Genomic DNA, 57,671 nt, shown 5'->3' with positions numbered 1-57,671 from the left:
TGGCTTTCCATTCCAAAAGAGATAAGAAATAGTCTACTAAGTAATGTTTGGTGTGGGAATTGCTCAGATGTAACAACGATTACTGCTTTTTTAATAGAAGAGCATGATTTCGGTATTGTGTTAAAAGGTAAATGTAAAAATTGCGGTAAAGATGTGGCTAGGGTTATTGAGGAAGATTGAACAGGGACACAAGTAATATGGGACCGGTTCCAGTATCATACGACGCGCCTAAATAGTAAAAAAAATTCAATCAAACGTTTGATTGAATTTTTTTTCGTTTCACATTAAGTAGGATAAATGTGCTTATTAGATCTAGGAATATCATTTTTCAAATAGATATATAGACCATAAAGAATTAGAATAAGAATATAGTATTCCAAAAATTGTTAGAGGGGGGCAAATATGATCCCGACAAAATTAGATTCCACTTCTATCACTACGATAAGAGAAAAACGCATTGAACCAGTTATCGATTGGTTCGAGCAGCATAAGCATTCATTCTATACGCTAGGGCGGTTCTATCTTAATCAACAGCACCAAATAGAAGAGCTATTCTACCGGTCTATTTTAAACGTTCATAAGGAATGGTCTCGATTTAAACATGAATCATCATTCGATTTGTGGGTTACATCCCTTTTCATACAAAACTGCCGAGAGCTTTCCCAGGATAATGGCATACAGGCTCGAGAGGAAAGGGATCCTCGTCCGGAGTTACTTAAGGCACTTGACCAACTAAATGGTGATGAAAAAGATGCCATGGTCCTTAGATATGTAAAAGGACTTTCTCAGGAGGAAGCAGCAAGCATTCTCCGAATTTCAGTGGATCAGATAAAAGGTCGTCTGTTTTCCGGAATCCGATCTCTTAGACAAACGGAGAGTGAAGAATCCTTTAATGGCTGTAAAGAGTACCATAAGGATTACATTGATTATTTAGAAAGAACGATGGAGCGGCCGAAAAGGGTCGATTTTGAAGTGCATATTTATCACTGTGAAAAATGTCAGGAGGATTTAGCTACCTTTCAGGATGTCAGGTTATCGCTATTAAACCATGCCGATCGGATGGGCGATTTTCATATACCATCAGATTTCATGGAGAATGTCAAAGGGAGACTAGCAGAAAAGGAGAATCGCAGACGACAAAAGAACAAAAAACGTAAAAAAGTTGCGCTCGTTTTTGCAAGTGTATTCACAGTGCTGATGGGTATAGGTTTTTTTACCGGTTTGTTCTCCAACCTCTATTATACATGGACCGAAGAAGATGAGCAGTTGCGTGCCTTTTTACAACAGGGTCTGGGTCAAAGGGTAGACCTGGAGGCGGAAAGTGACGGGGTGATTGTGGAGATTAAAGGCGTGGTAGCTGATGATATTCAGACGGTAGTTTTTTATGAAATAGAAGATACAAATGAAGATCATCAATATTTTATGAATTATGATGATGGGGTTATTGTGGAGAACACATATAAAATCATGAACCATGATACCTATCCGAAATACTCTCCGCCTGATCTTGAATCGGATGTAAATAAAGGGAAAAAGAATGTTTATCAGGGGAAAATTAGTTTACTACCACTTAAGGAGGATAACGAGACCATCCATTTGAAGATCAATAAGCTTCTAGAGATCAATCGAGATGCCTATGTGGAGAGTCAATATTGGGGCTACGGGAACAATCAATATCAAACAGGGGAATGGAACTTCGAAATCCCAGTAACCAAACAACCTTCCAAGGAATATACATTAGGTGGACAAACTCATATCGAAGGGATTCCTGTTCGATTTGAGAAATTAATCGTTGCACCAACGGCAACTTCTTTACAATATAGCATTAATAGAGAGCAGACGGAGAAACGGATAGAGTTCCTTAATTTTAACGACCTTGAAGTCAACAATAAGATCGTAAAAATAGATATGTTTGGAGGGATTCCAATGAATTCACAGCCTGACATGAATTGGTATACCTTCCAAGCGCAATTTGATTCTCTATTAGGAGAAGAACCAAAAGAAATGAGCGTTCAACTGGAATCTGCATATTTGACAATGGAAGACGATAAAAGCATCGAACTTGATATGGCTCAGCCATATCCTCAAAGCTTTGAATATGCAGGAAGTACGATCAGCATCGATAAAGTAGAAGTGGGAGTGCCTACGACGATTGTTTTAAGTAATTATGAAGTTGAGAATCGGGCATATGAGTCACTTCAAATCAATATTGTTGGGGAAGATGAAAGTATGGCTATGTCAATGAGCATGGAAACAGAAGGAGTTCTAGTTGACAAGAATGGGGTAATATACGACATGAATACCACCCCTTTCTCTTATGAAGAAATTGAGCAACCCCGTCATTTTGAAACCGTCCAAACCATAAGGTTAGACGACAGCAACATGATCCCTAAAAGAATTGATATTTATGGATATAATACAATGAAATATTTGAATGATATTGTGAAGATCTCGTTGGAATAACATATTAAATGTATCCATTTAATCACAAATGGTACCAAAAAAAAGGGGTCCATGTATTAAGCTTAAGTCGTTAAAGATATACTTTCAATTATGACTGCGCATTCAAACAACATTTGCTGCTTGTACTATCTTTATGAAAAATGTATTAAAGGTGCATATTAGCTTAAAAAAAACAGACTTTCAATATACATGCTTTTCAATTTAATTGGAAAGATAAAAGTATGGAGGTGTGTGTTCATGTCTAATCCTTTTGAGGCAGCTTGGAACGCTCTAAAAATATCAATAGATACAACTAATGAACCTAAATCACCCTTACATATTATTGAGGCTGGAGACTGTTGGACTTATTTAACTATGGTAGAAGAGTTCATACGCTACGAAGAAATGGGATTAAACACAACAGTTGATGATGAAATGAAGGAAATGCTGAATGATTTGATTAAAATATGTGAGACTCAAGTAAAAAACCTAAGTAAGTTTATGAGAAGAGAGGGAATTCCTTTACCGGATGTGACATCATCCAAACCAGACTCTCATCCCACTCATATTCCTTTAGGTGTAAAGTTAACGGATAATGAGCTGGCCAATGGAGTAGCCTTTAAGATTGTTATATGTTTACAAGCATGCTCTAAAGGCCAAGCTGATTCTGTTCGTAGTGATGTAGGGATTATGTGGTTACAATACTATTTAGAATGGTCAATGTTTGGAAATACATTAAAAACACTTATGCGTAAGCGAGGGTGGTTAAAGGTACCTCCATATTACTATCCTCCAGGTGCACCATAAAAACTATACTTAACTAACTTATTAAAATAAGCTGGAGAACCTATTATGAATTCTATAAGGAGGGGTCTGGGATGAAAGACAAAGAGCAGGAAACTCTCCTAATTCCTAAGGCAACCGAAATAAAAGCTGTCGACAAACTTAAAACACCGAAGTTTGTCGACAGCTTTAAAATCTATTTAGCCACGTAAGACTTATTAAGACAACGATTGCTCTTGCACCTCTTTTGCTGAGTGTATTTCATCTGCGAAAATAAAAGAACTTACAAAGCAATTTTTCTTAAGTAGCCTTCTCCAATTCCCGATAAATAGTTAATTAGTAATTGTGTATCGTTTCTAAATGGCAAGATGTTAAGAACATGAAGGAAAGTTTCCTCGTTGCCTTTCTTTTCTAGACTTTCTATTAATCTTTCAATGGAAAACGTACGACCCGTTATGGGGGAGATTAAGATGGTTTCCTTATTAATACCACGAGTTTCTAAATATTTTTTCAGCATACAATCACGCTCCGAATATAATTATATTTTTATTATTTCCAGATTGATAGATTTTATACATCCGTTTTTGTTTATCTATCATATTAATTGTAAAATAAAGGTAACAGGGGTTTTGCTGTATTGGGTAAAGCCTTCATATGTAAAATTACCTATTGTTGTCCGAATACGAAGTAGATTCGGACAGGAAGAACGGGAAATTGCCTATTGTTGTCCGAATAAGTGGTTTATTCAAAACAGGAGTATTTTAACAGAAGAATTCGCACTCTAATAAACAATTGACAATAGATATTGTCATACTGAGATTTAGACGGATAACTGTTATGTTAATTCATGTAGAATAATTCAAATAATCGTTGATTTAATAAGATTTATTAAAGCCCCAATCACTATGGGATTGGGGTTATGATTTGCTTACTTTAATTAGGAGGCGTCTTTTTATATTGAATGTAAATTTACCATTAAGAAACATACTCTTTAAAGGAATTTTTATTTTTCTTAAGAATCATATAAGAAACGGATTATTAAAGGGGAGGCCATACATGAAGATTAAAGAAGTTATTCGAAAGCCATTACTTATGGGAATGTGGGAAAACTATCCGAGGACATGGAAGTTTTTAATTGATTTGGGTATCTTCTTCAAGTATAAAACGTTAAATATAAACAAATTACCAGAAAAAATAAAGTTGTCATGTTCCCATAGCCTTTATGTAAATCCCAAAGAAAATAGAGGAAGAGCCTTACTTATTGGAAATGGAGTTACTCAAAAAAGGTTATCAAATTTTTGGGCGAACTCTGTTAATAAGCTTAAGCCAGATCTTGTTATAGATGTTGGAGTTAATTATGGGGAGTGTATCTTTTCTGCTACCTACCCATCCAACACAGCTATTTACGGAATTGAGGCAAACTCCACTTTACTCGAATATATAAACCGATCGAAAGAAGAACATCCCAATAAATCACAAATCCATATCATCAACGCTATTGCATCAGATACGGATGGTGAAGATAAGGTTTTTTTTATAGATAAGCATTGGTCTGGCACCTCCTCTGCTACCTATATTCCCTCACATAACTTGATTGAAAAGGTTTCGGTTACATCGGTTAAAATAGACTCTCTATTTTCTGGGCAGAGGTCATTTAGTACCGTCCTATTTAAAGTAGATGTAGAGGGTTATGAGACATTAGTATTAAAAGGAATGACCAATCTGTTTATTAAAAGTGAATCAATAGTTGGGTTTATCGAATTTAATAGTGAATATATTGAAAAGCTTGGTGTAGCTGTAGATGACTTTTTAAACTTTATTAAGGAGTATTTTTCAATTTATGTATATAGAGAAGATGATAGCATAATGGAAGCAACCCATCTGGGATTTATGGATCTAAAAAACTTGTTTGGAACAAGGTATATACATACTGATCTCATATTAATAAAGAACGAAACGATCACTAAAATTACTGATCAAAAACACTAATCAAGATTGATTTGGCAAAGGAAAAAGACAGGTATGAATCTAAGTAGTTCGATTTTGAAGTACAAAATTAGAACTTACCCTGTTATTCACACTTAAATTCATAGACAATTTGATAAGTAAAAAACTTGGAACATTGTGTCTCCATGTATTTTTACATTATTTTGCACTTGATTTCACTAAGTTTAAAAAATAAACGGAGAAATTCCTTTTATTTTGGGAAATACCAACATTTCCCGCAAAATAAGCGGAGTTTTTCCGCTTATAGGAACCTAATCCTTAGATTTAGTTATAGATAGAGAAGTTAATCGGAATTTCTCCGCCTATATCTGCTTCTGAGCCCCTACTATACACCTTAACCGGAATTTCCCCAACCTACCTACCACTTTCAGCGCATCTAACCCCAATGGCATTAACTTTTGTCATCCTGTTAAAAGGGGGGTGAATTGGACTGCTAATTTGTTCTCATTCTGCCATACTATTTTTGTTGTATTTACAGAAAATTTACAAAGTATTAATTATTGTTTTACAGATTTATGGTAATTTTACATAGTCGAATATTGACTTAAGGAGAGGAAACCATGAAAATCCCAAATGAGAGAACGGAATCTTATGATTTGGATCATCCTGAATATTATAATAACCGAGAGTTAAGTTGGTTGGATTTTAATAAAAGGGTGCTGGAAGAGGCAGAAGATAACGGAAACGCCTTATTAGAACGATATAAGTTTTTAGCTATCTTTAGTTCGAATTTAGATGAATTTTTCATGGTTCGAGTGGCTGGTTTACTTGACCAAGTTAAAGCGGGTTTTAATAAGCCTGAAAACAAAGCTGGATTAACGCCTAAAGAGCAACTGAGTGCCATTTCGGAAATCACTCACAACCTTGTAAAGCAGCAAGAAAATTTGTATTTTAATGAATTAACTCCTCTTTTAGCAAAAGAACAGGTAGAAATTTTGAAAATTAATAACTTAACATCAAAAGAATTAGAAAGGTTGGAACAATTTTTTGATGAACAAGTTTATCCTGTTTTAACCCCTTTGGCCATTGATGCCTATCGCCCCTTTCCTATGATCTTAAATAAATCTTTAAATTTAGCAGTCATTATTGAAGAGAAGTCGCTAGATGAAAAGAAGCACCGAGAATTGGATGGTAATTTAGTGATTGTCCAAGTTCCTTCGGTGATTGATCGCTTGGTAGAAATCTCCCCAAAGAGTACGGCAAGGAAATTCATCCTTTTAGAGGAGGTCATTTCTTATTTTATCAATAAATTATTTAAAGGTTATCAAGTGAAATCGGTCACCCCTTTTAGAATTACTCGAAATGCCGATCTGACCATTCATGAAGATGAAGCAGTCGACTTATTGGAGGAAATTGAGGAAGAATTAAAAAAACGAAAATGGGGAGCAGCAGTCCGGTTAGAAGTACAGCAGCAGGATAGTGATATAAATTTGATTCAATTCCTTAGTAAGGAATTAGAGATTCATAGTAAAGATGTCTATGCTGTACAAGCACCATTAGATTTCACCTTTCTATTTTCTTTTTGTAAAATTATACAAACGTCGCATGAAAGTTTAGGTCTACAATCATTCATCCCTCAACGTCCACAAGATTTGGATCGAGAAGGGAACATATTTGAGGAAATTGAGAAAAAGGATATATTGCTTCATCATCCATACGAATCGTTTGAACCCATTATTAAGTTTATGTCTCAGGCAGCAGACGATCCCAATGTATTAGCCATCAAGCAAACTCTCTATCGTGTTAGTGGAGATTCACCAGTAATAAAAAGTCTTAAACGTGCTGCTGAAAACGGAAAGCAAGTAACCGTTCTCGTAGAGTTAAAAGCACGATTTGATGAAGCGAACAATGTGCAGTGGGCAAAAGAATTAGAACAAGCTGGCTGTCATGTAATTTATGGAATGACGAATTTAAAAACGCATAGCAAGATCACTCTCATTGTCCGTCGTGAGAAAGGAAAAATTCAAAGATATGTACACTTGGGTACAGGGAATTACAATGATGCCACAGCAAGGGTTTATACGGATATGGGATTGTTGACATGTAACCAACAGATTGGAATTGACGCGATTAATTTTTTTATTTACTTAAGTGGATATATGGAGAAACCAGTATATCACCATTTATCTGTGTCCCCTTTTGGGATTAGAGAAACCTTTATTGAGCTTATTAATAGAGAGATTAGTTATCACCAGCAACATGGTCAGGGTAGGATTATTGCAAAAATGAACTCTTTAACTGATAAAAAAATGATTAAAAAACTCTATGAAGCCTCAATCGCTGGAGTGAAAATTGATCTAATTGTAAGAGGTGTCTGTTGTTTAAAACCGGGAATTGAGGGAGTCAGTGAAAACATAAAGGTCCGAAGTATTGTAGGGACATTCTTAGAACATACAAGGATTTTTTATTTTCATCATAATGGTGACGGTAAGATATTTTTATCTTCAGCAGATTGGATGACTCGAAATATGGAAAACCGTGTTGAAATCCTCTTCCCCATCTTGAAAGATCACCTGAAAGATCGAATCTATAAATGTTTGTTACTTATTTTGAGAGATAATTGTAAAGCAAGAGAACAAGATTCAAAGGGCCGTTATCGCTATGTTCAGAGGAAAAGTGATGAGGAGAAAATAAATAGTCAAGTATTATTGTCCCACCAGGCTTACCATCATATTTCTCTAAACGAAGGAAGTAATGTCCCGAAGCATAAGAAAGGATTCAAACCATTTAAGCTTTCCTTAAAACTTAAGCTGCGAGAAATTTATAGTTCCATTATCATGAAGAAGAGTGTACATTAGGTATATTATCATGATGCTTAATAAAATAAACTAATATTCAAGAGTAAACTACATGGGGGAGTCATCAGTGAAAATAAGAATAAAGTTAATTTTACTTGTAGCTGTATTAACAGTTGCAGTGGTGTTAACAGGTAGTTTATCGGCATTTCAACTGAATAATACTAAGAATGCCTACACAGAAATGCAAGAGGATGAAGAACTTCAGTTAGTATTGAAATCTATTCAATACCGATTTACAGGGATATCCAATGACGAAAGAGCGTATCTATTAACTGGAGATACTGAACTTGTTGAAGGAATTGAAGAGAAAAAAGGGAAGATTGCAGAGTATTTTACGGAACTTGAAAAATTTAATTTGAATGCAAGTGATATGGAGGATATTAAATCTATTAAGGAAAACTTAGATGAATATTTTGATGCAAATCAAATAATGGTAAGTCAATATCAGAGTGGTCATGTTGAACAAGCTTTAGAAACACATATGAAAGATCAACGGAGTATCAGAAAAGAATTAGTTGACCCAAGTATTGATAAGATTATAGAAAAGGTCACCAAAAAAGTAGAAGAAGAAAAAGAGACATTAGCACATACCCAAAAATTAGAAACAACTATATTTTATACACTTATCTTGGCCTTGATTGTAATTGGATTGGTTGTTGCATTCTTTATCATTCGTTCAATCGTAAAACCTATAAGTGTAATGACGAAATCTCTTCAAGAAATTGCTAAAGGTGAAGGAGATCTTACTCAAGAAATTTCCATTTCCAAAAAAGATGAGTTAGGTGTAATGGCTCAATCATTTAACGAAATGATACGTAACTTACGCGTATTGATTAAACAAGTTGGATTAAGTGCTGAACAAGTAGCGGCTGCTTCTGAAGAGTTAACGGCAAGCTCTGAAGAGACAACTCGTGCTACTGAGCAAATTTCAACAACCGTTCAAGAAGTAGCAGGTGGATCTGAGAAACAAATTTCAAGTCTAAAAGAAACAGCAAAAACAGTCAATCAATTATCTTCAATGGTTTCTAGGGTGGCTAGCCATTCTGAACAAGCAACCAAGACCGCTGATATTGCTTCACAAAAGGCGGAAATAGGGAATAGTGCAATTGTAAATATCGTCGCTCAAATGAATGGGATGAATGATACAGTGAACCAATTATCATTAGAAGTGGCAAGACTAGGGGAGCGCTCTAATGAGATTAGTAAGATTGTTGAAACCATCACAGGAATTGCAGATCAAACCAATTTACTTGCGTTGAACGCTGCTATTGAAGCCGCTAGAGCTGGAGAGCATGGACGTGGATTTGCGGTCGTTTCGGATGAAGTTCGAAAGCTTGCCGAGCAGTCATCCATATCAGCCAAACAAATCTCTGAACTGGTTGAGACCATTCAAACGGACACCCAACGTACGGTGAAGTCCATGAATGATACAACAAACAAAGTATCAGAGGGAATCACTCTAGTTAGTGGTGCAGGTGAGTCGTTTGAACAAATTAAACAATCCATATGGGAAGTTTCCAATCAAATTCAAGAGGTTTCACAAGCCTTTCATGTCATGCGTGAAGGCACGAAGGATATGGTTCAAGATATTGAAACATTTGAGCGTATCTCTGAATTAACGGACAAAGGAACCCAAGAAATGGCTTCAGCCACAGAGGAGCAGGTAGCGTCAATGGAGGAAATCGCAGCCTCCTCTGCTTCATTATCTCAAATGGCAGAAGAGCTACAAACGCTAATTAAAACATTTAAAGTGTAATAATGATAGGGTTGTTTTTGGGTATGGGACATTTTATAAGTCTACATACCCCTATTTTATTTGATAAGTTTTTACAGCTTCTTTTATAAGTTTTCCTGGTGCGAATGCCGGTGCCTTACTAGTAAAGGTCTCAATCTCTTCTCCCATTTGTGGGTTACGTCCTTTACAAGCTACGCGATCACGAACTTACAAAGCAATTTTTCTTAAGTAGCCTTCTCCAATTCCCGATAAATAGTTAATTAGTAATTGTGTATCGTTTCTAAATGGCAAGATGTTAAGAACATGAAGGAAAGTTTCCTCGTTGCCTTTCTTTTCTAGACTTTCTATTAATCTTTCAATGGAAAACGTACGACCTGTTATGGGGGAGATTAAGATGGTTTCCTTATTAATACCACGAGTTTCTAAATATTTTTTCAGCATACAATCACGCTCCGCTATAATAATAATTTTTATTATTTCCAGATTGGTAGATTTTATACATTAGAGCATAGAAAAGAGTTATGCTAATGATGAATCTATTTATTAGGCAAATGGAGGGAAATATGGAGAAGGTTTTATATGAGATAGTCCATTTGATTAACCGTATCGACAAAAAAACATCATTGGAATTTCGGGTCATGGTGCTTCTGGGAAGACAACATTTGCCCATAATCTAATAAAACTTCTGGAACATGAAGAAGTGAATTATATCAATACGGACCCCTATATTATTAGCTCTCAACTTAGGAAGTACACATTAATCAACTATGAATATAAGAATGAACACCATCAAAATAAAATGACAGCTTGTCATCCTGCTGCTCATAACATCAATGTTTTAGAAAGAGACATTCAAATGGTGAGAGATGCTTTAGATTTTTATACAATAGGCACGACTTATACAGAGAGGACTTTAATCTCTTCACAAAACAAAGTAACTATTATAGAAGGCATGACGGTTGCCTTTACAGATCCCCATTTGTATGACCTGAAAATATTCTTATATACTGATGAAGAAACCGAGCTGATGAGATGAAGTATACGAGATGTTTCTGAAAGAGGAACAAATATAAATGATTTAAGAAAATCTCATGAAGAGCGTAGAATTCAATATGATTTATTTATGCATCCTTATCATCGGAATTTTGACATGGTTATAAAAAATTCAAATGAAAACTATTTAGTTGAAAAAGGTTGTTTTAAATAATAGGTGAAACAGGGAACTTAAACAATCGGGGCAGTATACTGAAGGAATGGTCTTAAAAAAATACAAAGTCTTATGCTTAATTGGGTAAACAACAGGACTAAATAAGCGGAGATTCTCCGGTTAGACAGCAGAATATGGCTCGGATGGGTGTAAATAAGCGGAGAATTTTCGATTAAGGGAAGCAAAATTGTCCATTTTCCTGTTTTGTGAGTCGATAGTCGGAATTTCTCCGTCTATTTGAGCTATTTATAGGGATTTTTTGAAGATTGGGGAAATTTCTCCGCTTATTTATCAGTTCGTCGCAGATTCCCACATTTATTGAACTAACAGGGGCGATTCTTCCATAGCGAAGGATTGCTTCGTCCTCTTCTAAGAAACAGGTCAGTTATCACGAAAAAGGAATATCACCTAGTGGAGAATAGACACCTATAAATATAAGGGGTGAGAAAATGGTACTTAATAATGGTAATGTTGGTTCTAAATTGATTTCATTCAGTCTAATAGAGCAAAAAGAAGAATCAAATAATCTGGTAATTATCCTACCTGGGGCTGGTTACACCACACAGGCTCCATTGTTACGATTCACAACGGGCATATTTTACAACAAAGGTTTTGATGTGTTACATATTAACTATACATTTAATAGGCAGGAGTTATCTGTACTAAGTGAAGAGGATTTCACTAGAGATGTACAACATGTCATTGACCATGCAATAAAGGACAAGAACTATAGTAATTTCTACGTGGTGGCTAAATCGATAGGCACAGTCGCTTTAAGTTATCTATTAGATCATACAATGTTTAAGGAAGCGAAAGTAGTATGGTTGACTCCATTATTACAAAGAGATGATGTATTTCACGCATTGGTTAATAGTAATCATAAGGGACTTTGTATTATTGGAGATAAAGATCATTGTTTCATTGTGGAACGTTTTGAAAAGTTGAAAGATAATCCTAATCTAAGTTTCAAAGTAGTCGAAGGTGGAAATCACAGTTTAGAGCTTGATGAAGATCCAATAAAATCTATTGAACTATTGAAAAGTGTCATGATTGATATTAGTGAGTTTTAAAAACTAATTACAAGAATAAGAAGTGCCGCCGAGGTTAGAATGATTGTGAAGGATATTTAAGAATCCATTCTAATTGGAGGTATGGTATGAAGGGCGAATTAACTGAAAGTGAATTTCAAGAAATAATCCGCAGAAGAAGTAAAGGTGAAATAAGCTTTGCCCAATTTTTGGAAGAATTGTCCCAACGAGGCATAAATGAATACGAAATAGATGTTGCAACCGGTCAAGCCACATATAGGGGAGCCCATTCAGAGTTTAAAACAAATTCTCAAGTAAGCTTGGTTATTTCAGATGAATTTAATAGAAATAAGGCACTTGAGGCAATCGGTAACATCTCTCTTCCTTTTTTAGATTTCTTAAAAGAGATGGCTGGTGCTGGAATGGTAACCTATCGTGTATACATACCTGAGAAAAAAGTTATATATATGGGTATCAGAGGAGAAAAATTGGAAGAACAGCTTAAAGTTTAACCTAACAAGAACGAGTTCCCTTTTAAAGGGAACTCGTTCTTGTTATATTATCAAATGGGTTGATTATTCCTAGAGCTACCATAAGAATTAGCTAACTAGCATGAAATAATGTATGATGTTAGGTAATATAGGAACTTATTAAATATCTTTAATAAGTGGTGTGATAGCATGCTTGAAGGATCAGTTGGACTTAAAAAGTCCGTGAAAATGATGTTCAACAGCAAATAAATGATGTAGAGGGATAAAGCTATGAAATTATTAACGCTAAACTGCCATTCTTGGCAGGAAGATAATCAATACGAGAAAATCATGCATTTGGTCGAAACGATAAAAGAGCAATCCTATGATGTGATTGCCTTACAAGAGGTAAACCAGACGGTCGAAGAAGAAGTTGTCTATGGAAATATAAAAAAAGATAATTTTGCTTTGGTCTTAATAAACGAACTTAAAAAACTAGGAGAAGATCAATACTCACTTGTTTGGGGATTTTCCCATTTGTACAAAAACTTTGAAGAAGGATTGGCGATTATAACCAAACATCCTGTGATAGATGAACATTCTTTCATTGCCTCAAATAGTATGGATTCAACGAATTGGAAGACAAGAAAGATTGTTGGTGCAACCATTCAGTACGATGATAAACCACTTTCTTTTTATTCTTGTCATATGGGCTGGTGGCATGATGAAGAAGAACCCTTCAAAGATCAGGCAGATAACCTTCTAAAATATGTAAATATGGATAAAATGGCTTTTTTTATGGGAGACTTTAATAACGATGCCTTCGTTGATGGGGAGGGCTATGAGTATTTACTAAGTCATGGACTTATTGACACCTATCATCTTGCAGAGAATAAAGATGAGGGTGTGACGGTAGAAGGTGAAATTGCTGGATGGGAAGGCAATGTTTTGAAAAAGAGGATTGACTTAATTCTCACCAATCACAAAGTTCCGGTGATTTACTCAAATGTAATATTTAATAACAAAAATAAGTCAGTAGTATCTGATCATTATGGAGTAGAAATAAAATTAAATTGGATTGGGTAGGAGAGTGGAATATGGAAAATAACGTTTTTGAAGAGATGGCCAAAAGATATGATACAGAAGAAAGAATGGAATTAGCTAAAGTAATTGTAAAGGAAGTAAGACCCGAATTACAAAATTGTCAATCGAAGTCATTAATAGATTATGGAAGTGGTACGGGTCTAGTTAGTTTAGAATTATCAGATTTAATAGATTCTATTTTGTTGGTGGATTCATCAAAACAAATGTTGGAGGTTGCGAAAGCAAAAATATCTCACAGAGGAATTACCAACTCAAACGTCCTTTATTCAGATTTTACTCAAGACACTCCAGATCTTAAGGCAGACATCGTGTTACTATCACTAGTCCTTCTTCATATTCCCGATACTAAAAAGATTTTACAAGAATTGTTCACTATTTTAAATCAGGATGGCAAGCTAATTATTATTGATTTTGACAAAAACGATAAAATAAGTCATCCGAAAGTTCATAACGGCTTTTCACATAATGAACTGAAAAAGGTTTTATCCGAAGTGGGTTTTAAATCAACTAGCATTAAGACATTCCATCATGGAAATGGAATTTTTATGAAGCAAGATGCCTCCATGTTTATATCTAGTAGTAAAAAGTGATTTTACATAATTAATCAAAAGGAACCAGTCATATCAAGGGTTTTTTCCTGTTGATCGGACTGGTTCTGACTTTAAAAAGAATAAGATTCTCCGTCATTTGGTACAAGAACGTTTGAAGAGATTCCTTTTTCCTTCGTAAAGCTTTTTAATTCTTCTCTGGATAATGTCCAATGGTTAACAGCTTCCATATGAACAGAAATGATTGTCGCGTCAGGTGCTGATTGACAAACTTCGAAAATATCCTCTTTTCCCATGACAAGAGATCCGCCTTGTAAGAATTGATTATCTCCACCATTTACCACGATGATCTCTGGTGAGTGTGTTTCAATGACTTCCTGTACACCTTCATACCAAACGGTATCTCCTGCTACATATAATGTCTTTTCATTAATATGTTTGAAGACAACACCACACACTTGCCCAGCAAGCTTTAGAATTTCTCCTCTTCCGTGCTCGCCTTTTGTTTTCATCAATTGAATGCCCTCAAAAAGGGTATCTTCCTGTAAAACTTCTATATTTTGAAAACCTGCATTACTAATTTTTTTCGCATCTTCTTCATTTTGGACAAACATTTTCATATCTTTTGGAAGTACTTCTTTCGCGGCGTCATCCCAGTGATCTACATGCAAATGAGTGAGAATGACCGCATCTACATGATTGATAATGTGATCAATTGAAACGGGTAAACCAACTAAAGGATTGTTTTGATCTTGTCTTAATGAATTCGGGAAAGGAGGATAAGTTCCTTTTTCGGCTAAAAATGGATCTATTAAAAACTTCTTTCCTGCATAATGGACAACAATTGTTGCATTACGGATTTGTTGTATTTTCATAGTTTTTATCTCCTTTTCTTAAATCTAGATATAGTTTATACTATGTGCCATAAACCGTTACATAGATGAAATCAAGTCTTTTGGCCGTTTTACTTGATTAATGAAAGGAGTTGTTCATGTGTTAGATCAAACGGATTTGCTTATATTAGATGAGTTATCTAAAAACAGTCGTATTACCATGAAGCAATTGGGCGAAAAAGTCCATTTAACTGGTCAAGCAACCTCAGCAAGAGTGGCAAAGTTAGAGGATAGTGGAATTATTGAAGGGTATACAATTAACATTAATCAAGTAAAGATGGGGTACGGTATTCACGCAATGATCAGTATTATTACTCAAAGCACTTTTCATGATCCTTACCTGACCTTCATCCAATCACAAGAAGAATATGTAATAAATAACTATAAAATTAGTGGAGACAGTTGTTACCTCCTAGAATGTAAATTTCCGTCCAATAAGGAATTAGACGAATTTTTAACAAGCTTGAACAAACATGTAAACTACAAATTATCTATTATTATTAATAAATAAGAGGTTTATTCCTTTTGATTAGGGGTATAGTTCTAATTGTATGACAACGAATATTTGGATGGGATGTTAAGCTAGTTTCAATAACATTGATTTAAAAACTAACCTGAACAATTATCTTTTTTATCAATCACGCTGCTTAATATCTCATCAATATTAGATTTTTACTAGTTAATTTAAAACTCCTGGATAGATTGTAGAGGATTCTGCTTTTGGGGGTTATTCGGACAGGGCACGAAGGAATTAGTCTAAGGTAGTCTGAATGCGAGAAACTGTTCATAAACAAACCCCCTTCAGTAAAGTTGAAGGGGGTTTAATATTACTATTTTTTCTCAATGATAACGATTAAAACACCTGTGAGAATTAGGAAAGAGCCGATCCAAAAGGTTACACCTATCGTTTCTCCAAGTATAAGCCATCCAAGTAAGGTTCCAACCAAAGGCTGAAAGAAGAAAAAGATCCCCCCGCTTGAAGCGTTAAGCATTTGTAATCCACGATTCCAAAGTAGAAATCCACATGCTGTTGAAACAATCCCCAAATACAAGAGTCCTCCCCAAATAGTCGGGTCTGTCAGTTGGGATAGATTAATTTTATGTAATCGTGGCAGAACAAAAGGAGTGAGCACGATTAGAGCGACCAAAATGGAATAGGTTGTTACCACAATTTGTGAATAATCACTCGGCAATCGCTTTACGAGTACAGACATGAGCGCCCACGTTAAAGCTGCAATAAATAGGGCAATACCTCCAAGTGTACTGGACATATTAACATCACCGATTCCAACAATGAGAATTACTCCAAATGTCGCGAAAAGAACGGAGATTCCCTTTTTTAATGTCATTCGTTCATTAAGAATTAAGCGAGCAAATACAACCATAAATGCTGGTGTTGAAGAAGTTATAATCGCTCCCATTTGTGCTGTGGAGAGCATTGTACCCGTTTCCTGAGCAACGATTGAAATCGCATTGCCAATAATCCCTATGGCTATGATTATTAAGAAGTAACGTTTTTCAATTCGCCATTTTTGTCTAGTGATCAAGCCAATAATGAGAAGCGTAACAATAGCTACTAAATATCGCATCCACACAAGTTCAAGTGGAGGTATAACCGATACGACAACTTTAACAACAACGTACATTCCACCCCAAATACTTGAAGCTAGTATTAAATATAAAGAGCCTAATAAGGTATTTTTCATTTTTTGTACCCTCCGTCTTTTGATTAGGTCGAGAATGCGCCTAACGGAGAGATATAGGAGATGTAGTCCACCTTCACTCCATTAAGAGCAGAAGTGTGAGACTGGTACATCATTTTCAAATAATGGAGTCCAATACACGTTGATTCACCTCTAATCGAATTTATTTATTAGAAAATTATAACAAATAATATGTAATGTGTGTGATTAGTTTATTAAGATAGAGGGAGGTTAGTTAAAGAAGCACCCCACTGTTTTTACTAAAGTAAAAATACTTTGAAATATGAAAGTTGACTTCAGAATCAATTTTGAATAAAATAATTGGTAATTATAAACCAAAAGCAAAGAAGAGAAAAAGTAAAATGATATTGTTTTTCACCAGAGAGCTTCGGTAGCTGAAAAGAAGCAAAAACATTCATTTGAACAATGGTCTCTGAGCTTCGTACTGAACGTAATTTATGTATTAGTAGGATACGACGGGATTTGGCACTCGTTATCAATGTCACAGTATAAGAGTAGCATTTAATAATACTCCGTACTTGTTGAGGCAAATAGTGTGAGCTATTTGCAAATTAAGGTGGTACCACGAGGAATTTCAAACCTCGTCCTTAACTATTACAGTTAAGGACGAGGTTTTTTTGTTTTCAAAAATAATCATATTGGGAGGTTTTTATTAATGAGTATTTTTATTGGTGGAGCTTGGGCTTATGCGAACGGCTCATTACATTTAGGTCATATTTCAAGTTTATTGCCTGGAGATATTCTTGCGAGATATTACCGTTTAAAGGGAGAAAAAGTTTTATATGTTTCGGGAAGCGATTGTAATGGAACTCCTATTACAATCAGGGCAAAACAAGAAGGTGTCACGCCAAAAGAGATTGCAGATCGCTATCACCAGGAATTTGCAGATTGTTTTACAAGATTAGGCTTCACATATGATATGTATACAAGAACAGATACAACACATCACCATAAAATCGTTCAAGAGATATTTTTAGAGCTGCTTGATAGAGGATACATTTTTAAAAAGGAAATTGAACAAACCTATTGTGAATATGATCAGCAATTTTTACCTGATCGTTATGTTGAGGGGGTTTGCCCTAATTGTGATGCAAATGCTCGGGGTGACCAATGTGATGCTTGTTCCAGCGTGTTAGAACCACTTGAACTGCTTGATAGAAAATGTAAAATATGCGGAAATCCGCCTACAACAAGGTTTACAGAGCATTTTTATTTTTCTTTAAGTTCCTTCCAAAATGTCTTGGAACACTATACGCAACAAGCCGAAGACAAGAACTTATGGCGGGAAAATGCTATTTCTCTTACGAAACGCTATTTAAAGGAAGGATTACAAGATAGAGCTGTTTCAAGGGATTTGCCTATTGGGGTTAGTGTTCCAGTAGCTGGATATGAAGATAAGAAAATCTATGTATGGATTGAGGCGGTATCAGGATATTACACAGCAAGTAAACGATGGGCAAAGGAAACAAATAATGATGATACAACGTTTTGGGATTCCTCTACTCAATCTTATTATGTTCACGGGAAAGATAATATCCCTTTTCATTCGATTATATGGGCTGGAATTCTTTCTGGTCTTGGAAAACAATCATTACCAACGCATATCGTTTCAAACGAGTATTTAACTTTGGAAAAGAAAAAATTATCTACAAGTAAAAATTGGGCTGTTTGGGTCCCAGATATTTTAGAAAAATACAAACCAGATTCCATACGGTATTTTCTAACAATTAACGCACCAGAGAACAGAGATGCTGATTTTTCTTGGAGAGAGTTCATATATAGTCATAATAGTGAGTTATTAGGTGCTTATGGCAACTTCGTTAATCGGACTTTAAAATTTATTGAAAAGTCATTTGCTGGTGTTATTCCTGAAAAGGACATAACTTCGCATATCCAGGATAAAGTAAATTGCTTATACAATGAAGTAGGTCGTTTTATAGAAACTGCCGCCTTCAAACAAGGGTTGGAAAGAGTATTTGAACTTGTTAGATTTTCGAACAAATACTTTGATGAACAACAACCTTGGAAACAAATAAAGGATGATTCCGAGTCTTGCAAACAAACTCTGGCGGATTGCGTTTATCTTATTGCAAATTTAGCTCATATCCTTACTCCGTTCCTCCCTTTTTCAAGCGAAAAAGTCAATGAAATGATAAACACAAAAGAAACCGAATGGAAAGCGTTTGTTGTTAAATCTCAGCATTTGTCAAAAGTAGAACCATTGTTTGAACGAATAGACCCAGTAAGAATTGAAGAAGAGCTTGAAAGATTAAACAACCAAACTTTTTAAAAAAAAGATTACTACTGAAGTGGAAGAAACCTCACTCAATTGATTCAGCGAGAGTCGTGGGTAAAATGGGTTAGTAGAGTATTTCTATTCTATTATCCCATTAATAGATTTGTAAAAAAACGTAAGGAAAAAGATCGAATTTTGTTCACGCATTCTTTATAAATCTATAAATATATCTACACACTAGTTCAACATCCATTTTCTAGAATATATTTGAATTCAATATTAGATAGGAGATGGAGAGCATGAGAAAAAAATTATTAATAGGTACAGGAGTAGCTTTTACGTTGTTATTTAGCCCGCTGAGTCAGGCGTTTGCAGAAGAGCCAACAGTAGGCGAAAGAAAACAAGTGGATAATGTAGCGCACCGTGGTGCAACAGCTTATGCGCCTGAAAATACGATTGCTGCTTTTGATCTAGCAGTTGATATGAAAGCCGATTATATTGAAATCGATGTTCAAAGAAGTAAAGATGGTGAATTAGTCTTGATTCATGATACAACAGTGGATCGTACAACAGATGGAACAGGAAAAGTAGGGGAATTAACATTCGAACAGCTTAGAAGTCTGGATGCAGGTAGTTGGAAAGGGGAACAATATGAAGGAGAACCAATCCCAACATTTGAAGAGATTCTTGATCGTTACCGGGGAAAGGTTGGAATCTTAATAGAATTAAAGGCTCCAGAACTTTACCCAGGGATTGAAAAACAAGTGGCGGAAGCATTAAAAGAGCGAAATCTCGATAAACCACAAAATGAAAAAATCATTATTCAATCTTTTAATTTTGAATCAATGAAGACGACGAACGAGCTTCTTCCGCTAGTTCCGATTGGCGTATTAACTTCTAACCGTGCCCATACAACACCGGAAGCTTTACAAGAATTTTCAACCTATGCAGATTGGTTTAACCCAAGCTATGGAATTGTGACAGAAGAATTAGTGAATCAAGTTCACTCTCTTGGTATGAAAATTGGGTCATGGACCGTACGTAGTCAAGAAGCAGCAGACTTTCTATTTGAACTGAAGGTTGACGCCATCATTACGGATTATCCGGATTATGTAGATCCTAGAAACTAATATTCTTGATGTTGGATAAAAATAAAAAAGAGTAGTATTTACGTAGATAACGTTAAATACTACTCTTTTTTATTGAATATAATGTGATTCTGTGGTAAATTTATATAGATAAACATCGTTTAATTAAATTTTAGTGTATTATCCCTATCTTAATTATACGACGAAATCAATGCGTTAGTCAACCTTTTTATAAAAATTTTTAAGGAGTGTTGGTATGAATTTGGAACTTCAGCAGGAGCAAAAACGTGTAGATCGTGTAATGGAGACAATTATAGAGGAAATCAACAGAGTGGAAGCAGAAGCTTCCAGGAGTAGGAACGAAGTGGTTCAGATCCGCAAGCACTTTTGGGATGAAGTCAAGGTGAGTACGGATACCTTTGATGATTACCTTGAGACCATTATCGGCTTGCGGCAAGAGGCTCAAGCTCTGTCCGTAAACATAAGCACCCATAGGCATGCATCCAAGCGTTTATCCACGCTGCGCCGAATGCAGGAGGTTCCCTATTTTGGCCGGATTGATTTTATCGAAGAAGGGAGTTCAATTCAGGAACAAATCTATATTGGTATCTCCTCGCTAAGTGATACTAGTGGAGAACATTTCCTGATCTATGACTGGAGGGCTCCTGTCTCGAGTGTGTACTACGATTACCAGCCCGGTTCGGCTAAGTATGTCACACCTGGAGGCACAATCGAAGGCATTTTAGAGAAAAAATGGCAATATCTTATCCGCGGCGGCGTTCTTCACTCGATGTTTGATACTAGTCTCACCATTGGAGACGAGATTTTACAACAGGTTCTGGGCAAAGGTACCGACAAACAGATGCATAATATAGTAGCAACTATTCAACAGGAACAAAACCGGATCATCCGTCATGACCAGGGGAGGCTGCTCATTGTTCATGGTGCAGCAGGCAGTGGCAAGACATCGGCCGCCATGCAACGGATTGCTTATTTGCTCTACAAATATCGAGATCGTCTGAATGCTGATCAAATCATTCTATTTTCGCCTAATTCCATGTTTAATAGTTATGTATCGAATGTGCTGCCGGAACTTGGCGAAGAGAATATGCAACAGGTCACATTCCAAGAATATTTGGATCATCGTCTGAGTAAAGAATTTTATGTTGAAAATCCATTTGAGCAATTGGAATATGTGTTAACAGCAGCGAATACTCCTGCGTACAAGTCGAGGGTTGTGAGTATCCAATTCAAAGCTTCTACCCGATTTTTTGAGGCTATTTCATCATACAGACAGTCACTAGAAGATTCAGGAATGCTATTTAAGGACATTGCCTTCAGAGGGAAACCGATCGTAACTGCCCAACAAATAGCAGAAAGGTTTTACAGTCATGACACTTCACTTCGCTTCCATAACAGACTGGAAAGCTTGAAGGATTGGCTCATTAAGAAAATAAATGAGGTTCAAAAGGTTGAACGTACGAAGCAGTGGGTTCAGGAGGAGATTGAGTTGCTGAGCAACGACGATTACCATAAGGCACATCGCTACTTAGCGGAAAAACGAGGTTTTAATAGAGAAGAGATTGCCGACTATGAGATGGAACCGGAAGCACTTGCCCGATTGTTGGTTCATCAGAAATTGAAGCCGTTACGAAAACGAGTCCGAGCGTTTCGTTTCGTAGACTTAAAGGGGATGTACAAACAGCTATTTGCTGATCCCCTGAAGATCGAAGGATGGATAAAAGGGGAGACTCCTGCGGGGTGGGATGCTATCTGCCGAGCGACGGTGGAAATGCTAGATGAAAATAAACTATTTTATGAGGATGCTACACCGTTTTTACTTTTGAAAGAGCTAATTCTAGGCTTTCAGTCGAACAGTTCAATTAAACATCTTGTTATCGATGAAGCGCAGGATTATTCGCCGTTTCAATTTGAGTTTTTGAAACGTTTGTTTCCAGCAGCTAGGATGACGGTACTTGGCGACTTTAATCAGGCGATATTTGCCCATGCTAGCGAAATGGTTGATTTCAACACACTGACCAGTCTTTATGGACCAGATGAAACGGAAATAATAAATATAACAAGGAGCTACCGATCCACTAAACCAATCATTGAATTGACAAGAAGACTCGTTCCTAATGGTGAAAGGATTATTCCTTTTGAACGTGATGGGGAGCCACCCGTACTGAAACAGTTGGCCAATCACGCAGAACTGCATAGCTGCATTGCCTCCAAAGTCGCAGATTTACAACGTCTAGGGCTTAATAGTATTGCGATCATATGCAAATCGGCCGAAGAAAGTAAAAGTGCGTATGAATCACTGTCTAGTATCGATCATATTAAACTCTTAAAGAGCAGTTCGCTTGAATATGAGCAAGGAGTAGTTGTAGTGCCATCGTACTTGTCCAAGGGAATCGAATTTGATGCCGTCATTATTTATGATGCATCGGAGCATATATATGGTGACGAGAGCTTGCGCAGAGTTTTCTACACGGCCTGCACCAGAGCGATGCATTATTTGCAGCTTTACAGCATAGGTGAACCGAGCCCGTTTTTACGAAATGTAGGTAATTAAGTGTGTAACTTCACCATTTTATGGGTCTTTATAAGCCGGTGGATAAAAAGCTGCTGATTCTATATCTGGGTTCAAGAGGGTCCGCACTTATCGGTTGGGGGATCGGTAAATTAAGCACCCGAGCTGATAAATAGCCGGAGAAATTCCGTTTAATTATTAATTATTTTTAAAAAAGGTTTATATAGCCGGAGAGATTCCGCCTATTGGCTCGGAAACTTAGAAAATAGGAGATTTTGCTTTGCATAAGCGGAAAACCTCCCCTTATTTAACCCAAAACGAGGCTCCATTCTGCATCTAACCGGAAATTCTTCGCTTATTTTACTTTTGCTAGTTACTCGATAAAGGACAAAACATCTGAGTTTTATCTTAAAAATCCAAGAAGACCTCGTTTTGACAGGTAAGTGCAGTTTTTATCTTAATTAAGAAACTCGCCGAGATGGCGAGTTTTATAATAAATGCTGAAGTAAACCCGTTACATAAGACAGCCCTTTGATCGTGATTGACTTAAACCAACTTACTTTAGCTGGTTTTAAGTTGGGATCTTCTATATACGATTCATCCTTTGCTACTTTTAAGCTCTTTTTAAAGTATTGGTCCATTTCCTTTTCGAGATTTGTGGTAAATTCCATGCTATCAATGACGACCATGGACTCCGTATTTAAAAATGCCGACCTGGAATCTACATTAAATGCTCCAATGGCACTCAATCGATCATCAAAGATAAAGGTTTTGGCATGGATGGAGTCCGGCCCTTGATATTCCATTACATTTATACCCTTTTTTACCATTCCGTTGATATGCTTAATATGCCCTGAATAGGCCACCACATTGGCTGTCGATGCCATGGAGTTTGTTAATATTGTTGTCTTTTCTGGTGGTATCTTTAACGAATCCATATAGGTGCGCATAGGTTTCGTTGGAATCACATAAGGACTTTGGATGATTAAGGACTGTTTTGAATTCTTCATAAGATTCGTTAAGTCATACCAAGCCCAAGGTTCTTTATTAAATCGTTGGATAGGATTATGAATAAAGGTGACTTTTTTAGTAGGGAGGGACATTTTTATCCAATCATAATACGTATTGAATAATTTTTGATCCGTTTTTCTCAAATTCTCTAGTTTCTGTTTTAATTGATGGGTGGTTTCTTTTGCTTTCTTTTGTTGGCGTGAGGATAGTTTATGAATGGGAACCTTTGTAATGGGATGCTCCCAGACTTCATTAAAGTATCCTTCCATTTGATTCAACACACTGTCTTCCTTTGTCGAGGGGTTCGTATTAATGATTAGAACATCTCGGTCATTGGTCGGGGACTTTTCCCCTTCTTGAATAAAATAACGATTCCCGATATTTCTACCGCCAATCAATGCATACTTATTGTCGATAACCAGTATTTTATCATGAAGACGATTATTCCATGTCCAAGGTAGGATAGGATTAAAGGGTTCATAAAATTTAACTTCGATGTTTGGATGATTGATTAAGGCATATTGAAGATCTTTTAGACCAAATCTAAGACCATGGAAAATTCCATCTAAAAGGATCCTTACCTTTACCCCACGATCGGCCGCATCCAAAATCATTCCGAATATTAAATCGGTAATATATCCTTTATGTATCGCATAATAGGCGACATCGATAGACTCCTGTGCATTTTCCATTAAGTTCACACGGGCAACCCCAGAAAACATTTTTTCTTCCAGAAGAATCACACGATCCTGGGAGTTCTCATTTCCATAGAATCTTTCCACCTTATGCTGTTCCTTATAGGTGCTACTAACCTGCGGATGTTTATCTTTAAAAATAACAATGCCGAATATGACAACATACAGTAAATAAAAAATGAGGATAATCATTGCCGCACTCCTAACTTTTTTAATTGAATGTACCTCCTTCCAACACCAGAAAAGCCATAGTAATTGTTAATAGTTTGTACAACATCTTTTGCAATATGAAATAACTTGGAAAATAAGAAAAAAAGCAATGTCAACTTAGACATTGCTTTGGTTCAATCTATAAACCTAATGTTTTATTCGGTACTTTAATTCTGAACGTAATATGATCATTTTTTAAATCAAAACTTTGGACCTTTACTTTAAAGTTACTTTTCACTTCCATTTGTGTTACGCCAATATAGATCAGTTGATTTTTAGGATCAATTTCAACCCATTCAGGTGCTTTTAATTCTTTCTTCACATATTCAAGAATTTTCTTTTCTGGCAATGCCAATAACCCAAGTGACATATCCGATGCATACAACACAAGGTCTCCGTTTTCTTGTACCGAGGGTTCTAATGTGATCGATATGGGTATATCGGTCTGAAAGGCTTCGATGGACCCCAGCAATTGAACGTTTTCATCAAGTTTGACGGTATATTTATCATCTTTATCGTTCATGAAATGGTCGACATATTCATTGACGAGTTCATTCAAATTTTGCTTACTCGAAGTTATCGTAAACTCGGCCCCAGGTTCCTCTTCAATAAATTCTTTTATAGGTATGTCTGTATCTGATAAGGGCCAAAATAAAAAAATGAAGAAAAATAAAACAAAGCAACCATTTAATCCAACTATACCTAAAAATAATTGTTTCCATGATGGTTTTGTTTTTATTTGTAATTTCATCGATTTCACCTTCTATTCTAGATCTTCATCTGGTAACTCCGTTTCTTCATAGTATTCACTTAAATACTCAAGAACGCGCTGTGCCATTAATTTATACCCACTCGTATTGGGGTGGAAATTATCTTCAGATAACAGGTTGGTGGTAGAATTAGAGAATAAGTCTTCTGTAGGAATATAGGATACATTCTCAAACTCTTCTGTAACTGATTGACCGGCTTGATTCCAATCATTTAGAATCATATCTAGCTGCTCAATATCACCAAAGTAACGCTCAAATGGATTATAAAATCCAATTAAATAAATCTGAGTATCTGGATTTATTTCATTTATTTTATGAAAAATAGCCGTTAATCTCTCAATATAGCCCATTTTTTCTTCTTGAAAGGGCTCTAGATGAAGGTTTGTATAATTACTTCTAACCACTTTCATAATATCATTTGCACCGATTGTGATTAAAACGATATCAGCATCCTTTATAGCGGATGAAATTTCTTTGTTTTCCAGCCTCTTTAACAATTGATCCGTCCGATTCCCTCTTTTTCCGAAGTTCTCAATGGAAATATTCATATGATTATCTTCGAATGTGTGGTTTAAAATGCCTACATAACCGCCACTCTCTGTTTCATCTCCGACACCTTGAGTTAGGGAATCACCTATAGAAACAATTTTTTTATCATGAGTAAAAAAAGTAATGGCACCTTCTAGCATTTCTCTGACTTTCTCTTTTACCTTCTTTGCTACGGGTTGATCATCAAGATCAGTTTCTGCTTCTTGTTGTTGTTCTTCCTCCACTGTAGGTTCAACAGAATGACTATCTTGTTCGTTAGAAATAGTTGTTGAAACACTCACAGGTTCTTCCTTCAGGTTACTAAAAGACGGAAGAAGTATATATAGAAGGCAACATCCTAAAATAACAACAGAAGTACTGATCCAAACCTTCTTTTTCTTCAAACCATCACCACCACCAGTTTATATTAATATCGGTGTCTTCTGTATTTTAATGAGTCAACATGTCATTTTACCATTCATTGACTAGTAAATTAAGAGAATGATATATATTTAACACTTCTGTAAGAGTTGTAAACGTGCAATATTTATTTCTCTTCTACAATATTCAGCTAATATCCTTAGTGAAACTGATAGTAAAAAACGGATTTTAACCCAAGGTATCAAGTAGTTCAAAATGTTGATTGGATAACCGTTCATTCTGACAAAAGAGAATTTATAATTACAAAAGAAAATATACAAGAATGGTATAGTAAAGAATTAAGAGATGTCCCAAACGAACTTGAACTAAGAAAACTTATAAACAAATGTTTAGAAGACATAAGCTGCAATAATGTTATTTCTTGTTTCAGCTCTCTTCAAAAGATCCAAAAATAAAGTAATAAGGTTTACTTCAGTAAAATAAGGTATATTATATTTGGTGAATAGATTCTCATTAAGGATAAGTAGGTGAACGAAGTGGGGAAATATCAATTGGATACCAAAGGTAAGGTAGCTGTGACAAAGTATCATGAAAAAAACAAGCCTGCCAAATTTGATAAAAAGCAGCAACTTGAAAAAATACGTGCGGAATATCTAAAAAAGAAGCAAGATCAAACAGATAAATAATATGATTGAAAACATAGGAAGACTAAAATCTCCCTATGTTTTTCTTTTTCAAAGTTCTTTTTTCAAGACTTAGGTAGCTAAAAAAAAGATAAGTCTCGCTCTTTTCAGCAAGTTACTTTCTCAACACCCTACACTCAAAGATAGTCAGGGATACGTGCATTCTACTAAAGGCGAAGGTTTATGTACTAAGGAAATTAACAGTAGACACATACAGCGATATAGCGAGAGTTAAGTAAATAGACGAGATAGAGTTAAATAAATAAAATTTGATAACCCATAAACCATAAAGGCTATTGATGTAATCTTACCAAGGATTCTCCATTCTTTATTAAAAATCTTTTCTGTAAATAAATAAAAAATTACTCCGAGACCTACAAGAATAATGCTGCCAAGTAAATAAAAAATAGTTAATACCATTTCATACACCTACCTATATTTAAAGTAAATAGATATTAAAAATTTTAACATACTATAATGGTAATAAAACCCATGAGGTTCAAACTGTCTACACTTTCTAGGTAAACGTTTAATGAACAGTTCGAAAATACTGAACACGAGTTGAACAAACGAAGCAGGTTTATGGAATAGGAACTATTCTTATTAGTAAAAATCGTTGGTGATTGCATTAGGTATTAATAGAGAAGGATTTCTTCGGGAATGATATATACAAACAAATTGAAAGGTCGATGTTATTGAAGAAAAAGCAAATGTTTTCCCTAATTATGATAGTCATTCCTTGGCTTTCTGTTTTGTTTATGGACAAGAAATCATTCTTAAGGTATTTACCTGTTGCAAGTTTTGTTAATCTATTTATAAGTGTCTTTAGTGTCATCAGCAATAAGAAAAGATGGTGGAAAAATAAAAACCCATTTTCCCCAGGGAATGTAGATTTCTCATACATATTAGGGCCATACTTTGTAGCAACATTATGGATATTTAAATTTACTTTTGGTAATTTCCCGAAATATTTGATTGTTAATGTAATACTAAATATCTTTAATGCTTTTCCTATGGCTACTGTGTGGGAAAAGGTGGGTGCATTTAAATTTAAAAAAATCACTCATATTAGTTGGTATTTTATTTGTATATTTCTCTCAATTATTATCTACGGTTATCAATATGTTATCGAAAAAACGATTGTAAATGAGAGTAGACTAAATTAACGTTATAAAATATTTACACTAGCTACTGTTAAAAGGGTGTTGATCCAGAGGTGGATTAATGCCTATTTTTTTTGAATTTCTTTGTTGTATAAAAGGAGCAGGTTTGTTTAATAAGGAAATGATCATTACAGAACTAAAAATGTATTGCTCACCCTCCTTAACAATAATAATCCACATATTCCTACAAATCCTAATGCTAAACCTGGGATAGTTCGAACTATATGATGGGTGATAATAAGGATACAGGGGGATTTCAATAAATCCTTAATTCAGTAACGGGAGCTTTCCTAAATAGGGGAAGCTTCTTTTTTTTGCTGTTTAGTCGAATAAGGATAGATACAACTGGTTTAGTGAAAAATAATTCTAATCATTATATAGGAGCGATTTAATGACAAGAATTTTTGGTATATTCCTTTTTATCTTCAGTACATTTATATGGTTTTCTCTATCCACAGAAGCTAAGGAACATACTATAGAGGAATTTTATCTAGAACTAGGGTACAAGTCATTAGAAGAGTCAATAAGTGACATTGAAAGCCACTATAGCCAAGAATTAGAACTACCTCTTAGATTACCACCTTTGTCATTTACTCACTATTTTGGTCGCTTTAGTGATTTAGATGGTGAGTTTAATGACAGTTTGGAAGTTGAGTTCATAAATGAAAGGATTCCTGAAAATCATTTTAAGATTGATGTTCGACCAAAAAAATACAGAATAACATTTAAAGATAGTCATAAATATCGGGAGTTAAAACTTAAGGATGGTACTAATGCGAAATATTTGACCATAGCTAGTTCTAACTTATTGATTTTTGAAAAGGGTTATTGGCAATATATTATAGGCGTTGATAAGAGAGTATCAAAAAACGTCCCTCTTAAGTCTTTAGTACAGATTGCAAATACAATTCCTTCAACAAGAAAAAACTAAATAATACTTTAAAGGGGTATTACGGTTTAAAAGTAAATGCCCTTTTTAAATATACAAGTTTGTGAGAGGTTACACTTAAGCTAAAGGGTGCTAGGATATTATGCTTTTACATCCAACAAGGGGAACAGAATTCCATACCATTACTCCTGAGATGTAAAGGGAGGCAGGTGTTTTTGATGTTTTACTGCATTAAAATATTTATGGTGGTGTTTGGATAAAATACACCAAGTAGAATGATTATATTATTATCAGGAGGGTAAGGAATGTCTGAATTAGATCCATTTGAATATGAAACAGGTACCGCCATACGTGACTACGATATTATTGAAGTTAAACCGACTGAAACTGGATACGAAGTAACATTAGATGTGAATTTAGACAGTGGTTATTCACTATCCAAAACAAAACTTGAAATTTCACAGGAAGATTTAGAAGGATATGAAACAAGTGAAGTCGAAGAAGGAATTAAATATGCATTGGGATTTTTTAGTTAGGGAGCCATCCAAAGGGGCCCGGCTATCCCTAGATGTTAGATGTATTCTGAAGATGGCGCTAATATTATGATTAAAAATGGTTGGTTAGAACAGCCTCCAATGGCATCCAATAAGATGAATTAATAAGAAATAATCGTAAATTACACTTTTAAAGTCCTTCTGCATTTACTTAAGTGGTTCAGTTTTTGTGGAGAAACATTAGAAATAACCTATCAAATCATAACCCCAATCCCATAGTGATTGGGGATTTAAATCTTATTAAATCAACGATTATTGAATTATTCTACATGAATTAACATAACAGTTATCCGTCTAAATCTCAGGATGACAATATCTATTGTCAACTTGATTATTAGAGTGCGAATTCTTCTGTTAAAATACTCCTGTTTTGAAAAAACCACTTATTCGGACAACCATAGGCAATTTCCCGTTCTTCCTGTCCGAATGAACCTCGAATTCGGACAAGAATAGGTAATCTTCTAGGTCATTCCGTCCGAATGAACCCCGTATTCGGACAAGAATAGGTGCTAATTAATATGTTCGTTCAATTGCTAGATTTAGTGTTATTTACTATGTGATTTATAATGTTTGTTTAGTATTTCTCCACATTATCGGAACTACGTAGTATTTACTGTAAGGACTTTTTTTAATATCATAATGATTTTCTTATGTATTGTGAAGAGTTGCACTTAAACTAAAGGGGCAAGAGTTAAGAAAGTGATCGCTGTGGCGGTCCTTTTTTTATTCGACTAAAGAATTAGTTTAGTTGAAGAATCGTCTTTAGCCCTTTTTCTACAATCGGTCCAGATAGTGCAATAAACGATTGCGAAAACAATTCCATTTTGAAATAATTGGTATTAAAAGGAAGGGGCTTTTCATCCGTAGCAATATAAAAAGAAGGTGAGTTTATTGAGATTTTTAAAGGTATTTGGAATTGGGTTCCTGTTGTTTGTTGTACTCATCATTGGTTTACTCATGGATACAAATGATCCTTCTACTAGAGATGGAATAGGGTTTTTAATTATTTTTGGTGTTATTTTTTATTTGCCAATCTTATTTATTGTTGCAGTTGCAGCTCAGTTTGATGAAAAAGGTAAGGGCTAAAAAATATTGAAGCCAAACGTTTAGTAATAAATTTATCAGATTCTCTATTCAAGCATCGGTGCAGGTTTATAAAAGAAGGATGTCGAAAGATAGAAATAAAAATGTGGGTGGAGGATAGAGTAATGGGTGGGAATTTAAAGGAACATATAAAAGCATTAGAGGAAAAGCACACAGGACTTGAAGTTCGTAAAAATCGTGAAGAACTAGATAGAATACTTGCAGATGATTTCTTTGAAATTGGTAGTTCTGGTTATATGTATGATAAAAAGAAATGTCTTGAATCAGGAGTTGTACTAACAGAAATGACTTTACATAACCACGAAATATATCCCTTATCATCAGATCTAGTTTTATCAACCTATTTTGTAGTAGATAAAACTAGAAATCGCAATACACTTCGCAGTTCCATATGGAAACTTATAGACGGTAGATGGCAGTTATATTTCCATCAAGGTACAATCTCACCACTGCAATTAAATGAAGTAATTAAAGGTACCGTGTTATGACTCGTTTCCATTCTTGATAGTTTACATCGGAAAAAGAACCATTCTAATACTAGAATAAAAAAAGCACGCGAAGCCCCATATACAGGAGTTTCGCGTGCTTCTATTTTTATATATTAAGCGCTATGCTCAGCGACAGCATTCGTTTTAGTTACTGTAAGATCAAAACGATCAGCGTTCATTACTTTTACCCAAGCAGCGATAAAGTCATTAACAAATTTTTCTTTGTTATCTTCTTGCGCATACACTTCAGCAATCGCACGTAAAATGGAGTTTGAACCGAATACTAGGTCCACTCTAGTTGCTGTTTTTGCAACTTCACCTGTCTTACGATCACGTCCTTCATATACGATTCCGTCTACAGCTTTCCATTCTACACCCATGTCGAGTAAGTTCACGAAGAAGTCGTTCGTAAGTGTTCCTACACGATCAGTGAATACACCGTGATCCGTACCATCATGGTTCGTACCTAACACACGCATACCACCAATCAGAACGGTCATTTCTGGTGCTGTAAGGCCTAGAAGTTGTGCCTTGTCTACAAGAAGCTCTTCTGAAGTAACACTGTACTCTTTCTTCTGGTAGTTGCGGAAACCATCAGCAACAGGCTCAAGTACATCAAAGCTTTCTGCATCTGTTTGTTCTTGTGTTGCATCACCACGACCAGGTGCGAACGGAACGGTTACATCAAAACCTGCTGCTTGTGCTGCTTTTTCTACTGCCGCAGAGCCACCTAGTACGATTAAGTCAGCAAGGCTAACTTTCTTCTCTAGATTGCTTTGAACTTCTTCAAGCACAGAAAGAACTCTTTGTAGTTGTTCTGGTTGGTTTACTTCCCAATCCTTCTGTGGAGTAAGGCGGATACGGGCACCATTGGCACCACCACGATTATCTGAGCCACGGAAAGTACTTGCTGAAGCCCAAGCAGTTGTCACTAGCTCACCAATTGTAAGTCCAGAGTCAAGGATCAATACCTTAATTTTTGCTACTTCTTCTTCCGTTAATTCATAATCAACCGCTGGTACAGGATCTTGCCAGATAAGATCTTCTTCTGGAACTTCAGGACCAAGGTATCTTGATTTAGGACCCATGTCACGGTGTAAAAGTTTGAACCATGCGCGAGCAAATGCATCAGCAAACTCATCAGGATTTGCATGGAAACGACGTGAAATCTTCTCATAAATTGGGTCATGACGTAAGGCTAAATCAGAGGTAAACATAACAGTCGGAACTTTTTTAGATGAATCTGCTGCATCTGATGCAAGATCTTTTTCAGCAGGATCAACGGCCATCCACTGATATGCTCCAGCAGGGCTCTTCGTTAACCACCATTCATATCCAAATAATAAATCAAAGAATCCATTATCCCACTGTGTTGGATTCGCCGTCCAAGAACCTTCAAGACCACTAGAGATGGTATCCCCACCTTTACCACTACCATGAGTGCTTAACCAACCTAAGCCTTGTGCTTCAAGAGGAGCAGCTTCTGGATCTGGACCAACATGAGCTGCATCTCCTGCACCGTGTGCCTTACCAAAAGTATGACCACCAGCGATTAATGCAACGGTTTCTTCATCATTCATTCCCATACGACCGAATGTTTCACGAATGTCATGTGCGCTTTTTAATGGATCTGGCTTGCCATTTGGACCTTCTGGGTTTACATAGATCAGACCCATTTGAACAGCAGCAAGTGGATTTTCAAGCTCACGTTCACCAGTGTAACGGTTATCACCTAGCATTTCAGTTTCAGAACCCCAATAGATATCTTCTTCTGGATGCCAAATGTCTGCACGTCCGCCTCCAAATCCAAATGTCTTTAAGCCCATTGATTCAAGTGCCACGTTTCCTGTTAAAAGCAATAAGTCAGCCCAAGAAATCTTGTTCCCATACTTTTGCTTAATTGGCCATAATAGTCTACGTGCTTTATCAACGTTCACGTTGTCAGCCCAGCTGTTCAGTGGAGCAAAACGCTGATTGCCTGTTCCACCGCCACCACGACCGTCACCAGAACGGTATGTACCAGCTGCGTGCCAAGACATACGAATAAACATTGGACCATAATGACCATAGTCAGCAGGCCACCAATCTTGGCTGTCTGTCATTAGATTGCGAAGATCTTGCTTTAGTGCCTCGTAGTCTAATTTTTGAAATTCTTCTGCATAATTAAAGTCTTCTCCTAAAGGATTAGATTTCTTGTCATGCTGACGTAGTATATTTAAGTTTAACTGATTTGGCCAAAAATCTTTATTTGTTGTACCGCTAGATTTAGGAGTAGTCGTGCTGCCATGGTTAAACGGGCATTTGCCACCGTTTGTAGTGCTAAAACCTTCCATTATATAAATCTCTCCTTTTGTAATGTTTGTATTAGAATAATTACATCTATGAAAATATAATTATTACTTTATAGTTATTATAAAATAAGATTCATTAAATTGAAAGAAATATCTCGTGAAGAATAAATATTTTTTGGATTTCTATCATAATTAACAGGATTATCTAGTTAATATATATGTATTTTTTCAAATAAAAGAAGTCTAATCTTAAAGAAAATCTGAAAGAATAATTGAGAATAAGAGTGTGTAGGGATTTTTAGATGAGAATGATATTTTCTGGTAACAGTTGAAAAGATAGCGTTTAGTGATACCTAGCAGAGTCTTCTAAAGAATTTTTTTGTTAAAATAAGATTATTAGCAAGAATGGATAAGAGGTGTCTGGATTGGATATTAAAACAATTAATAAGATTAGAAAAGGAATCGCTCAAGGATTAAGATACGAGAGAGGGCTACAAGAAAAAAGGGAGCAGAAGTTGTGGAGACATGTTAGTGAGCCTTTTCAATTAGAAAGCATGCTTAACTCTCTTTCAAAGACTGAATTGGATAAAATACGTAAGAATCTTGAATTAAAAGGAATTAGTAACTTGAATAAAGGTGATTTAATAAAGGAACTGGTAATTGCGATTCCAACCCATTTACCCAGGATTCTTTCTAGATTTGACAAAGAAAGGTATGTTCTTTTAAAAAATATAGTGAAACATTCAGGGAAGCTCCCATTGCCAAGGAAAATATCAGTGAAAAAAGTGGAGGCTTTGATGACTTGGGGAGTAATTTTTCCCATCCAGTTAGAAGGGGAAAAGGGATTAGCTGTCCCTAATGAAATTATAGAACAATTTCTTGAGTTAGAGGGTCAGCAATTACAACAAATTATTGACAGAAATACAGAGTGGATTCACCTTACCCAAGGATTGCTTTATTACAATGGGATCATGAACACTTCCCTTCTAGTTGACAGGGTTAGTGAATTAATGAAGCAAGAAATAGATTTCTTAGAATTTTTACATGTATTTACTAGTGCTAGTGACTATTATAAGCAAACCGCTTATTCAGCGTATGGTCTAGTAGATAAGAGAGTGATCGATCAGAAGGAGATTTTTGTTGAAATTGAAAAACGTCCTAGTATAGACTATTACCCTTTTACCAAACAGCAACTTGTCAAAGCTGGTAATCCGGGATACGTTGAAAAAACTAAAGAATTGAAAAGCTTGATTCAATTCTTACAGCAGTATTATGATGTGACGGCTGAGGATACGGAGGATCTTGCTGAAGATTTAAATATCATGATATTTAATGATGGTAGTTTGAACCAAGCGGTCGAGTATTTTGAACAACGATTCGAATTTCCTGATTTGGAATTCGTCCAGGTTCTTGCATATTATCTGACAGAATTATTTAATCACTCGAGGCGGTGGATCTTGAAAGGTCATACACCGAGAGAAATCTCTCAAGGAAGCAACTCAAAAAGTGTTCCATCTGCAGTTCTAGCTAATCCTGGGCCTTCATCCAATGTGATTGACTTTAACAGTCGGAAGACAATCGGTCGTAACGATCCATGTCCATGTGGAAGTGGGAAAAAGTCTAAGAAGTGTTGCGGGAATTCTTGAATATGGGTGCTAAATATCAATTTAGCACCCGCATATACCAGAAGGCTGATCACCTACACATACCGATCCCGACCAGATAACATCCCAAATACCGTTAATATAATCGATACGACAATCAACATAATTAGAGGAACAGTCCATGCATGTGTGAGGTCATATAAATATCCGATAAAAAGTGGACCGACTGCTGCTAGAACATATCCAGTTGATTGTGCCATACCCGATAAAGCGGCTGTCTGTTGGCCGGTTTGAGTACGGAGCCCTATATAAGTAAGTGCTAACGGAAAGCTTCCGCCTAATGCGATTCCAATAAAGATGATACTTACAATTAGAATGGGATAGGTGGAACCCAGCAATAATCCGCTATAACCGATAACAGCAAACAACCCTAGGGAAAAAGAGAGCCATACCTGTGATTGAAAACGACCGGCAAGAACTGGGATAACAAAGCTTGCGGGTAACCCTACGAGCTGTGTGAAGGATAGAAGCCATCCTGCGGTTTCCAGATTTATTCCGTGGCCATGTAAGATTTCCGTTAACCACGAAATCGTGACATAAAAGGAGAAAGACTGAAAACCCATGAATATCGCGATTTGCCAGGCAAGGGATGAACGCCATATCTGCTTGGAAGCCGTTCTTTGCTTCAGTTGGCTTTCGCTTTTCCCTTCTTCTTTATATTTAAAAAGAAACCCCCACAAGATAAGAGCGATAATTACTGGTATCCCCCAAACAATTTGTGCTCCCTGCCACCCAAGATCCCCATCAACAGCTAAAGGGATGCTGATTCCTGATGCTAATGAGGCAATTAACCCCATGGAAGTAGAGTAAACACTTGTCATCAACCCGAATTTTTTAGGAAAACGCTCCTTCACTACCGCGGGCAAAAGGACATTTCCTATCGCGATGCCTAAACCGACCAAAAGAGTTCCAGTGAAAAGTAAAAAAGGTGTGGGAATCGAGCGAATGGAAATGCCGATCAAAAGAGTGGTTAATCCAATCAATAAAGTCCCTTCATTTGTTAGTCGGCCAGCTATCTTAGGAACCAGAGGGGACATGACAGCAAATACGACTAACGGCAGGCTCATCAATAGTCCTGCGCTCCAGTGTGCCAGGCCAACATCCTCTTGAATCATCCCAACCAAAGGGCCTAATGATGTGATGGCAGGGCGTAGGTTGAATGCAATAAGGACGATACCCGCGATCAACAAATAGAAATAATTTGAATGTGTATATGCCTTCGTTTTTAGTAATTCCATCAAGTGATCCTCCATTAAGACAAACTTTCTACAGTATAGCATACATAAAGTAGAGGGTTAATAAACAAGTCCTAGTTTCGAGAGGGTCCAGTCCTTATTTCATACCCTATAAATAACTATGGATGCAATCCCATATATATATGAGTAAAAAGCCAACAGGAGAAAAACATTGAATAAACAAAATAGCCAATTTAGATGGGTTGTCTTTGCTACAGTCCTGTTTACTTATTTATTAATGGCGAGCCAGCGAACGGCTCCGGGACTTATTACCGATCAAGTGATGAGGGATTTTCAGGTAACCGCCTCAACAATCGGGTTACTGACCAGTATTCAATTTTTTGTTTACACGGGCTTGCAAATACCGATGGGGATTATGGCCGATCGGTATGGCCCTAATTTTTTCCTCATTGTCGGTGCGATCCTTACAGGGGTAGGAACGATTATTTATAGTCTTGGAACGCATGAATTTGTCCTGTTTTTTGCGAGAATATTGACGGGGACGGGAGATGCAACCATCTGGGTCAATATGGTGTTAATACTAGGGCAATGGTTTAATCGAAAGGAATTTGTTCGTTTAATTGGGTTTGCAGGTATGACTGGAAGCCTAGGTTTCCTTTTAGCCACGGTCCCCTTCTCGGCTTGGATTAGCTTCCTTGGCTGGCGGGCAGCCTTCTTTTCAGCAGGACTGCTCCTATGTCTGTGTGGCCTACTCCTTTATATCGTTCTTTTAAAAAAACCAAAACAGCTTTCTCTGACAAATACGTCTGTAAAAAACGAAATACCAAGAGAAAAAACACTGACTTTATTACGAAGAACTTTTTCCAATCGACAGGTATGGGCGTTATTTTGCTGTCATTTTGGGGTTGTCGGCGCGTATGTAGGATTTATCGGTTCTTGGGCTGTACCGTACGGAATGACGGTGTATGATATGACGCGATCAGATGCAAGTCAGTTTATCATGATTGGGTTGATTGGGGCATTGATCGGAGCTCCGCTAGCTAGCTTTATTTCAAGTCGATTAGGAACGATTAAACGTCCTTATGTGATGGTTCATCTCTTTACTTTGTTGGGGTGGGTTTGCTTTCTCTTCTTTCATGGAAATCCGCCTGTTTTCATGCTTTATTTGCTGTTCTTTATGATTGGATTTGGATTTGGGGCAAGTGCCTTGACGTTTGCACTTGTTCGGCAAACGTTTCCGATCATCGAATCAGGCATTGTTTCTGGGGTTGCCAATACAGGAGGATTTCTAAGTGCCGTCCTTTTGCCAAGCATTTTTGGCATCGTGTTGGATCATTTTCAAGCTTCAAGTGCTATTGCTGAAGGATACTACTACGGATTTTTCATTCCAGTGATCTTTTCTATGATTGGTCTATTGGGAGTTAGCTTGATTAAGGAAAAGCGGCAAGAGGAGGGAAGTGTAATCAGTAACCCAACTTCTTAATATCCAGAGGCAGAACTTATGTATATTAGTATGCATATTCAAAGATTCTATAATCGGGCACTATTGCAAAATAGGTAGAAGGTAGAAAGGGGATTTTTTCCTCCTTTTTTATACGATCAATGACAACCATAATTTTGAGATACTCCCTGTTTGAATATTTAGATACACATGTTGTAAGGTAATTCATAAGGGGTGATACCATGAATGATACCATTGAATTATTAAAAAATCATCGTTCAGTAAGGGCATTTAAACCTGGAGAAGATGTGAGTCAATTCCAGGTGGAATCGATTATTGCAGCGGCTATGGCTGCTCCCAATTGGATTAATGGACAGCAAGTGAGCATTATAGAAGTAAGAGAACCCAAAAAGAAATCAACATTAGCAGAAGCTGCAGGCAATCAAAAGTGGATTGTGGAAGCACCTGTTTTTCTGGTGTTTTGTATAGATTTCTATCGGGCAAAGTTGGCGGCTGAGAAAAACGGACATCCGTTTCAACTTGTTGATGATATTGAAGCGGTGATTGTTGGTTCAACAGATGTTGGAATCGCTCTAGGTAGTGCGGTTATCGCTGCTGAATCGATGGGACTTGGGACCGTTCCGATTGGCGGAGTAAGGAGAAATCTGCAAACCTTTATTGATCTTCTGGATCTGCCAGAGTATGTTTTCCCAGTTTCGGGTCTGGTTATCGGTCATCCGAGAACGATTCCGGATCAAAAACCAAGACTGCCTATGAAGGCAACACACCATAAAGAACGATATCATGCTAATATCCAAAGGGAAGTCATTGACGAATATGACCAGACCATTTCAACTTATATGGGTGAGCGGACAAATGGTCAGGATTCAAGTAATTGGTCCAGTAAGATAGCTCATTTTTATGACAAAGGATTTGAGCAATATGCCAAAAACTCTAGTCCTATGTTGAAGCAACAAGGATTTACATACAAGTAATTACGGGGGAGATTACAAGGTGCCACAATTATTAATTAAAGGAATTTCAGTTGAGCAGGTAAAATCCATTAGTAAACCATTGGTCCAAGAATTGGCAGAACTTTGTGCCTGTGGAACAGATAATTTCACGCTGGAAGTTATGAATTCCACATTTGTTTTTGATGGTGTAGAGGTTCCAGGATATCCATTTATTGAAGTAAAATGGTTTGACCGCGGATTGGAAATTCAAAATGAATTTGCAAACCTCATAACGAAACAGGTTCATTCTCTCGGGATTCCGGAGGTTGAAGTTGCTTTTACTACGTTTAGGGAGTCTGATTATTATCTAAATGGCAGGAGTTTTGCTTAATACAGATTTTGTCATGAAATATTTCCTCACTCTATTTTCATAATAAGAAAAGAAGGGGTGATTTTTATGGCAAAACGAAATGGTAAAACAGACGCTCAGCAAAAGAATAAGCAGGGGTTTGATTCAAGCAAAACCGATACAGAATTCGGTAAAGAGCATGGAAGTGCTGCTGCAAACCGAGCACACAAAGAAAAGGCCAAAAAAGAAAAAGCATCTAAAAACCAAGGCGAATGGAAAGGGATGCATTAATTTATTGTTATAGCAATATCTAGGGACTCTCGTACATGTAGGAGAGTCTTTTTTACTTTATTTAATTCTAGGAGGAAAAAGCTAAGTGGTACAGAATAGATTGTAGAATAGGATTATATTTGTAGCAGTTATCGATGAACAGACAGGAGGTATAAAGTGGTGAAATCAATAGCTGTGTATTGCGGATCGAGTAATGGGGCTTCTAGTATTTATCTAGAAGAGGCAAAGAAGCTAGGTAAGGAATTGGCTAAAAGAAATATTACACTTATATACGGTGGGTCGAGTATTGGACTAATGGGTGTGGTTGCTGACTCCGCTTTAGAGATGGGAGGAAAAGTAATTGGCGTTATGCCAAGATTTTTAGATAATCGAGAAATCTCTCATAAAAGCTTATCAGAACTTCTTGTCGTGGAGACGATGCATGAAAGAAAGGCAAAGATGGTCGAGTTAGCCGATGGATTTATTGCTTTGCCAGGTGGTGCTGGGACTATGGAAGAATTCTTTGAAGTTTATACTTGGGCACAGGTAGGACTACATAAAAAGCCAATCGGTCTTCTAAATACAAATAGATATTATGATCCTCTTATAGCCTTACTTAATCATATGAATAAGGAACAGTTCCTACAGGATCAATATCGATCTATGGCACTTATTGATGAGCACCCAGCAGGACTGCTTGATCAGTTTAGGAATTATGAATCACCCCCGGTAAAAACATATTAACTGAAAGTTGTGGAATTAGTTCTATAGAAGAAAGGGTAAAGCAATATAAATTGGTCACATCACAAGACACATCCATTTGGACAACATTAATTCCACTTACATCAATCGAATGTAGTCAGCTTAAAGCACAGTGGAAAATGGGTGTAGAGTTTTATTGTAATTAGATGATGTAAGGGTAGCTATGGTGAAGTGACAGCTACTCTTTTTTGTTTGTTTAGGTGGTCATGAAGAATCGCAAATAAGTCTCGGGAATCGCAAATAAATTTGTAGAATCGCAAATAAGTCCCGGGAATCGCAAATAAATTTTTAGAATCGCAAATAAAATTCTGGAATCGCAAATAAGTTTGTAGAATCGCAAATAAATTTTTAAAATCGCAAATATATGCCTAATAGAAGGAGCTCGAAGGGAAAAACGAGCAAGAAGGTGGTTTCATTCGGTTAAATAGCCCTCTATAATACCAAAAAGTACTTAATTCCGGCCAGTTTTATAAAAATATTGTCCTGAAAGCCCATGGAGTCGTGAGGGTGGAGCCAAGAGACGAAATGAGCCGATGACCAAAGGTTTTTTTATATAGGTTCAGCCTATCAATTCCTCCTAAAATATCAATTAGTCTTATGCTTTTGACAGGACTATAATTACTTTATAGAACTTGTGAAGTATTGAGCAACATGAGTCAAAATATGTGAATGATTGAGCAAACATTATAGGAGGGCTAAAAAAATGTCAAATTACGAAAAGCTTTTTTCACCCATAACGATTCAAAGAATGACGTTGAAAAACCGTATTGTTATGCCTCCAATGGGAACAAATTTTGCAGGACCGAACGGTGAAATCACAGATGAACATATATCGTATTACGAGCAACGAGCCAAAGGTGGTACAGGATTAATTATTCTTGAAAATGCGTGCTTAGCGTTTCCACTCGGATCAAACGGAACGACACAGCTTCGAATTGATGAAGATCGATTTATTCCAGGTTTGTACCGATTAACGGAAAGACTGCATAAGCATGGAGCATCTGTAGCGGTTCAGATTAACCATGCTGGAGCTTCTGCGGTACCTGATCGGATTGGTGGTCAGCCGGTGTCCTCTTCCCATATTCCATCGAAGACGGGTGGCGCAATTCCGAGATCTCTTGAAAAGGATGAGATTTTAGAAATCGTGAATCAGTACGGGAAGGCAGCCAGGAGAGTAGTGGCAGCTGGTTTTGATGCAGTAGAAATCCATGCAGGACACTCGTATCTTCTTTGCCAATTCTTATCTCCTGTGTATAATAAGCGGACAGATGAGTTTGGTGGAAGTTATGAAAACCGTGCAAGAATTGTTCGAATGGTCATTGACCGAATTCGTGAAGAAGTGGGTCCATTTTTCCCAATCAGCTTACGATTTAGTGCGGAGGAATTTGTAAAGGGTGGCAACACGTTAGAAGATACGTTAAATATCCTTGAGTATCTAAGTGAAGGAGTAGATATTTTTAATGTGTCTGCTGCCCTGAACGATACGCTTCAATTCCAAATCGACCAGATGAACCTTCCTGATGGCTGGCGTTCTTATATGGCAAAGGCAGTAAAAGATAAATTCAATAAGCCGACGATCGCAACAGGAAATGTACGAAATCCACAAATAGCGGAATCGATTTTACAAAATGAAGAAGCCGACTTAATCGGGATGGGACGTGGCTTGATTGCAGAACCGAACTGGGTCAAGAAGGTACAAGCAGGTGAGGAAGAATTTTTAAGAAAATGTATTTCATGTAATATCGGCTGTGCAGGACATCGTATTGCATTGAATCGTCCGATTCGTTGTACGATCAACCCAGATTTATTCCATGGTGATGACTATAAGGAAAGAGAAATCACTAGACCAGTGAATGTAGTGGTCATCGGTGGAGGAACAGCGGGACTTGAAGCGGCTTGTACCGCAGCAGAGGTTGGCTGTACAACAATTCTTTTTGAACAGAAGCCATATTTAGGTGGATTAGCACGAGAGATTTCTAGACTACCTGAGAAGAAGAGAATCGAAGACTTCCCTAATTATTTGGTGAAACGAAGTGAAAGATTACCGAACTTGATTCCTTTTACCAATACAAAGGCAGATATACAGTTAATCGCAAGCTATAAGCCGGACGTGATCGTAAATGCAACGGGATCCACGCCTCTTCTTCCACCAATCAAAGGGCTTCACGAACATATTGATCAGCCGAATGGAAAGGTGTTCTCGATCTTTGGATTGTTAAAACAGGTGGATTCATTTACCGAGTTTGTTGGCAAAAAGATAGCCGTTATCGGTGGCGGGGCTGTTGGCTTGGATGTGGTGGAGTTTTTTGCTGAAAGAGGAGCGGAAGTGACCATGGTCGAGAGAATGCCACTCGTTGGAAAAGACTTAGACCATATTACGAGAATCTCCATGATGACGATGTTAAAAGAGAGACAGGTAGATGTGCGAGTAGAGACTTCCTTGATGGAAGTAGCGGAAGATCATTTCAAGGTTTCGTACGAGGGTGTTGAGTCGACTATTGAATTTGATTACGGGTTTGTTTGCTTAGGAATGAAGTCAGAAAATCCAATTCTTGCCGACCTTCAATCATATTTTCCTCATATTGAGGTTCTTAATATTGGCGATAGCTGGGGAGTTCGAAAAATTCTTGATGGTGTAAGAGAAGGAAGAAATATCTTAACCACCCTTGAAAAATTGGGGGCTCTTCCAACAGAAGAAGTAGAGGTAAAGGTTCCGGTCTTTGCTTAATAAATGTGTCCACTCTTAAAGGGTGGACTTTTTTTTATTTATCGAATCTTTTTCCAGTTTTTCACGTAATACTAACATGAGGAAGGAGGGGTGAGTATATGTCAAAAACAAAACGAGTGATGGTAGGTATTACATCAACGGCTCTTGTCCTAGGAATGGCAGGTTGTGGATCGGGCGCTGAGGAGTACACGTATACAGAGGATATTCCAGATCCGCCAGAGGACACAAGCTGTTCAGATTGGGAATGGGATGCAGAAGATGGTGTATGGGAATGTGATGATTACGATTCAAATTATTATGGGCATTATTTCTATGGCGGTCGTTATTACAAAGGAAAAAGTGCTCTTAAGGCAAGCAAAGATTATATCTCATACAAAAACAGCTCTTCCTTTAAAGGAAGTACGTCAAGTGGAACCGTGAAAAATAGTACGGGATTTGGAAAGGGATCGACGAGCTCAGGAGGGTAATGCCAAGCCCCATTATAGAAAGGGAGATTATATACATGAACTTATATTTAAATTTTGCCTCTTATTTAGGAGTGGCAGTCCTTCTGATGATTGCAGGAATTCTATTGTTTACGTTAAGTACGCCAAAGCTAAGGGAATTCAAACTAATTGCTGAAAAGAATGTTTCCGCTGCCTTGTTGCTAGGAGGAAAGGTCATCGGTTTAGCGATTGTCCTTGGAGCTGCCGCGGAGTACTCGGTATCGTTGGTCGACATGGTCATCTGGGGAGCGATTGGAATCATTGCTCAAATTATTGTGTTTATTTTAGCAGAGGTGATTACGATTCGATTTAGCATTGCCAAGGCGATTGAAGAAGATAATCGTGCCGTTGGTGTGATGCTATTATCGTTATCACTTGCTATCGGAATTATGGTGGCGAAATGTCTATCGTACTAAAAGGGGCCAAATGATGAAACGATTAACGTACTATCTTGATAAGGGAAATGACGAGTATACCCCGCTATATGAATATACAACTGCAACCGTTGGTGTGGATGAGCTATATGCTAGACAGCTTTGCACGTACTTTATTATGCGTGGAAGACAGTATGAGCTTTTCTCTACAGAAATGGATGGAGACGAAGAACAGTTAATCATCAGAGATAAGGGGAGAAATCCACATGTCGCGGATGAAAAAGGCTACCAGGGAAAAGGTCTACATATAGAGATTCGTAGATTTCGAGAAGAAGAGAACTACAAGCTCCTTACCTCGCTCCCATGTGATAGCCATTTTGATGTGATTCGTTATTTGTTAAAGGACATTGTTGATGTACCCGGGCTAGGGTATAAGCAAGTCACCTCTACAGAGATTGATGAAGATCGAGGAGTTTATGTGTTGTATGTTAAAGAGGTTGGAGAGGATTCGGAGTGACGAGTAGTTATCGTGAAAAAAGAAGCCATTTTTACAAGGGAATCAAGGATTTTTGGGCAGATTTATATGGAGAAGAGTATGCCCTTTACGACATGCATTTGTTTGAAACCTCAGAAGTGGATCATATTCGCCTTGTAAGTAATCGAGTGGGTCATATTTTCTTTAAGGTGTGCCGACTTTTGCGTGAAGTGCCTGATGAAACCTTTCTTGAAATGGGCTTTCCGAGTGAAACCCTTTCTTTTCTCCGATTAAAAACACATCAAGCTGAGAGCGTAATTTCTCGGCTTGATCTCATCCCAACAAGTGATGGATACAAGTGTATTGAAATTAATGCGGATACACCGACTTTTATAAAGGAGCTATTTGCCGTCAATGAAGAGGTGTGCAGAGAGTTTTCTGTGGAAAATCCAAACGACAAAATGGAAGAACGTCTACGACAAGCCGTTAGAAGTAGCATAATGGAGGGGCTCGAGGGAAAAGGACTGATTTCACCGAATATCGTTTTTACCGCACATGATGATCATGTAGAAGATCGTGAGACCGTACGCTATCTTCAACAATTATCTGGACTTCCTTCTAAATTCACGCCACTTCATCAACTTCAAATACAAAAGGGAATCGGGCTTTTTGATGAAAAGGGAAGCAGAATTGATGTACTTTATCGTCAGACTTTCCCGGTAGAGAACTTAATTTCGGATCAAGACGAAGATGGAAATCCTATTGGAGTATGGCTATTAGAGTTAGTGGAGCTTGGGAAACTTGTGTTAATTAACCCTCCCTCTGCCTTTTTACTTCAAAATAAAGCGGTACAGGCCGTTATTTGGGGGCTGCATGAGGAAGAGCATCCTTTTTTTACAAGGGAAGAACATGAATGGATTGAAGCATATTTCCTTCCTACTTTTCTAGAAGAGGTCCCCTTTTTACAAACCGATCAATCGTATGTAAAAAAACCTTCATTCGGAAGAGAAGGGGATACGGTGGAAATCTTTAAAAGCAGCGGACAATTAGCACATGCCAATACCGAACGCAATTATACGAATTATGTGGCTGTTTATCAGAAGTATGTGGAGTCCCAAACGGTTCGTTTTAATAGTGAAAAGGGCATGCAAAATGGGAAGTTGTTAATTGGCAGTTTTCTTTTGAATGGAAAGTCCGCTGCACTAGGTTGCCGTGTAGGAGGGGAAATTACGAATAATCTTTCGTATTATCTGCCAGTTGGGATGAAGGGAGGAAAGTAGACATTGTGGATTTTACATCGAATTTATTCGAAAATGTCTAGGTTAAGCTTAACGCATGCTGGAATACTGGCCATTCTCCTTATTATTGTCAGTAGCGTTACGATGAGAATACTAGAGCCGGAGACCTTCCCACGATTTATTGACTCTCTTTGGTGGACAATGACTACGCTTGTCACGGTTGGCTATGGTGATTTCTTTCCTGTAACAGATGCAGGCCGAATTTTTACCATGCTCTTAATCTATACCTTTGGAATCGGAGCCATGGGGATTATTATTGGAAAGATTTTCGAAAGCCTCAGCAAATACCGGAAACTGAAGGAGGAAGGGAAATTGTCTTATACAGGGAAAGGTCATTACATATTAATTAGTCCTTCAAAGGAAAAGTTGGAGAAGGTGATGGGTGAAATTCTAACGAGTGAACAAACCAGAGATATCGTAGTCGTGGATCATGCTGACAAGCTACCGCTCGAAGATGAGCGGCTTCATTTTATAAGTGGAAATCCTGCCGAAGAAGAGGTCTTGTTGAAGGCCAATATCTTAGAGGCGAAATCAGTGGCGATTTTCTCAGATGACCGAAATGATCACGCTGAGTATTCGGATGGAAAAACCCTTCTAACCGCTTCCCGAGTTGAACATATCTCTAAAAAGTTTGATCGCAATATTTATACGATTGTTGAAGTGAAAAAAGATAATCATATCACGTTATTCGAGCATGCCAAGGTGGATGAATTTATTCTATCTAATGATTCGGTATCTCGATTAATGGCTCAAGCAGCGATCAATCATGGCTCAAGTTTATTGTTCAAGCAAATGCTGAGTAATACAGATGGTGATAATATCTATGAAATACAAGCGAAGCCTGAGTGGAAGACCTATAAGGATGCGGCCATGGAACTGTTTGATTTAGGAGCAACTCTTCTTTCAGATGGCAGCTCTCTCGATGTAGCGAGGCGTCATAAGGAGAATATTCCAGAGGGTTCCAAGCTATTTATTATTTGCGATGATGAAACCTACCATAAAATTATTGGATAAAGAAAGGCTCACTCCCCAATGAATAAGGAGTGAGCCTTTTATATTTACGTCCAATTTACATATTGGCCAACTTCTATATGAAAATTTGAGATCGTTCCAGGAGGGAGCTCAAGAACAGAATGGGCTTGTTTGATTGGAAGCACGAATTTCCATGGTGGTAAGTGTTCTACTAAATGAACCACTCGATGATGTTGATCAAGGAAAACGGCATCGATCGGAAAATGCATAAAGCACATATGAATGGAGTTACAAGGTGCAATCCACAAACCTTCCTCATGCAACGGCTGCTTTCGAAACATCAAGCCTTTTAACCTAGAACCAAATGACTGAGCTTTCCTTATAGAATAAGGAATCGTTCTGTATATACTACTCTTTTTCACTACATACACCTACATAACCCCCCTAAGAACCGACGTTAAATTTGTAGCTGATTTTATTATAGTTTCTCAGACTAGTGAAAGTTGTCGAATAGTAGTTGATATAAATAAAACAATAGAGTTTTTATATTGTTGAAAAACCTAACAAAAAACAAAAATAAACAAATTTACTATTTTTATATTCAAAAACAAACAAACATGTATTATAATTAAATCAGAAGATAACAAATAGCAATCGGAGGTAATCGGATGGTTAAGAACAATTGGGATGTTGAAGCAGCAGGTCAGGTACAAAAAGGGGTAGAAGAGTTAGTTTATCGTTCAAATCTCATCGGGTCAGATCGTGCCGTATGTAACTGGGGTGGCGGCAACACGTCTATGAAGACTGTGGAGAAGGATTTCCGTGGACGCGATGTTGAAGTGATGTGGGTGAAGGGAAGCGGGTCAGACTTAGCAACGATGAAAGCGCATAACTTCACAGGGCTTAATCTGGAGGATATTCGTCCGTTATTTGAGCGTGAGGAAATGTCAGATGAAGAGATGGTTGCGTATCTTTCACATTGCATGATCGACAGCAAGCATCCAAGAGCTTCAATCGAAACATTATTACATGCATTTTTACCATATAATCACGTCGATCATACGCATCCAGACTCGATCATCAGCCTTTGCTGTGCGGACAATGGGAAAGAGTTAGCAGAAGAAATTTTTGGGAATCGTTTTGTTTGGGTACCTTATATCCGCCCAGGCTTCACCCTTTCAAAAATGATCGCAGAAGGCGTAAGAAATAATCCAAATGCAGAGCTTGTTCTAATGGAAAAACACGGTCTTGTTACTTGGGGGGAAACATCTGAGGAGGCATATGCCAAGACGATCCAAATCATTAGCGAAGCTGAGCAATTTATTAATGACCGCTCTAATGAAGAAACTGTTTTTGGTGGACAACAATATGAATCTCTTAGCGAAGAAGAAGCTACTAGCTTGCTAGCTAAAGTAATGCCTGTGATTCGCGGGGCAGTTAGTGAAGAAAAGAAAATGCTTTTAACGTATGACCGTGGTGAGGATGTTTTACAGTTTGTAAACAGTCGTGATGCGAAGGAGCTTTCTCAAGTTGGGGCTGCATGTCCTGACCACCTTGTTCATACAAAGCGTGTTCCTCTTTATATTGATTGGAATCCACAATCTGGGGATGTAGAAGCACTAGTTTCAGCCATTAAAGAAGGGGTAGAAAGCTTTAAGGCTGAGTACAAAGCGTATTTTGAACGTAACAAGCATGAAGGCGACAAAATGTTTGAGCCAGCCCCACGTGTCATCTTAATTCCTGGTGTAGGTATGGTAAATACAGGGAAAGATGTGGCTAACTCTCGTGTAAGTGGAGCGTTATACCACCGTGCCATTTCTGTTATGAAAGGATCTACCACACTTGGACAGTTCGTTTCATTAAGTGAAAATGAATCATACAATGTTGAGTACTGGCCATTAGAATTATACAAACTTTCTCTTGCACCAGCAGAAGCAGAGTTTTCTAGAAAGGTAGCGTTTGTAACAGGTGGAGCAGGTGGAATCGGAAGTGAAACATGCCGTCGCTTTGTTTCCGAAGGGGCACATGTCGTTGTGGCTGACTTAAACCTTGAAGGAGCAGAAAAAGTAGCAGCCGAAATCAATGAGACATACGGGGCAAACCGTGCACTTGCTGTGAAAATGGATGTAACTAATGAAGAGGCGGTTCAAGCGGCTTTTAATCAAACCGCATTAGCATTTGGTGGCGTGGACATTATCGTGAACAATGCAGGACTTGCGACATCTAGCCCAATTGATGAAACAACTCTTCAAGAGTGGAATTTAAACATGAATGTCCTTGGAACTGGTTATTTCCTAGTTGCTCGTGAAGCATTCAAGCAAATGAAAGAGCAAGCGATTGGTGGAAGCATGGTGTTCGTTGGTTCGAAAAACTCAGTGTACGCTGGGAAAAACGCAGCAGCTTATAGCTCTGTAAAAGCACTTGAAACACATCTTGCTCGTTGTATCGCAGCAGAAGGTGGAGAGTACGGCATTCGTGTGAACTCTGTTCTTCCAGATGCGGTTTTACAAGGATCTGCTATTTGGGGATCTAGATGGCGTGAAGAGCGTGCAGCCGCATACGGAATTGAGCCAGAACAATTAGAGGAACACTACCGCAAGCGTACGACATTACTAGTGAATATTTATCCGAAAGATATTGCCGAATCTATTTGCTTCTTCGCCTCATCTAAATCAGATAAGACAACAGGATGTATGATTACGGTCGATGGCGGAGTACCAGCTGCATTTACAAGATAATTGAATGATATGAAAAAAGATAGTAAGGATGGAATATCCCTACTATCTTTTTTAAAAGAACATTTACTAAAAAATTGTCGATTTATATCAGAAAAAAATCAGGATTAATCCTGATCGATTTGTTGGAGTCAAGAAGCACTGAAGAACGCATTACTTCCCTTTTGAGAAAAGTGTTTCATATGCAGATTTAATAACTCGTCTAACTCCTGGCTACATTTTAGAGTTTGGTAGCTACCAATACCTGTGATAGAAGCAACTTCAACCATTTTCTTCTTCTTTTTATCTATTTGATTTAAAAGTAATAATTCAAGAGATATCTTGTCCATGGTAAGTAAACTCCTAGTTAAGAAATTTAGTAATTCTTTAAAATAATTATACTAGACTTTAATCATTTTGAAATAGAATCGACAAACGTTCCCAAACAAAGACAAAATTCTATGCTATTATTTTTGTTTATTACTGTTTGTAAGCGAATACATTGGAATGTATAGTAGTTGAAGGGCTAAAGGGGGCATTAATATGGATTTTTTATCGCCAATTAAAGCGACAAAAAAAGCAAGAATCGGTTTATATACGATTGGTTTGAAAGCGTATTGGGGACAGTTTGAAGGATTGAAAGAAAGATTGATTGAATACGGTATCTTTATAGAGAAAAAGATGAGCGTGTACGGCGAAGTCTATAATTTTGGATTGGTATTGGTAGACTCGGAGGGAGCAGCAAGACGTAGAAGTATATTAAGAATAAAAATGACTTGCAGAACTTATCATCTGTAAGTCATTTTTTTTGTCTTTATGAGCACCAGACGAACACTCAAGCCTCCTTGTCCCTCTGTTCGATAAACTGTTTTCGGTATTCAGCAGGCGTAACGTGAAAATGCTCCTTAAACTTTTTATAGAAGTGGTTGAAATTGGTGTAGCCTACTTCATCCGCAATATGATTGATTTGGAAGGTTGTATTTTCAAGTAATAGTTTTGCCTGGCGCAGTCGAAGTTCTTGAATCATTTCACTAAAGGTCTTACCAAGATTCTCTTTAAAAAACCTACTAAAATAGTTAGGGTGAAAGTGAAAGTGTTCAGCAACCTCGCTAAGGGTGATCGTTAGATAATGTTCCTCCATATAATTAAGAATTTCTACAAGGGAACTCTTTCCCTTTGTTGCATGATTGACTTGTAGGTTACTTTTTTTAGACAACCTCAAAAGTTCCGTAAAAAGAAGGATCACGTTACAATTAATCACTTCAATGGTTGCTACATCAGGGTCCAAGGATTCACACATGGCCGTAGCGATATAATGCCGGATTTTCTCATTTCCATGTGAAGGAAAGTAAAGGTAACGACCATTCATATTCGGTTTATAAATGGCATCGATCACGAATTCCGAAATGAGGTCATTTTCGGTTAAACGAGCTAAAATACTTTGATTAAAATAATCCTTCCGAATCAGAATATTAATGATGATGGATTCTTCTGATACTCTATTGATGGTGTGAACCACATCCGTATCCAATATGGTTAGGTCACCCTCCTCCATTCTCACCACCTGTTCATTAATTACCTGGGTAAGACCTCCCCTGTATGCATAGCTAACTTCTAGAAAATCATGTTTATGAGGAACCACATCTATAAAACGAGCATGCTTCATGAAGGTGATTTTTTCCGTATTCTTCATAAATAAATCAGCTGAAAGAATATCTCCCGTCTCTTCGGCATACTTCGAATTTCCTGCAAGTGGACGATTCATTAAATTCAATATGTCTTTAAGATTGGACATTTCTGTTTGAATAGCAATGGTTTCAATTTCATTATAGGATTTTAAATACTCTTCTAAGTCTGCAACAAACATATCAATCCACTCCAAGTAAAGTTAAGATTTGTTATAAAACAAGATATAATTTGATATTAAAAATTCAGATAAGTTTAGATAAGATAAGTATGACATCGCTTACATAATAAATGCAAAGGTTTTTTTAAAAGAAGTGAGCAAATGACAGTTGATTAGCTTAATAGTTAACATTTGCCATATTGTTCAAGGTAGGCGAAATAAAATCATAGGGGGTTAAGGAGATGAAGGGGAAAGAAGCTGGCAGTATATCTTTAAAAGAAAAATTAGCTTTTGGTTCAGGTGCTTTTGGGAAGGATATCGTTTATATTTTCATATCGATGTACATTATGTACTTTTATACGGATGTACTTAAAATCCCAGCAGCAACTGCAGGGACCATTTTGTTAGTAGTACGCCTTATTGATGCGGGATTTGACCTTCCGTTTGGATTTTTAGTGGATAAAACCAAATCGAAGTGGGGGAAGATGAGACCTTACCTACTGTTTGGTGCAGTCCCGTACGGAATCGTTACAGCGCTTTTGTTTTATGCACCAAATTTTACCGAAACAGGTAAGGTATTTTACGCTTTCACTTTATATTTGTTAATCAGTATCTTATATAGTATTGTCAGTATTCCTCATGCCGCATTAAACACGGTTATGACAGAAAATGTTCAAGAAAGAACGCACTTGACGAAGTATCTCGTTTTGTTTTCAGGTTTATCGGCAGCCATTGCAGGTACGATTGCCGTACCAATCGTAGGGTTATTTCCAAGTCCAAAGACTGGCTATTTCTTTATGGGAGCCTTTATTGGAGTCTTATCTATTATCTTGATTCTTCTCTGTTTTAAAGGGACAGCTGAGAAAGTGATAGAGAATGAAAAAAGAGAACAAATTCCATTTAAGTTAGCCATCAAAACCGTGGGGACCAATATCCCATTTTTAATTTTATCTGCTTCCTTCTTGTTAGCTCAATTGAGTCTAGGTATTCGAGGAGCTTCTGGTATCTACTATTTTATTTACAATGTAGGCAATCCGAATTTGTATAGTGTCGTATCAGGTCTTGGAGGAATCATTGGTTTAGTTCTAACTCTCGTGTTACCAGCTATAGCTATTCGTATCGGAATAAGAAACTTTTATATTTTAATAGGTGCTCTATCGGTTATTGACTTCCTTTTCATTTATTTCACACCTGTAAATATGGCACCCATGGTTTTAGTTCTTAATATTTTGGCTGGAGCATTAACGGGATTAGTCATGTTTGCTGCTTGGGGAGCACTACCTGATGCCATCGCTTACTCTGTCAGACAGAATGGGTTGCATATTGAAGGGGTCTATTATTCTCTTTATAACTTTATTCAAAAGCTTGGTTCATCGCTTTCCGGTGGACTTGCCGGTTTTGTTCTAGCAGCTTATGGATATCAAGCAGGCAGCGCGCCAACCCCTAAAAGCTTAGAAGGAATTCTCGTTACCTCTGCTTTAATTCCAGCAGCTTGTGCACTTTTATTTACTGTGTTGATGCTTTTCTATAAAACGAAACCATCAAAGAGTCAAACAATTGAAAGCGGTGTTATTAATGGGTAGGGATCTATGGATTGAAAATCTTACGGTAGAAAGTCAGAAATACCCGTTAGGTATAGATGTTGTTACCCCTCGATTAAGTTGGTGGATTCAAACGGAGCAACAGCCTATTTTGCAAACTGCTTACCACGTAATAGTAACGGACGAAGACGGAACCGTGGTATGGAACACGGAACAAGTAAAGAGTGACCAGTCACTTTGGATTGAATATCAAGGAACTCCCTTACAGTCACGTAAACGATATGATTGGAAAGTGAAAGTGTGGGATAACCAAGGAAGACAATCCAATTGGAGTCAGCCTGCATCGTGGGAAATGGGATTGTTAAACCCGGAAGATTGGCTGGCAAGCTGGATAGAGCCTGAGCAACAAGAAGCCGTTGAGGAAGATTTTATCACGATCAAAGAAATCTTTTCTGGTGGTCTAGAGGCAGAAAGTCTCGAGGAAAGAGTGAAGAATCTTCAACCTCCACAGTTGTTACGACGTTCTTTTACGGCTGAAAAAAAAGTCAAAAAGGCAAGAGTATATGTAACCAGCCATGGAATCTATCAATTGGAACTGAACGGACAAAGGGTAGGAGACATAGAATTTGCACCAGATTTCACAGCTTACAATGTACATCTGCAATATCAAACCTATGATGTCACAAAGTTTATTCAAAATGGTGACAATGTAATCGGTGTAAAAGTGGCAGATGGCTGGTATATCGGACGAATTCAATTAACGGGTCATAGCTGTCAATATGGAAACAAACTAGGAATATTACTCCAATTAGAAATGGAATACGAAGATGGAACAACAGAAATCGTAATCTCTGATGAAAACTTCGTCTCAAGTCCTGGACCTTGGCAATATTCTGACTTATTTATTGGTGAAAAATATGACGCAAGACTCGAGCAGGATGATTGGAGTTGTTCTAATTTTGATGCTTCTTGCTGGTCTAAGGTCAATTGTGTGGATTACTCACTCGAAAATCTTACGGCTCAATATGGACCAAGTGTAAAAGCCATGGAGGAATTACTACCATTAAATATCCACCGTGAAGAGGATGGAGCGCAAATTATTGACTTTGGTCAAATTATTGCGGGACGTATTCGTCTAAGCATGGATGTTCCGAGGGATACGACCATTTGTATGGAACATAGCGAGGTATTGGACCAAGACGGAAAATTTTTTATGAATATAATGGGTCGAAATAAAGACCAAATAGATCTTTATATCGCAAAAGGAAATGGAATGGAAACCTATGAACCAAGCTTTACCTACCACGGTTTCCGATATGTGCGTGTAACCAATCATCCACATGACATTCAAAAAACAGATGTAAAAGCGATCGTATTATATAGTGATATGGAAACAACGGGCCATTTTGAGTGTTCTGACGGCAGAGTTAATCAATTGCAGCAAAACATCCAATGGAGTCAAAAGACGAATATGTTATCCATTCCGACAGACTGTCCTCAACGAGAAAAAGCAGGTTGGACGGGGGATCTTCAGGTGTTTGCTCCAACAGCCGCCTTCAATATGGAGGTTGATTCTTTCTTAACCAGGTGGTTGGTTGATGTCCGTCTAGAACAATTTCAAGATGGTCAAATCGCCAATTTTGTACCAACTGGCAAATATTATGAACCAGAATGTACAGCAAATGGTGGACAGCTTTCGAGTGCCGGGTGGGGCGATGCCATCCTTATCGTTCCTTGGGTATTGTACGAAAGATATGGGGATAAGCGAATTTTAGAAGAGAATTATGAAGCCATGACAAAATGGATGAGTTATGTTCGTCAAAAAGCAGAGACGGAGATTCCAGACCATCTAGAAGACAAAGATCCTGTTCGTTTAGAGAGGCAAAAATACTTATGGAACACAGGATTCCATTTTGGAGATTGGCTAATTCCGAGCATAAAAAATCCGATGGAAAGTGCCATTCGGACAAAAGAACTTGTGGCAACTTGCTTTTACGCAAATTCAACTCTCCTTTTAGCCGAAATTTCAAAAGTACTCGGGAAATCCGAACTGGAGTCTATGTACAAAAACTTGAATTGCCAAATTAGAAAAGCTTTTGAGGAAGAGTATGTGGATGATAAAGGGAGAATAAGCTCGCATTTTCAAGGGATTTATATTTTAGCTCTTCAAATGAATATGGTGTCAGAGCAAAAACGGTCGCTTGTGGTCAACCAATTAGTTGAATTAATTAAGGAGAATGGGTATAAGCTTGATACGGGATTCCTATCGATCCCCTATTTAATGGATGTGTTGTGTAAAGAAGGTCATGCCGATCTCGCCTATCAACTACTCTATCAAACAGAATGTCCTTCTTGGCTTTATGAAGTTGAAAATGGGGCAACTACGATTTGGGAATCATGGTCAGCGATCGCACCGGACGGAACAGTCGGTCATATGTCATTTAATCATTATGCGTTTGGATGTATTGGTGATTGGCTCTATAGACATGTTGCTGGGATCAAGCATGACCAACCTGGATATAAAACGAGCATCATCGAACCTTATACCGATTGTGGATTATCTTTTGCAAAAGCAATACTTAAAACAGGTTATGGCATCCTTTCATCGTCTTGGTCCAAAAAAAATCATACGGTTCAATTAGAAATTGAGGTACCAGCAAACACAACAGCAACCGTCATCCTTCCTCAAAATGCGGATATCACGGGTGAGTGGGATGGATTGACCTATACAGGTGATGGAAAAGCAAAGTTTGCTGTTGGAAGTGGAGTTCACCAGATTGAGTATGCTGAAAAATGCGTTTTAAATAGCAAGTAAATGGTCAAGATCGCAAATAAGTTTCAGGAATCGCAAATAAAAAATCAGGATCGCAAATAAAATTTTGGAATCGCAAATAAATCATTATAATCGCAAATAAATCATTATAATCGCAAATAAACATCTGATAAGAAGTTCTCAGGAACACAATTTAGTTCCAAAAGGGATTTAACAACGTTAAATGACTCTCTAGAGCCTCCAAAAGTACTGGTCGAATGTAATTTCGACCAGTTTTTTTATTAAAAAAACGATAGCATTCCCGAAATCTATGTATTATAGTTACTTAAAAAGATTCGACAACTTCTTCGCTCAAAAGGTGATGATAAAAATGAAAGCGCTTATTAGAAAAGTTAAAAACGAAAAATACCGGTACAGAAACTTCATCTTAATTTTAGCTCTTTCCATTGGTCCATTAATGGGTCTAGGTTTTGTCTCTTTTAATATTACAAAGGATTTATTGATTCGAAACCAGACGGAAACGATACAAAACCATTTAGAGACGTCGAGTGAGGTGGCGGACTTATTATTTCGTAACATCATTAATATGGAACGAATTATTACATGGAATAAGGACGTCCAAAAAGACTTAAAGGAAAGTGTTACCCTTGATGTGGCAGGGGGAAGATTGGTCGACAACGGATCGCTGCGAAGGCTACAGGATCACTTGGCTAGTAGTTTAATAGATACGCAAGATATCGACTCGGTATGTATATTCAATGTGAATTTTCAAGGAATGTGTTATGGGAAGTCCGAGAGCTATGGTAGATATGGAAATGGTGGCTTTCATGAATACATTGGAGATACAGAGTGGTATAAGGAAGCGGTCCAAAAGGATGGGAAAGCTATTTTCTACGGCTATAATGTGTTACAAGGAAATAAATCAAGTAAGACTTTTTCATCTGTAAAGCTACTGAAAGACCCAGGGGAATTCTATGATCCCACTACGACAGGATTACTAGTTGTGAATATTAATCAATCGATATTTTCGAGAGTGTTTAAAAAGAGTGACAATAGTGCCTTTCTGATTTTAGACGATTCACAGGGAATTTACAGGAATGTTTACCGATACCCCAGTTCTTTTCAGGTAGAGGAGTTGTCCAATAGAGAGGTTTCTCCATTGGACGAGTTGAAAAATCAAGGATACATCGTTACAGATTATAAAAACAGAATCACTGGTTGGACTTTTTCACATGTGATTAACGAAAAAGAGTTGTTAAAGCAATCCAATCAAATACGGAATGTGACGATTTCGATTGCATCAGTTATCGCCATTGTTGCATTTGTCTTCTCGTTTTTATTATCGGAAACACTATCCAATCCTATGGTTCGGTTAAGGAAAATGGCAGCAGAGTGGACAAGTGGTCTCTTGCACCCTTCGGAAACAGATGCACCAACAGATGAAATCGGAGCCATCGGTCAGACGTTTCAAAAAATAACGGGTGAAAATAAAGTGCTAAATGAGGAGTTAATCAGGTCGCAACTTAAGGAAAGAGAAGCGGAGCTACGAGCATTACAAGCACAAATTAAGCCGCATTTTCTATATAACACGCTAGATTCGATGTACTGGATGGCGTCACTAGAAAATAATCATGAAGTGGCGAAAATGGCCGTTGCTCTCTCAGAAACCTTTAAGCTCAGTTTAAATAATGGAAAAGATATGCTTCCTGTTTCAAAGGAACTTGAACATATTAAGCATTATTTAACGATTCAAAATTTACGCTTTAATCATCGTTTTTTGTATGTGGAGGAAGTTGATCCTCAGTTACTAGATAAAGAGATTCTTAAATTGCTTCTTCAACCATTAGTGGAAAATGCCATCTATCATGGTCTTGAGCCAAAGGTAGGGAAAGGAACCATCACGTTAACGGGCCAATTAGAGGACGGATGGATTATTTTTACCGTTCGGGATGATGGTGTAGGAATAGCTGATTTGGAATTGACGAGAAATGGTTATGGCATGCAAAATGTTCGCGAGCGTTTATATTTATGCTACGGGGAAGATAGTGAGTTAACGGTGCATAGTAAGGTGAATGAGGGAACTTGTGTAGAAATTCGTTTTAGAGAAAATAAAGGGGGTCAAACTCTTGCGGAAGGCAGTAATATTTGATGATGAGTACATCGTGCTAAAAGGTCTTGAACGAATGATTGACTGGTCTGAATATGGTGTCGAGTTAGTGGGGACCGCTGCTGATGGAGAAGAGGCCCTAGAGATTTTCCGCAATCATCGGCCGGACATCGTTTTCACTGATATACGAATGCCTGGGAGAGATGGCTTACAAGTGATTGAAGAAATCTTAAAGGATGATCCTGACACGCAATGTATCGTGTTCAGTGGATTCAATGAGTTTGAATATGTAAAAAGAGCTTTAAAGCTAGGTGTCGTGGATTATCTGGAGAAGCCAATTACAATCTCGATGATCAAAGA

General features: G+C 37.3%; 51 protein-coding genes, 2 pseudogenes and 1 other annotated feature (2 of these 54 running past the window's edge). Of the genes and pseudogenes, 39 read left to right on the top strand and 14 right to left on the bottom strand.

The features are described from left to right. The 3 genes from ACVBAX_RS14685 to ACVBAX_RS14675 form a co-directional block, all read left to right on the top strand. Positions 1-180, top strand: partial view of a hypothetical protein gene (locus ACVBAX_RS14685; RefSeq protein WP_447117649.1) — the 3' portion only. Its footprint begins 18 nt before the window's first position; only the last 180 of its 198 coding nucleotides appear in the window; its start codon lies off the left edge, out of view; it ends in the stop codon at positions 178-180. Between the two features lie 222 nt (positions 181-402). Next, entirely contained in the window at positions 403-2,463 is a 2,061-nt protein-coding gene (locus ACVBAX_RS14680; RefSeq protein WP_447117648.1) for a sigma-70 family RNA polymerase sigma factor, read from the top strand. A 237-nt stretch (positions 2,464-2,700) separates the two neighbouring features. Further along, positions 2,701-3,249, top strand: a complete 549-nt coding sequence (locus ACVBAX_RS14675; RefSeq protein ID WP_447117647.1) for a DUF3231 family protein — start codon at positions 2,701-2,703, stop codon at positions 3,247-3,249. A 259-nt stretch (positions 3,250-3,508) separates the two neighbouring features. Here ACVBAX_RS14675 and ACVBAX_RS14670 read toward each other — a convergent pair whose 3' ends face one another. Next, positions 3,509-3,742, bottom strand: coding sequence for a hypothetical protein (locus ACVBAX_RS14670; protein ID WP_430776270.1), 234 nt, complete (start codon positions 3,740-3,742; stop codon positions 3,509-3,511). A gap of 539 nt (positions 3,743-4,281) precedes the next feature. On the opposite strand from ACVBAX_RS14670, the gene ACVBAX_RS14665 reads away from it, so the two are divergent. The 3 genes from ACVBAX_RS14665 to ACVBAX_RS14655 all read left to right on the top strand — a co-directional run bounded on the left by ACVBAX_RS14665 (position 4,282) and on the right by ACVBAX_RS14655 (position 9,786). After that, positions 4,282-5,214 (top strand): FkbM family methyltransferase, encoded by a 933-nt coding sequence (locus ACVBAX_RS14665; RefSeq protein WP_447117646.1) that lies wholly within the window; start codon positions 4,282-4,284, stop codon positions 5,212-5,214. 578 nt (positions 5,215-5,792) lie between these two features. Beyond that, the gene (locus ACVBAX_RS14660) at positions 5,793-8,030 is read left to right on the top strand and encodes an RNA degradosome polyphosphate kinase (RefSeq protein ID WP_447117645.1); all 2,238 of its coding nucleotides are present in this window, start codon (positions 5,793-5,795) and stop codon (positions 8,028-8,030) included. A gap of 67 nt (positions 8,031-8,097) precedes the next feature. Continuing rightward, positions 8,098-9,786, top strand: coding sequence for a methyl-accepting chemotaxis protein (locus tag ACVBAX_RS14655; RefSeq protein WP_447117644.1), 1,689 nt, complete (start codon positions 8,098-8,100; stop codon positions 9,784-9,786). Between the two features lie 51 nt (positions 9,787-9,837). On the opposite strand, the pseudogene ACVBAX_RS14650 reads toward ACVBAX_RS14655, so the two are convergent. Then, positions 9,838-9,972: pseudogene (locus tag ACVBAX_RS14650) on the bottom strand (HU family DNA-binding protein); the annotation flags it as partial. Further along, positions 9,973-10,206 carry a hypothetical protein gene (locus ACVBAX_RS14645; protein ID WP_430776270.1) on the bottom strand — a complete coding sequence of 78 codons (234 nt, stop codon included), beginning with the start codon at positions 10,204-10,206 and terminating at the stop codon, positions 9,973-9,975. A 122-nt stretch (positions 10,207-10,328) separates the two neighbouring features. On the opposite strand from ACVBAX_RS14645, the pseudogene ACVBAX_RS14640 reads away from it, so the two are divergent. The 5 genes and pseudogenes from ACVBAX_RS14640 (at position 10,329) to ACVBAX_RS14620 (ending at position 14,164) form a co-directional block, all read left to right on the top strand. Further along, positions 10,329-10,972 (top strand): annotated as a pseudogene (locus ACVBAX_RS14640) (uridine kinase family protein). Positions 10,973-11,454: 482 nt separating this feature from the next. Continuing rightward, positions 11,455-12,042: an alpha/beta hydrolase gene (locus ACVBAX_RS14635; protein WP_447117643.1), complete on the top strand. Its 588-nt coding sequence runs from the start codon at positions 11,455-11,457 to the stop codon at positions 12,040-12,042. Between the two features lie 86 nt (positions 12,043-12,128). Next, positions 12,129-12,512, top strand: coding sequence for a DUF1398 family protein (locus tag ACVBAX_RS14630; protein WP_447117642.1), 384 nt, complete (start codon positions 12,129-12,131; stop codon positions 12,510-12,512). Between the two features lie 249 nt (positions 12,513-12,761). After that, positions 12,762-13,556 (top strand): endonuclease/exonuclease/phosphatase family protein, encoded by a 795-nt coding sequence (locus tag ACVBAX_RS14625; protein ID WP_447117641.1) that lies wholly within the window; start codon positions 12,762-12,764, stop codon positions 13,554-13,556. Positions 13,557-13,567: 11 nt separating this feature from the next. Beyond that, positions 13,568-14,164, top strand: a complete 597-nt coding sequence (locus tag ACVBAX_RS14620) for a class I SAM-dependent methyltransferase (RefSeq protein ID WP_447117640.1) — start codon at positions 13,568-13,570, stop codon at positions 14,162-14,164. Positions 14,165-14,235: 71 nt separating this feature from the next. Here the strand turns inward: ACVBAX_RS14620 and ACVBAX_RS14615 are convergent, their stop codons facing one another. Beyond that, the gene (locus ACVBAX_RS14615) at positions 14,236-14,997 is read right to left on the bottom strand and encodes an MBL fold metallo-hydrolase (protein WP_447117639.1); all 762 of its coding nucleotides are present in this window, start codon (positions 14,995-14,997) and stop codon (positions 14,236-14,238) included. Between the two features lie 118 nt (positions 14,998-15,115). Between ACVBAX_RS14615 and ACVBAX_RS14610 the strand changes: the two genes are divergently transcribed. After that, positions 15,116-15,526: an Lrp/AsnC family transcriptional regulator gene (locus ACVBAX_RS14610; protein ID WP_447117638.1), complete on the top strand. Its 411-nt coding sequence runs from the start codon at positions 15,116-15,118 to the stop codon at positions 15,524-15,526. A 319-nt stretch (positions 15,527-15,845) separates the two neighbouring features. Here ACVBAX_RS14610 and ACVBAX_RS14605 read toward each other — a convergent pair whose 3' ends face one another. Next, the gene (locus tag ACVBAX_RS14605; protein ID WP_447117637.1) at positions 15,846-16,721 is read right to left on the bottom strand and encodes a DMT family transporter; all 876 of its coding nucleotides are present in this window, start codon (positions 16,719-16,721) and stop codon (positions 15,846-15,848) included. A gap of 332 nt (positions 16,722-17,053) precedes the next feature. Continuing rightward, positions 17,054-17,331 (top strand) — a binding site (T-box leader). A gap of 63 nt (positions 17,332-17,394) precedes the next feature. Between ACVBAX_RS14605 and metG the strand changes: the two genes are divergently transcribed. From metG to helD, 3 genes are all read left to right on the top strand, one after another. Further along, positions 17,395-19,029, top strand: a complete 1,635-nt coding sequence (gene metG / locus ACVBAX_RS14600; protein ID WP_447117636.1) for a methionine--tRNA ligase — start codon at positions 17,395-17,397, stop codon at positions 19,027-19,029. A 245-nt stretch (positions 19,030-19,274) separates the two neighbouring features. After that, complete coding sequence (locus ACVBAX_RS14595; RefSeq protein WP_447117635.1) at positions 19,275-20,105, top strand: glycerophosphodiester phosphodiesterase; 831 nt, start codon at positions 19,275-19,277, stop codon at positions 20,103-20,105. Between the two features lie 214 nt (positions 20,106-20,319). Next, positions 20,320-22,638, top strand: coding sequence for an RNA polymerase recycling motor HelD (gene helD / locus ACVBAX_RS14590; protein WP_447117634.1), 2,319 nt, complete (start codon positions 20,320-20,322; stop codon positions 22,636-22,638). Between the two features lie 446 nt (positions 22,639-23,084). Here helD and ACVBAX_RS14585 read toward each other — a convergent pair whose 3' ends face one another. The 3 genes from ACVBAX_RS14585 to ACVBAX_RS14575 form a co-directional block, all read right to left on the bottom strand. Then, positions 23,085-24,494 (bottom strand): phospholipase D-like domain-containing protein, encoded by a 1,410-nt coding sequence (locus ACVBAX_RS14585; protein ID WP_447117633.1) that lies wholly within the window; start codon positions 24,492-24,494, stop codon positions 23,085-23,087. A gap of 157 nt (positions 24,495-24,651) precedes the next feature. Beyond that, complete coding sequence (locus tag ACVBAX_RS14580; protein WP_447117632.1) at positions 24,652-25,263, bottom strand: YpmS family protein; 612 nt, start codon at positions 25,261-25,263, stop codon at positions 24,652-24,654. Between the two features lie 12 nt (positions 25,264-25,275). Continuing rightward, entirely contained in the window at positions 25,276-26,214 is a 939-nt protein-coding gene (locus tag ACVBAX_RS14575) for an SGNH/GDSL hydrolase family protein (protein ID WP_447117631.1), read from the bottom strand. A gap of 513 nt (positions 26,215-26,727) precedes the next feature. On the opposite strand from ACVBAX_RS14575, the gene ACVBAX_RS14570 reads away from it, so the two are divergent. Continuing rightward, a complete protein-coding gene (locus tag ACVBAX_RS14570) occupies positions 26,728-26,877 on the top strand; it encodes a hypothetical protein (RefSeq protein WP_447117630.1) in 150 nt (49 codons plus the stop codon). 228 nt (positions 26,878-27,105) lie between these two features. Here the strand turns inward: ACVBAX_RS14570 and ACVBAX_RS14565 are convergent, their stop codons facing one another. Continuing rightward, on the bottom strand, positions 27,106-27,294 hold the full coding sequence (locus ACVBAX_RS14565) for a hypothetical protein (RefSeq protein WP_447117629.1): 189 nt from the start codon (positions 27,292-27,294) through the stop codon (positions 27,106-27,108). A 275-nt stretch (positions 27,295-27,569) separates the two neighbouring features. Between ACVBAX_RS14565 and ACVBAX_RS14560 the strand changes: the two genes are divergently transcribed. From ACVBAX_RS14560 to ACVBAX_RS14540, 5 genes are all read left to right on the top strand, one after another. Next, entirely contained in the window at positions 27,570-28,040 is a 471-nt protein-coding gene (locus tag ACVBAX_RS14560) for a hypothetical protein (protein ID WP_447117628.1), read from the top strand. Between the two features lie 388 nt (positions 28,041-28,428). Beyond that, positions 28,429-28,968 carry a hypothetical protein gene (locus tag ACVBAX_RS14555; RefSeq protein ID WP_447117627.1) on the top strand — a complete coding sequence of 180 codons (540 nt, stop codon included), beginning with the start codon at positions 28,429-28,431 and terminating at the stop codon, positions 28,966-28,968. Between the two features lie 263 nt (positions 28,969-29,231). Further along, positions 29,232-29,462: a hypothetical protein gene (locus ACVBAX_RS14550; RefSeq protein ID WP_447117626.1), complete on the top strand. Its 231-nt coding sequence runs from the start codon at positions 29,232-29,234 to the stop codon at positions 29,460-29,462. 909 nt (positions 29,463-30,371) lie between these two features. Further along, complete coding sequence (locus ACVBAX_RS14545; RefSeq protein WP_447117625.1) at positions 30,372-30,566, top strand: hypothetical protein; 195 nt, start codon at positions 30,372-30,374, stop codon at positions 30,564-30,566. Positions 30,567-30,688: 122 nt separating this feature from the next. Continuing rightward, positions 30,689-31,072: a nuclear transport factor 2 family protein gene (locus ACVBAX_RS14540; protein ID WP_447117624.1), complete on the top strand. Its 384-nt coding sequence runs from the start codon at positions 30,689-30,691 to the stop codon at positions 31,070-31,072. Positions 31,073-31,185: 113 nt separating this feature from the next. On the opposite strand, the gene katG is transcribed toward ACVBAX_RS14540, so the two are convergent. Further along, complete coding sequence (gene katG, locus ACVBAX_RS14535; protein ID WP_447117623.1) at positions 31,186-33,405, bottom strand: catalase/peroxidase HPI; 2,220 nt, start codon at positions 33,403-33,405, stop codon at positions 31,186-31,188. A gap of 383 nt (positions 33,406-33,788) precedes the next feature. Between katG and ACVBAX_RS14530 the strand changes: the two genes are divergently transcribed. Beyond that, on the top strand, positions 33,789-35,009 hold the full coding sequence (locus ACVBAX_RS14530; RefSeq protein WP_447117622.1) for a YecA family protein: 1,221 nt from the start codon (positions 33,789-33,791) through the stop codon (positions 35,007-35,009). Positions 35,010-35,062: 53 nt separating this feature from the next. On the opposite strand, the gene ACVBAX_RS14525 is transcribed toward ACVBAX_RS14530, so the two are convergent. Beyond that, positions 35,063-36,265, bottom strand: coding sequence for a CynX/NimT family MFS transporter (locus ACVBAX_RS14525; protein ID WP_447117621.1), 1,203 nt, complete (start codon positions 36,263-36,265; stop codon positions 35,063-35,065). A gap of 169 nt (positions 36,266-36,434) precedes the next feature. Here ACVBAX_RS14525 and ACVBAX_RS14520 point away from each other — a divergent pair, with 169 nt between their 5' ends. The 11 genes from ACVBAX_RS14520 (at position 36,435) to ACVBAX_RS14470 (ending at position 46,372) form a co-directional block, all read left to right on the top strand. Beyond that, a complete protein-coding gene (locus ACVBAX_RS14520; RefSeq protein WP_447117620.1) occupies positions 36,435-37,706 on the top strand; it encodes an MFS transporter in 1,272 nt (423 codons plus the stop codon). Positions 37,707-37,906: 200 nt separating this feature from the next. Further along, on the top strand, positions 37,907-38,659 hold the full coding sequence (locus ACVBAX_RS14515) for an NADPH-dependent oxidoreductase (RefSeq protein ID WP_447117619.1): 753 nt from the start codon (positions 37,907-37,909) through the stop codon (positions 38,657-38,659). Positions 38,660-38,678: 19 nt separating this feature from the next. Continuing rightward, positions 38,679-39,008, top strand: a complete 330-nt coding sequence (locus ACVBAX_RS14510) for a DUF1904 family protein (protein ID WP_447117618.1) — start codon at positions 38,679-38,681, stop codon at positions 39,006-39,008. Between the two features lie 66 nt (positions 39,009-39,074). Continuing rightward, complete coding sequence (locus ACVBAX_RS14505; protein WP_430776236.1) at positions 39,075-39,257, top strand: hypothetical protein; 183 nt, start codon at positions 39,075-39,077, stop codon at positions 39,255-39,257. Between the two features lie 159 nt (positions 39,258-39,416). Beyond that, positions 39,417-39,980: an LOG family protein gene (locus ACVBAX_RS14500; protein WP_447117698.1), complete on the top strand. Its 564-nt coding sequence runs from the start codon at positions 39,417-39,419 to the stop codon at positions 39,978-39,980. 721 nt (positions 39,981-40,701) lie between these two features. Further along, a complete protein-coding gene (locus tag ACVBAX_RS14495; RefSeq protein WP_447117617.1) occupies positions 40,702-42,726 on the top strand; it encodes an oxidoreductase in 2,025 nt (674 codons plus the stop codon). Positions 42,727-42,824: 98 nt separating this feature from the next. Then, positions 42,825-43,193: an aminotransferase yhxA gene (locus ACVBAX_RS14490; RefSeq protein WP_430776234.1), complete on the top strand. Its 369-nt coding sequence runs from the start codon at positions 42,825-42,827 to the stop codon at positions 43,191-43,193. Positions 43,194-43,228: 35 nt separating this feature from the next. Then, positions 43,229-43,627 carry a DUF350 domain-containing protein gene (locus ACVBAX_RS14485; RefSeq protein WP_447117616.1) on the top strand — a complete coding sequence of 133 codons (399 nt, stop codon included), beginning with the start codon at positions 43,229-43,231 and terminating at the stop codon, positions 43,625-43,627. Positions 43,628-43,637: 10 nt separating this feature from the next. After that, the gene (locus ACVBAX_RS14480; protein WP_447117615.1) at positions 43,638-44,102 is read left to right on the top strand and encodes an RNA helicase; all 465 of its coding nucleotides are present in this window, start codon (positions 43,638-43,640) and stop codon (positions 44,100-44,102) included. Next, positions 44,099-45,340 (top strand): glutathionylspermidine synthase family protein, encoded by a 1,242-nt coding sequence (locus ACVBAX_RS14475; RefSeq protein ID WP_447117614.1) that lies wholly within the window; start codon positions 44,099-44,101, stop codon positions 45,338-45,340. The genes ACVBAX_RS14480 and ACVBAX_RS14475 overlap by 4 nt, the downstream gene beginning before the upstream one ends. 3 nt (positions 45,341-45,343) lie before the next feature. Then, complete coding sequence (locus ACVBAX_RS14470; RefSeq protein WP_447117613.1) at positions 45,344-46,372, top strand: potassium channel family protein; 1,029 nt, start codon at positions 45,344-45,346, stop codon at positions 46,370-46,372. Between the two features lie 44 nt (positions 46,373-46,416). Here ACVBAX_RS14470 and ACVBAX_RS14465 read toward each other — a convergent pair whose 3' ends face one another. Next, positions 46,417-46,761 carry a DUF192 domain-containing protein gene (locus ACVBAX_RS14465; RefSeq protein WP_447117612.1) on the bottom strand — a complete coding sequence of 115 codons (345 nt, stop codon included), beginning with the start codon at positions 46,759-46,761 and terminating at the stop codon, positions 46,417-46,419. A 237-nt stretch (positions 46,762-46,998) separates the two neighbouring features. Here ACVBAX_RS14465 and ACVBAX_RS14460 point away from each other — a divergent pair, with 237 nt between their 5' ends. Then, complete coding sequence (locus ACVBAX_RS14460; RefSeq protein WP_447117611.1) at positions 46,999-49,068, top strand: bifunctional aldolase/short-chain dehydrogenase; 2,070 nt, start codon at positions 46,999-47,001, stop codon at positions 49,066-49,068. A 128-nt stretch (positions 49,069-49,196) separates the two neighbouring features. On the opposite strand, the gene ACVBAX_RS14455 is transcribed toward ACVBAX_RS14460, so the two are convergent. Continuing rightward, on the bottom strand, positions 49,197-49,394 hold the full coding sequence (locus ACVBAX_RS14455) for an aspartyl-phosphate phosphatase Spo0E family protein (protein WP_447117610.1): 198 nt from the start codon (positions 49,392-49,394) through the stop codon (positions 49,197-49,199). 193 nt (positions 49,395-49,587) lie between these two features. Here ACVBAX_RS14455 and ACVBAX_RS14450 point away from each other — a divergent pair, with 193 nt between their 5' ends. Continuing rightward, positions 49,588-49,842, top strand: coding sequence for a hypothetical protein (locus ACVBAX_RS14450; RefSeq protein WP_447117609.1), 255 nt, complete (start codon positions 49,588-49,590; stop codon positions 49,840-49,842). Positions 49,843-49,879: 37 nt separating this feature from the next. On the opposite strand, the gene ACVBAX_RS14445 is transcribed toward ACVBAX_RS14450, so the two are convergent. Further along, a complete protein-coding gene (locus ACVBAX_RS14445) occupies positions 49,880-50,911 on the bottom strand; it encodes an AraC family transcriptional regulator (RefSeq protein ID WP_447117608.1) in 1,032 nt (343 codons plus the stop codon). 221 nt (positions 50,912-51,132) lie between these two features. Here ACVBAX_RS14445 and ACVBAX_RS14440 point away from each other — a divergent pair, with 221 nt between their 5' ends. The 4 genes from ACVBAX_RS14440 to ACVBAX_RS14425 all read left to right on the top strand — a co-directional run. After that, the gene (locus ACVBAX_RS14440; RefSeq protein WP_447117607.1) at positions 51,133-52,473 is read left to right on the top strand and encodes an MFS transporter; all 1,341 of its coding nucleotides are present in this window, start codon (positions 51,133-51,135) and stop codon (positions 52,471-52,473) included. Then, positions 52,457-55,246, top strand: a complete 2,790-nt coding sequence (locus ACVBAX_RS14435; RefSeq protein ID WP_447117697.1) for a family 78 glycoside hydrolase catalytic domain — start codon at positions 52,457-52,459, stop codon at positions 55,244-55,246. The genes ACVBAX_RS14440 and ACVBAX_RS14435 overlap by 17 nt, the downstream gene beginning before the upstream one ends. Positions 55,247-55,574: 328 nt before the next feature. Continuing rightward, the gene (locus ACVBAX_RS14430; RefSeq protein WP_447117606.1) at positions 55,575-57,353 is read left to right on the top strand and encodes a sensor histidine kinase; all 1,779 of its coding nucleotides are present in this window, start codon (positions 55,575-55,577) and stop codon (positions 57,351-57,353) included. Next, a protein-coding gene (locus ACVBAX_RS14425; protein WP_447117605.1) for a response regulator crosses the window boundary here: on the top strand, positions 57,331-57,671 show its 5' portion. 1,132 nt of this gene lie beyond the right edge of the window; 341 of the gene's 1,473 nt are visible here — the first part of the coding sequence; the start codon lies at positions 57,331-57,333; the stop codon falls past the right edge of the window. Before ACVBAX_RS14430 ends, ACVBAX_RS14425 begins: the two co-directional genes overlap by 23 nt.

The sequence above is a fragment of the Robertmurraya sp. GLU-23 genome (assembly GCF_052983275.1).
This window is presented reverse-complemented; position numbering and strand designations above follow the sequence as displayed.

Excerpts from the sequence above, each read along its gene's own strand:
- ACVBAX_RS14605 (WP_447117637.1), bottom strand. The coding sequence starts at position 16,721 with ATGAAAAATACCTTATTAGGCTCTTTATATTTAATACTAGCTTCAAGT.
- ACVBAX_RS14550 (WP_447117626.1), top strand. The coding sequence starts at position 29,232 with ATGTCTGAATTAGATCCATTTGAATATGAAACAGGTACCGCCATACGT.
- ACVBAX_RS14620 (WP_447117640.1), top strand. The coding sequence starts at position 13,568 with ATGGAAAATAACGTTTTTGAAGAGATGGCCAAAAGATATGATACAGAA.
- helD (WP_447117634.1), top strand. The coding sequence starts at position 20,320 with ATGAATTTGGAACTTCAGCAGGAGCAAAAACGTGTAGATCGTGTAATG.
- ACVBAX_RS14565 (WP_447117629.1), bottom strand. The coding sequence starts at position 27,294 with ATGGTATTAACTATTTTTTATTTACTTGGCAGCATTATTCTTGTAGGT.
- ACVBAX_RS14460 (WP_447117611.1), top strand. The coding sequence starts at position 46,999 with ATGGTTAAGAACAATTGGGATGTTGAAGCAGCAGGTCAGGTACAAAAA.
- ACVBAX_RS14680 (WP_447117648.1), top strand. The coding sequence starts at position 403 with ATGATCCCGACAAAATTAGATTCCACTTCTATCACTACGATAAGAGAA.
- ACVBAX_RS14480 (WP_447117615.1), top strand. The coding sequence starts at position 43,638 with ATGATGAAACGATTAACGTACTATCTTGATAAGGGAAATGACGAGTAT.
- ACVBAX_RS14495 (WP_447117617.1), top strand. The coding sequence starts at position 40,702 with ATGTCAAATTACGAAAAGCTTTTTTCACCCATAACGATTCAAAGAATG.
- ACVBAX_RS14445 (WP_447117608.1), bottom strand. The coding sequence starts at position 50,911 with ATGTTTGTTGCAGACTTAGAAGAGTATTTAAAATCCTATAATGAAATT.
- ACVBAX_RS14505 (WP_430776236.1), top strand. The coding sequence starts at position 39,075 with ATGGCAAAACGAAATGGTAAAACAGACGCTCAGCAAAAGAATAAGCAG.
- ACVBAX_RS14630 (WP_447117642.1), top strand. The coding sequence starts at position 12,129 with ATGAAGGGCGAATTAACTGAAAGTGAATTTCAAGAAATAATCCGCAGA.
- ACVBAX_RS14485 (WP_447117616.1), top strand. The coding sequence starts at position 43,229 with ATGAACTTATATTTAAATTTTGCCTCTTATTTAGGAGTGGCAGTCCTT.
- ACVBAX_RS14430 (WP_447117606.1), top strand. The coding sequence starts at position 55,575 with ATGAAAGCGCTTATTAGAAAAGTTAAAAACGAAAAATACCGGTACAGA.
- ACVBAX_RS14540 (WP_447117624.1), top strand. The coding sequence starts at position 30,689 with ATGGGTGGGAATTTAAAGGAACATATAAAAGCATTAGAGGAAAAGCAC.
- ACVBAX_RS14455 (WP_447117610.1), bottom strand. The coding sequence starts at position 49,394 with ATGGACAAGATATCTCTTGAATTATTACTTTTAAATCAAATAGATAAA.
- ACVBAX_RS14665 (WP_447117646.1), top strand. The coding sequence starts at position 4,282 with ATGAAGATTAAAGAAGTTATTCGAAAGCCATTACTTATGGGAATGTGG.
- ACVBAX_RS14440 (WP_447117607.1), top strand. The coding sequence starts at position 51,133 with ATGAAGGGGAAAGAAGCTGGCAGTATATCTTTAAAAGAAAAATTAGCT.
- ACVBAX_RS14555 (WP_447117627.1), top strand. The coding sequence starts at position 28,429 with ATGACAAGAATTTTTGGTATATTCCTTTTTATCTTCAGTACATTTATA.
- ACVBAX_RS14615 (WP_447117639.1), bottom strand. The coding sequence starts at position 14,997 with ATGAAAATACAACAAATCCGTAATGCAACAATTGTTGTCCATTATGCA.
- ACVBAX_RS14660 (WP_447117645.1), top strand. The coding sequence starts at position 5,793 with ATGAAAATCCCAAATGAGAGAACGGAATCTTATGATTTGGATCATCCT.
- ACVBAX_RS14525 (WP_447117621.1), bottom strand. The coding sequence starts at position 36,265 with ATGGAATTACTAAAAACGAAGGCATATACACATTCAAATTATTTCTAT.
- metG (WP_447117636.1), top strand. The coding sequence starts at position 17,395 with ATGAGTATTTTTATTGGTGGAGCTTGGGCTTATGCGAACGGCTCATTA.
- ACVBAX_RS14585 (WP_447117633.1), bottom strand. The coding sequence starts at position 24,494 with ATGATTATCCTCATTTTTTATTTACTGTATGTTGTCATATTCGGCATT.
- katG (WP_447117623.1), bottom strand. The coding sequence starts at position 33,405 with ATGGAAGGTTTTAGCACTACAAACGGTGGCAAATGCCCGTTTAACCAT.
- ACVBAX_RS14595 (WP_447117635.1), top strand. The coding sequence starts at position 19,275 with ATGAGAAAAAAATTATTAATAGGTACAGGAGTAGCTTTTACGTTGTTA.
- ACVBAX_RS14670 (WP_430776270.1), bottom strand. The coding sequence starts at position 3,742 with ATGCTGAAAAAATATTTAGAAACTCGTGGTATTAATAAGGAAACCATC.
- ACVBAX_RS14450 (WP_447117609.1), top strand. The coding sequence starts at position 49,588 with ATGGATTTTTTATCGCCAATTAAAGCGACAAAAAAAGCAAGAATCGGT.
- ACVBAX_RS14515 (WP_447117619.1), top strand. The coding sequence starts at position 37,907 with ATGAATGATACCATTGAATTATTAAAAAATCATCGTTCAGTAAGGGCA.
- ACVBAX_RS14490 (WP_430776234.1), top strand. The coding sequence starts at position 42,825 with ATGTCAAAAACAAAACGAGTGATGGTAGGTATTACATCAACGGCTCTT.
- ACVBAX_RS14645 (WP_430776270.1), bottom strand. The coding sequence starts at position 10,206 with ATGCTGAAAAAATATTTAGAAACTCGTGGTATTAATAAGGAAACCATC.
- ACVBAX_RS14580 (WP_447117632.1), bottom strand. The coding sequence starts at position 25,263 with ATGAAATTACAAATAAAAACAAAACCATCATGGAAACAATTATTTTTA.
- ACVBAX_RS14625 (WP_447117641.1), top strand. The coding sequence starts at position 12,762 with ATGAAATTATTAACGCTAAACTGCCATTCTTGGCAGGAAGATAATCAA.
- ACVBAX_RS14675 (WP_447117647.1), top strand. The coding sequence starts at position 2,701 with ATGTCTAATCCTTTTGAGGCAGCTTGGAACGCTCTAAAAATATCAATA.